General features: G+C 71.9%; 51 protein-coding genes, 1 tRNA gene, 1 other RNA gene and 1 pseudogene (2 of these 54 only partly in view). 40 read left to right on the top strand and 14 right to left on the bottom strand.

Annotated features, from left to right (window positions below; genetic code table 11):
• Nucleotides 1–2989, bottom strand: the 5' portion of a protein-coding gene (locus ACZ4MF_RS29365; RefSeq protein ID WP_467494862.1) for an FHA domain-containing protein. The gene continues 566 nt to the left of window position 1, outside the view; the window shows 2989 of its 3555 coding nt (coding positions 1–2989); the start codon lies at nt 2987–2989; its stop codon lies beyond the left edge, outside the window.
• Between the two features lie 316 nt (nt 2990–3305).
• Between ACZ4MF_RS29365 and ACZ4MF_RS29360 the strand changes: the two genes are divergently transcribed.
• From ACZ4MF_RS29360 to ACZ4MF_RS29345, 4 genes are all read left to right on the top strand, one after another.
• Nucleotides 3306–4967 carry a serine/threonine-protein kinase gene (locus tag ACZ4MF_RS29360; protein ID WP_467494861.1) on the top strand — a complete coding sequence of 554 codons (1662 nt, stop codon included), beginning with the start codon at nt 3306–3308 and terminating at the stop codon, nt 4965–4967.
• A gap of 143 nt (nt 4968–5110) precedes the next feature.
• Nucleotides 5111–6331: a serine/threonine-protein kinase gene (locus ACZ4MF_RS29355; protein WP_467494860.1), complete on the top strand. Its 1221-nt coding sequence runs from the start codon at nt 5111–5113 to the stop codon at nt 6329–6331.
• Between the two features lie 45 nt (nt 6332–6376).
• Complete coding sequence (gene prfB / locus ACZ4MF_RS29350) at nt 6377–7483, top strand: peptide chain release factor 2 (protein WP_467494859.1); 1107 nt, start codon at nt 6377–6379, stop codon at nt 7481–7483.
• Nucleotides 7484–7780: 297 nt separating this feature from the next.
• Nucleotides 7781–8695: a hypothetical protein gene (locus tag ACZ4MF_RS29345; protein WP_467494858.1), complete on the top strand. Its 915-nt coding sequence runs from the start codon at nt 7781–7783 to the stop codon at nt 8693–8695.
• Between the two features lie 120 nt (nt 8696–8815).
• On the opposite strand, the gene ACZ4MF_RS29340 is transcribed toward ACZ4MF_RS29345, so the two are convergent.
• A complete protein-coding gene (locus tag ACZ4MF_RS29340; protein WP_356031677.1) occupies nt 8816–9007 on the bottom strand; it encodes a hypothetical protein in 192 nt (63 codons plus the stop codon).
• Nucleotides 9008–9268: 261 nt separating this feature from the next.
• Here ACZ4MF_RS29340 and ftsE point away from each other — a divergent pair, with 261 nt between their 5' ends.
• The 5 genes from ftsE to ssrA all read left to right on the top strand — a co-directional run bounded on the left by ftsE (nt 9269) and on the right by ssrA (nt 13253).
• A complete protein-coding gene (gene ftsE / locus ACZ4MF_RS29335) occupies nt 9269–9958 on the top strand; it encodes a cell division ATP-binding protein FtsE (protein WP_071377746.1) in 690 nt (229 codons plus the stop codon).
• Between the two features lie 42 nt (nt 9959–10000).
• On the top strand, nt 10001–10918 hold the full coding sequence (gene ftsX / locus ACZ4MF_RS29330; protein ID WP_356031675.1) for a permease-like cell division protein FtsX: 918 nt from the start codon (nt 10001–10003) through the stop codon (nt 10916–10918).
• 67 nt (nt 10919–10985) lie between these two features.
• On the top strand, nt 10986–12194 hold the full coding sequence (locus tag ACZ4MF_RS29325; RefSeq protein ID WP_467494857.1) for a S41 family peptidase: 1209 nt from the start codon (nt 10986–10988) through the stop codon (nt 12192–12194).
• A 57-nt stretch (nt 12195–12251) separates the two neighbouring features.
• Entirely contained in the window at nt 12252–12794 is a 543-nt protein-coding gene (gene smpB / locus ACZ4MF_RS29320; protein WP_356031748.1) for an SsrA-binding protein SmpB, read from the top strand.
• A gap of 90 nt (nt 12795–12884) precedes the next feature.
• Nucleotides 12885–13253: a transfer-messenger RNA gene (gene ssrA, locus ACZ4MF_RS29315) on the top strand.
• A gap of 61 nt (nt 13254–13314) precedes the next feature.
• Here the strand turns inward: ssrA and ACZ4MF_RS29310 are convergent.
• Entirely contained in the window at nt 13315–14517 is a 1203-nt protein-coding gene (locus tag ACZ4MF_RS29310; protein ID WP_467494856.1) for an MFS transporter, read from the bottom strand.
• Between the two features lie 84 nt (nt 14518–14601).
• Here ACZ4MF_RS29310 and ACZ4MF_RS29305 point away from each other — a divergent pair, with 84 nt between their 5' ends.
• The gene (locus ACZ4MF_RS29305; protein ID WP_467494855.1) at nt 14602–15570 is read left to right on the top strand and encodes a LysR family transcriptional regulator; all 969 of its coding nucleotides are present in this window, start codon (nt 14602–14604) and stop codon (nt 15568–15570) included.
• Between the two features lie 50 nt (nt 15571–15620).
• On the opposite strand, the gene ACZ4MF_RS29300 is transcribed toward ACZ4MF_RS29305, so the two are convergent.
• The 3 genes from ACZ4MF_RS29300 to ACZ4MF_RS29290 form a co-directional block, all read right to left on the bottom strand.
• Complete coding sequence (locus ACZ4MF_RS29300; protein WP_467494854.1) at nt 15621–16700, bottom strand: ABC transporter substrate-binding protein; 1080 nt, start codon at nt 16698–16700, stop codon at nt 15621–15623.
• Nucleotides 16701–16779: 79 nt separating this feature from the next.
• Nucleotides 16780–17658, bottom strand: coding sequence for an ABC transporter permease (locus tag ACZ4MF_RS29295; protein WP_467494853.1), 879 nt, complete (start codon nt 17656–17658; stop codon nt 16780–16782).
• Complete coding sequence (locus ACZ4MF_RS29290) at nt 17655–18494, bottom strand: ABC transporter ATP-binding protein (RefSeq protein ID WP_467494852.1); 840 nt, start codon at nt 18492–18494, stop codon at nt 17655–17657. Before ACZ4MF_RS29290 ends, ACZ4MF_RS29295 begins: the two co-directional genes overlap by 4 nt.
• A 236-nt stretch (nt 18495–18730) precedes the next feature.
• Between ACZ4MF_RS29290 and ACZ4MF_RS29285 the strand changes: the two genes are divergently transcribed.
• The 4 genes from ACZ4MF_RS29285 (at nt 18731) to ACZ4MF_RS29270 (ending at nt 23838) form a co-directional block, all read left to right on the top strand.
• Nucleotides 18731–20386, top strand: coding sequence for a sensor histidine kinase (locus tag ACZ4MF_RS29285; protein ID WP_467494851.1), 1656 nt, complete (start codon nt 18731–18733; stop codon nt 20384–20386).
• The gene (locus ACZ4MF_RS29280) at nt 20383–21072 is read left to right on the top strand and encodes a response regulator (protein WP_467494850.1); all 690 of its coding nucleotides are present in this window, start codon (nt 20383–20385) and stop codon (nt 21070–21072) included. Before ACZ4MF_RS29285 ends, ACZ4MF_RS29280 begins: the two co-directional genes overlap by 4 nt.
• Before the next feature lie 140 nt (nt 21073–21212).
• Nucleotides 21213–22583 carry a NarK family nitrate/nitrite MFS transporter gene (locus ACZ4MF_RS29275; RefSeq protein ID WP_467494849.1) on the top strand — a complete coding sequence of 457 codons (1371 nt, stop codon included), beginning with the start codon at nt 21213–21215 and terminating at the stop codon, nt 22581–22583.
• A gap of 100 nt (nt 22584–22683) precedes the next feature.
• A complete protein-coding gene (locus ACZ4MF_RS29270; protein WP_467494848.1) occupies nt 22684–23838 on the top strand; it encodes a uroporphyrinogen-III synthase in 1155 nt (384 codons plus the stop codon).
• A gap of 16 nt (nt 23839–23854) precedes the next feature.
• Here ACZ4MF_RS29270 and ACZ4MF_RS29265 read toward each other — a convergent pair whose 3' ends face one another.
• Together ACZ4MF_RS29265 and ACZ4MF_RS29260 are read right to left on the bottom strand one after the other, a co-directional pair.
• Nucleotides 23855–24205: a hypothetical protein gene (locus ACZ4MF_RS29265; protein ID WP_467494847.1), complete on the bottom strand. Its 351-nt coding sequence runs from the start codon at nt 24203–24205 to the stop codon at nt 23855–23857.
• Complete coding sequence (locus ACZ4MF_RS29260) at nt 24202–24720, bottom strand: ATP-binding protein (protein WP_467494846.1); 519 nt, start codon at nt 24718–24720, stop codon at nt 24202–24204. Before ACZ4MF_RS29260 ends, ACZ4MF_RS29265 begins: the two co-directional genes overlap by 4 nt.
• A 215-nt stretch (nt 24721–24935) precedes the next feature.
• On the opposite strand from ACZ4MF_RS29260, the gene ACZ4MF_RS29255 reads away from it, so the two are divergent.
• From ACZ4MF_RS29255 to ACZ4MF_RS29225, 7 genes are all read left to right on the top strand, one after another.
• A complete protein-coding gene (locus tag ACZ4MF_RS29255) occupies nt 24936–25787 on the top strand; it encodes a helix-turn-helix domain-containing protein (protein WP_467494845.1) in 852 nt (283 codons plus the stop codon).
• A gap of 10 nt (nt 25788–25797) precedes the next feature.
• Nucleotides 25798–25992: a DUF397 domain-containing protein gene (locus ACZ4MF_RS29250; RefSeq protein ID WP_467494844.1), complete on the top strand. Its 195-nt coding sequence runs from the start codon at nt 25798–25800 to the stop codon at nt 25990–25992.
• A gap of 85 nt (nt 25993–26077) precedes the next feature.
• Nucleotides 26078–26305 carry a hypothetical protein gene (locus ACZ4MF_RS29245; RefSeq protein WP_467494843.1) on the top strand — a complete coding sequence of 76 codons (228 nt, stop codon included), beginning with the start codon at nt 26078–26080 and terminating at the stop codon, nt 26303–26305.
• Entirely contained in the window at nt 26286–26807 is a 522-nt protein-coding gene (locus ACZ4MF_RS29240) for a DUF6879 family protein (protein ID WP_467494842.1), read from the top strand. Before ACZ4MF_RS29245 ends, ACZ4MF_RS29240 begins: the two co-directional genes overlap by 20 nt.
• Nucleotides 26808–26822: 15 nt before the next feature.
• Nucleotides 26823–27665, top strand: a complete 843-nt coding sequence (locus ACZ4MF_RS29235; protein ID WP_467494841.1) for a helix-turn-helix domain-containing protein — start codon at nt 26823–26825, stop codon at nt 27663–27665.
• 119 nt (nt 27666–27784) lie between these two features.
• Nucleotides 27785–28009, top strand: a complete 225-nt coding sequence (locus ACZ4MF_RS29230; protein ID WP_467494840.1) for a DUF397 domain-containing protein — start codon at nt 27785–27787, stop codon at nt 28007–28009.
• Nucleotides 28010–28075: 66 nt separating this feature from the next.
• Nucleotides 28076–28549 (top strand): hypothetical protein, encoded by a 474-nt coding sequence (locus ACZ4MF_RS29225; protein ID WP_467494839.1) that lies wholly within the window; start codon nt 28076–28078, stop codon nt 28547–28549.
• On the opposite strand, the gene ACZ4MF_RS29220 is transcribed toward ACZ4MF_RS29225, so the two are convergent.
• On the bottom strand, nt 28546–29907 hold the full coding sequence (locus tag ACZ4MF_RS29220) for a S1 family peptidase (RefSeq protein ID WP_467494838.1): 1362 nt from the start codon (nt 29905–29907) through the stop codon (nt 28546–28548). The two genes, ACZ4MF_RS29225 and ACZ4MF_RS29220, sit on opposite strands and share 4 nt — an antisense overlap.
• Nucleotides 29908–30168: 261 nt before the next feature.
• Here ACZ4MF_RS29220 and ACZ4MF_RS29215 point away from each other — a divergent pair, with 261 nt between their 5' ends.
• The 6 genes from ACZ4MF_RS29215 (at nt 30169) to ACZ4MF_RS29190 (ending at nt 37298) form a co-directional block, all read left to right on the top strand.
• Nucleotides 30169–30762 (top strand): CGNR zinc finger domain-containing protein, encoded by a 594-nt coding sequence (locus ACZ4MF_RS29215; RefSeq protein WP_467494837.1) that lies wholly within the window; start codon nt 30169–30171, stop codon nt 30760–30762.
• 256 nt (nt 30763–31018) lie between these two features.
• Nucleotides 31019–31606, top strand: coding sequence for a sigma-70 family RNA polymerase sigma factor (locus ACZ4MF_RS29210; protein WP_079173430.1), 588 nt, complete (start codon nt 31019–31021; stop codon nt 31604–31606).
• An 86-nt stretch (nt 31607–31692) separates the two neighbouring features.
• Nucleotides 31693–32436, top strand: coding sequence for an anti-sigma factor family protein (locus ACZ4MF_RS29205; protein WP_467494836.1), 744 nt, complete (start codon nt 31693–31695; stop codon nt 32434–32436).
• An 83-nt stretch (nt 32437–32519) separates the two neighbouring features.
• Nucleotides 32520–34898: a HelD family protein gene (locus ACZ4MF_RS29200; RefSeq protein WP_467494835.1), complete on the top strand. Its 2379-nt coding sequence runs from the start codon at nt 32520–32522 to the stop codon at nt 34896–34898.
• A gap of 355 nt (nt 34899–35253) precedes the next feature.
• Nucleotides 35254–36669 carry an NAD-dependent malic enzyme gene (locus ACZ4MF_RS29195; protein WP_356031628.1) on the top strand — a complete coding sequence of 472 codons (1416 nt, stop codon included), beginning with the start codon at nt 35254–35256 and terminating at the stop codon, nt 36667–36669.
• Between the two features lie 347 nt (nt 36670–37016).
• The gene (locus ACZ4MF_RS29190; RefSeq protein ID WP_023550134.1) at nt 37017–37298 is read left to right on the top strand and encodes an HU family DNA-binding protein; all 282 of its coding nucleotides are present in this window, start codon (nt 37017–37019) and stop codon (nt 37296–37298) included.
• Nucleotides 37299–37511: 213 nt separating this feature from the next.
• Here ACZ4MF_RS29190 and murA read toward each other — a convergent pair whose 3' ends face one another.
• Nucleotides 37512–38858: a UDP-N-acetylglucosamine 1-carboxyvinyltransferase gene (gene murA, locus ACZ4MF_RS29185; protein ID WP_356031626.1), complete on the bottom strand. Its 1347-nt coding sequence runs from the start codon at nt 38856–38858 to the stop codon at nt 37512–37514.
• 278 nt (nt 38859–39136) lie between these two features.
• Here murA and ACZ4MF_RS29180 point away from each other — a divergent pair, with 278 nt between their 5' ends.
• From ACZ4MF_RS29180 to ACZ4MF_RS29140, 9 genes and pseudogenes are all read left to right on the top strand, one after another.
• The gene (locus ACZ4MF_RS29180; RefSeq protein WP_362693203.1) at nt 39137–39709 is read left to right on the top strand and encodes a YqgE/AlgH family protein; all 573 of its coding nucleotides are present in this window, start codon (nt 39137–39139) and stop codon (nt 39707–39709) included.
• Nucleotides 39710–39738: 29 nt separating this feature from the next.
• Entirely contained in the window at nt 39739–40026 is a 288-nt protein-coding gene (locus ACZ4MF_RS29175) for a DUF3039 domain-containing protein (protein WP_356031622.1), read from the top strand.
• A 316-nt stretch (nt 40027–40342) separates the two neighbouring features.
• A pseudogene (locus ACZ4MF_RS29170) lies at nt 40343–40546 on the top strand (carbohydrate ABC transporter permease); the annotation flags it as partial.
• A 1-nt stretch (nt 40547) separates the two neighbouring features.
• Nucleotides 40548–42182: a beta-N-acetylhexosaminidase gene (locus tag ACZ4MF_RS29165; RefSeq protein ID WP_467494834.1), complete on the top strand. Its 1635-nt coding sequence runs from the start codon at nt 40548–40550 to the stop codon at nt 42180–42182.
• 250 nt (nt 42183–42432) lie between these two features.
• On the top strand, nt 42433–43326 hold the full coding sequence (locus ACZ4MF_RS29160; protein WP_467494833.1) for an FAD binding domain-containing protein: 894 nt from the start codon (nt 42433–42435) through the stop codon (nt 43324–43326).
• Nucleotides 43323–45413, top strand: a complete 2091-nt coding sequence (locus tag ACZ4MF_RS29155; protein ID WP_467494832.1) for a (2Fe-2S)-binding protein — start codon at nt 43323–43325, stop codon at nt 45411–45413. Before ACZ4MF_RS29160 ends, ACZ4MF_RS29155 begins: the two co-directional genes overlap by 4 nt.
• Complete coding sequence (locus tag ACZ4MF_RS29150) at nt 45410–47716, top strand: xanthine dehydrogenase family protein molybdopterin-binding subunit (RefSeq protein ID WP_467494831.1); 2307 nt, start codon at nt 45410–45412, stop codon at nt 47714–47716. The genes ACZ4MF_RS29155 and ACZ4MF_RS29150 overlap by 4 nt, the downstream gene beginning before the upstream one ends.
• Nucleotides 47717–47844: 128 nt before the next feature.
• Complete coding sequence (locus ACZ4MF_RS29145) at nt 47845–48150, top strand: hypothetical protein (protein ID WP_467494830.1); 306 nt, start codon at nt 47845–47847, stop codon at nt 48148–48150.
• A gap of 138 nt (nt 48151–48288) precedes the next feature.
• A complete protein-coding gene (locus tag ACZ4MF_RS29140; protein WP_467494829.1) occupies nt 48289–49449 on the top strand; it encodes an SUKH-4 family immunity protein in 1161 nt (386 codons plus the stop codon).
• Nucleotides 49450–49468: 19 nt separating this feature from the next.
• Here ACZ4MF_RS29140 and ACZ4MF_RS29135 read toward each other — a convergent pair.
• Nucleotides 49469–49540 (bottom strand) — tRNA-Cys (locus ACZ4MF_RS29135).
• Nucleotides 49541–49714: 174 nt separating this feature from the next.
• Here ACZ4MF_RS29135 and ACZ4MF_RS29130 point away from each other — a divergent pair.
• The 4 genes from ACZ4MF_RS29130 (at nt 49715) to ACZ4MF_RS29115 (ending at nt 55015) form a co-directional block, all read left to right on the top strand.
• Nucleotides 49715–51163 carry an MFS transporter gene (locus ACZ4MF_RS29130; RefSeq protein WP_467494828.1) on the top strand — a complete coding sequence of 483 codons (1449 nt, stop codon included), beginning with the start codon at nt 49715–49717 and terminating at the stop codon, nt 51161–51163.
• A gap of 199 nt (nt 51164–51362) precedes the next feature.
• Nucleotides 51363–53171 (top strand): DEAD/DEAH box helicase, encoded by a 1809-nt coding sequence (locus tag ACZ4MF_RS29125; RefSeq protein ID WP_356036898.1) that lies wholly within the window; start codon nt 51363–51365, stop codon nt 53169–53171.
• A gap of 287 nt (nt 53172–53458) precedes the next feature.
• Nucleotides 53459–54100, top strand: coding sequence for an IclR family transcriptional regulator (locus ACZ4MF_RS29120; RefSeq protein WP_467494827.1), 642 nt, complete (start codon nt 53459–53461; stop codon nt 54098–54100).
• Between the two features lie 123 nt (nt 54101–54223).
• Nucleotides 54224–55015, top strand: coding sequence for a hypothetical protein (locus tag ACZ4MF_RS29115; RefSeq protein WP_467494826.1), 792 nt, complete (start codon nt 54224–54226; stop codon nt 55013–55015).
• A gap of 18 nt (nt 55016–55033) precedes the next feature.
• On the opposite strand, the gene ACZ4MF_RS29110 is transcribed toward ACZ4MF_RS29115, so the two are convergent.
• The 3 genes in view from ACZ4MF_RS29110 to ACZ4MF_RS29100 are tightly spaced (each overlapping or abutting the next) and all read right to left on the bottom strand, a layout consistent with a single transcriptional unit that may run on beyond the window.
• Nucleotides 55034–55990 carry a glycine betaine ABC transporter substrate-binding protein gene (locus ACZ4MF_RS29110; RefSeq protein ID WP_467494825.1) on the bottom strand — a complete coding sequence of 319 codons (957 nt, stop codon included), beginning with the start codon at nt 55988–55990 and terminating at the stop codon, nt 55034–55036.
• The gene (locus ACZ4MF_RS29105; RefSeq protein WP_467494824.1) at nt 55987–56841 is read right to left on the bottom strand and encodes an ABC transporter permease; all 855 of its coding nucleotides are present in this window, start codon (nt 56839–56841) and stop codon (nt 55987–55989) included. The genes ACZ4MF_RS29110 and ACZ4MF_RS29105 overlap by 4 nt, the downstream gene beginning before the upstream one ends.
• On the bottom strand, nt 56838–57671 hold the 3' portion of the coding sequence (locus ACZ4MF_RS29100; RefSeq protein WP_356036888.1) for a betaine/proline/choline family ABC transporter ATP-binding protein. The gene runs 420 nt beyond the window's last position; only the last 834 of its 1254 coding nucleotides appear in the window; the start codon falls outside the window, past its right edge — the gene reads right to left on this strand; it ends in the stop codon at nt 56838–56840. The genes ACZ4MF_RS29105 and ACZ4MF_RS29100 overlap by 4 nt, the downstream gene beginning before the upstream one ends.

Genomic DNA, 57671 nt, shown 5'->3' with positions numbered 1-57671 from the left:
TGGAGCTGGGCGGGGCCTCTATGTCCCCGGAGGAACCGGCCGAGGCCGTGCGCTGCGCGACGATACGGCCCGACAGCGTGCGCCCCGCGTGCCACTCGGCGAAGTCCGACCGGCCCAGCAGCTCCGCGCGCCGCTTCAGCTCGGCGGCCAGCGACTGGGCGAACTCCCGCATCCGCACGGGGTCGTTGGCGATGAGGTGAGTGGTGACATGCGGTATGTCGGTGCACGCGCGCAGCCCTTCACCGCGCCCGGCGCCGCCCCCGACCCCGTCCCGCCCGTCGATCAGCACGACGCCCAGCCGGTCCGGCCGCTCGGCGGCGGCCAGCGAGGCCACCAGGGAGCGCAGCAGCTCCGTACGACCGCTGCCGGCCGGCCCCTCGACCAGCAGATGCGGCCCGTCGGCCACCAGGTCGGCGGTGAGCGGCCCGCGCGGCCCGGCACCGAGCACCGCCCGCGCCCGGCCGCCGAGCGCCTGCGTGTCGTCGGCGGCGTCCGCCCAGCGCGCCATCAGCGACGCCGGGGTGGCCCGGGCCAGCCCCAACTCGTCCAGCAGGCGGGCCGACTGGGGCAACGGCGTGGCCACGCGCGCGTGCGGCTCGACGACCGGGCCGTCCGGCCGCAGCGGCGCCAGCGCCCGCGCGAACCGCTCCGCCCAGGCGCCGGAGACGGCGTCGACGGCGGCGAGCACTCCGGGACCCACCGGCCCGCCGGGCGCGACCCGCACCAGATGCAGCGCGGTCGCGACGTCCCCGCCGAGCAGTGCCACGGCACCGCAGTGCCGCAACGTCGGCGTCGCCGCGCAGGCCGCCTCGTACGTCGCCGCCATGGGGGACTCCGCCGACGCGGGGCCGGTCTCGGCGAGACACACCACGTGCACCCCGACCCGCGGCCCGGCCACGGCCAGCCGCGCGAGAGCTTCCCGCAGGGCGGTCCCGCCGGGGTCGCCGTCCACGACGACGACCGTGTAGGGGCCGGGGAAACCGCCGGTATCGGCGAGATCCGCGCCGTCCTTCGCCCAGGAGGGGCGGCGCTCGGCGGCGGGGAAGGCGGTGTGCCCCGTGACGCCGGGCAGGGGGTGGCCGGCCGCCTGCTCATGGGCGGGCAGGCCGTGCGCCACGGCGGCCGAGCCGTGGGCGGACCGGCGCGGCGCGGGTGAGGGCGAGCCGGACGGGGGGAGGCCCGGGGCGTCCGGCGCGGCGTCCCGGACCAGGGCGGCGGACGTACCGGAGGCGCCGGGTGCGGCCGGGCCGCCGGGGTGGGCCGCGGTACCGGGTGCGGCGGGGGCGCCCGGCGGGGTGCTCTGGGCGGGACCCGCCGGTGAGGTCGGGGCGAGGGGCTCCGGGAGCGTGGCGCGCACGGCTGCGGTGCCCGGCGCTGTGCCGCCGGTGCCGGGCGCCGGGGCACCGGCGGGGCGGGCCGCGCTTCTGCCCGTGGCCGTGTGGTCGTCCAGCCGGCGCAGCAGCTCCTCCGCGCGGGCCGCGGCCTGCTCGCGGTCGTAGGCCAGCAGGAGGCGGCAGTCCTGGCCGTGGCCCGGCCGCACGTGCGGGAGCCAGCCCAGCCAGGACCACTCGGCCGTGCGCTCCTCGACGGGCCGGGAGCGGTCGGCGCTGATCAGCACGATCTCCAGCAGATCGGGGGAGTGCATCGCGGCGAGCTGGGCCAGCACCGCGCGGGCCAGCCCGGACAGCCGGGGGCGCGGACCGGCCAGGCCCAGCGAGCCCGCCTCGCGCAGCGCCGCCGTCACCGGCACGGCGGGCAGCAGGCCCGAGCCGTCCGGCGTGCTCCGGTCGGCCGTGCCGACCCGCACGGTCAGCGCCTCCGTGTGGCCCGGCCCGCGCTCCCACAGCCGGGGCCCGGGACCGAGCGCCGTCAGCAGCAGGGCGGCGGGATCCGGCCAGGTCTCCGGCTGCCGCGGGGCGTCGGCCACGGGGGCGGTGCCGGGGGAGCGGTCCGCCTCGGTGTCGTACGACTCCGCGCCCTCCGGATGCTCCGCCCGGCCCCCGGCCAGGCGCCGGGCCCACTTGCCGAGCCCGCGGCGCCGGGCGCTGTGCGGGGCGTCGGTGCCCCGGACGGGGGTGTTCTTCCGGCCGCCGCCCGGCGGTTCGCCCGCCCCGGCGATGCCGAAGCGCCCCGCGTGCGTGTCCCCGCCGAAAGCCGTGTCGCGCGCGCTCTCGATCCGCGGTGCCCCGCCCTGCCCGGGCACCAGGGGCGACTCCGCACGCCCGTGCTCCGGTCCCGCGCCCCCGGAGACACCGCCGTCGGCGCGGGCGCCGCCCGCGCCCGGCGAGGTGTCCGGGGCGCTGTCGTGCGCCGCGTCGCCGGGGACCCGCAGGCACCCCTCCCCGTCCGGCACCGTGCCCACCCGCGCCCCCGGCCCGGCGGCCGGGGTGACCCGCAGGGCCGACTCGCCGATGCGCAGCAGCCCTCCGGCCGGGACCCGCACCGGCCGCTCGCCGATCCGCACGCCGTCGAGCACCGTGCCGTTCGTGGAGCCGAGGTCGGCGACCGAGACGCGGCCGTCGGCGCCGACCGTGACCGCGCAGTGCAGCCGGGAGACGTCGGGGTCGTCCAGGGGGACGTCGGCGTCGGCCGAGCGGCCCACGCTGATCCGGCCGCCGTGCAGCAGATGGACCCCGCCCGCGTCCGGACCCGCGACGACGTGCAGCTGGGTGGGCGCGTCGTCCAGCTCGGGGTGCGGCTCGGCCGCCGCGGGAGCGCCGAGGGACAGCACGGCGCCGTCGACCAGTGGGGGCTCGCCGAGGGTGCAGCGGCGCGGGTCCAGGCGCTCGGTGCCGGCGTACAGGACGAGGCCCGGGCCGGAGGCGGCCTGGCCCTGGCCGCCCTCCGCGCCGACCGCCCCGGCCAGCGCGGACGCGACCGCGGCCAGATCCGTGCCCGTGGGCGCCGTGACCAGCACGTCGCGGCTCGCGGCGCGGCCCCGCTGCGGGGCCGGGCCCAGCGGGTCTACGACGGTCAGCCGGATCTGCATCCCCACCCCAACACGAGCACGTCGGCCAGTACTGGAAGGCATCCTCGCACCTGCCACTGACACCGCGCCCCGCACCCGGTAACAAGTGATCTTGATTGGTCGGCTCTGCCCCCAAAAGTGCCTGACCAATGGTTCGCCGGTGATCACTTGAGATCGGTCACGTCCGCTCCCCGGCAACCGACACACCGGTGCGCGCGTCTTTCCGTCGAACACATCGAACATCCTCGGGAACGCTTACGTAGTGCCCAGGAAGGCGGCACTACAGTGGGTCGGAACACCGGCAGTGAAGGCAAGCAAGCAGCAGGGAGCGCGTGACGTGCGGCCAGTCGGCAGCAAGTACCTGCTTGAGGAGCCGCTCGGACGCGGCGCCACAGGCACCGTCTGGCGTGCCCGCCAGCGGGAGACCGCGGGCGCGGAGGCGGCCGTGCCCGGGCAGCCCGGCGAGACGCTCGCGATCAAGGTCCTCAAGGAGGAGCTGGCGAGCGACCCGGACATCGTGATGCGCTTCCTGCGCGAGCGCTCCGTGCTGCTCCGGCTCACCCACCCCAACATCGTCCGGGTCCGCGACCTGGTCGTCGAGGGTGATCTGCTGGCCCTGGTCATGGACCTCGTCGACGGCCCCGACCTGCACCGCTACCTGCGCGAGAACGGCCCGCTCACGCCGGTCGCCGCCGCGCTGCTGACGGCCCAGATCGCCGACGCGCTCGCCGCGAGCCACGCCGACGGGGTCGTACACCGCGACCTGAAGCCCGCCAACGTGCTGCTCGCGCAGAACGACGGCCGGATGCACCCGATGCTGACCGACTTCGGCATCGCCCGCCTCGCCGACTCCCCGGGACTGACCCGCACCAGCGAGTTCGTCGGCACGCCCGCGTACGTGGCGCCGGAGTCCGCCGAGGGCCGCCCGCAGACCTCCGCGGTCGACATCTACGGCGCCGGCATCCTGCTGTACGAGCTGGTCACCGGCCGCCCGCCGTTCTCCGGCAGCACCGCGCTCGAAGTCCTGCACCAGCACCTGAGCGCCGAGCCGCGCCGGCCCTCCACCGTCCCGGACCCGCTGTGGACGGTCATAGAGCGCTGCCTGCGCAAGAACCCCGACGACCGGCCGAGCGCCGAGAGCCTCGCGCGCGGGCTGCGCGTCGTCGCCGAGGGCATCGGCGTGCACGCGAACGCGGCGCAGATCGCGGCCGCGGAGGGCGTGGGCATGCTGCTCGCCCCGGACCCGGCGCCGACGGCCGTACCGGGCGTGCCCGGCGCCGCCGATCCCACCCAGGTGCTGCCGACGAACGCCCCGCAGGCGTACGACCCGAGTGCCGCGACGAGCGTCCTGCCGCACACCGGCGGCCCGGTCGGCGCCGCCGACCCCACCGCCGTACTGCCGAACACGGGGGCCGCCGACCCGACGGCGGTGCTGCCGGGCACCGGCCCGCAGGGACAGCAGCCCGACCAGCCGCACCCCTGGCAGAACCAGCTGCGCGCCGCCCGGGACCGCAACGAACAGACGCAGGTCCAGTACCTGGCCCCGGAGGACGACCCGCTGCGCCACCGGCCGCAGCGCCAGGTCGCCCGGCCCCAGCAGCAGCCGCGCCAGGCCCCCCAGGCCCGCCCCCAGCAGCCGCAGTCGCGCGGCCGGCAGCAGGGCTACCAGCAGGGCTACGGCTACGGACAGCAGCAGCCCCAGCAGTACGCCCCGCCGCAGCAGCCGCAGCGGTACGCCCCGGAGCCGCAGCGCCCCGCGCGCGAGCCGCGGGAACCGCGCCGGCGCAGCGCCAACCCGATGAAGATCCCGGGGCTCGGCTGCCTGAAGGGCTGCCTGTTCACGATCGTCATCCTGGTCGTGGCGAGCTGGCTGATCTACGAACTGACCCCGCTGCACACCTGGATCGGCCAGGGGCGCAGCTACTGGCACGAGGTGAGCCACTGGGTCGGTCAGGTCAGCAAGTGGGCGAAGGATCTCGGCGGCTCGTCGGGCAATTGATCCCGGAACGCCCGCAACCCGACCGCGAGTTTGCGGATTTGTCGACATCTGGCGGGTGATTTCCGTCTCCGCGGTGAAGGTTGGCTCCTCGGACGCGTAGTTTTGACGACACCACGCGACAACGCGCGCCTGTAGGAGCAGTCTTGGCACGGAAGATCGGCAGCCGGTACACCGCGAACCAGATCCTGGGGCGGGGCAGCGCCGGCACGGTGTGGCTGGGCGAGGGGCCGGACGGACCCGTCGCCATCAAGATGCTGCGCGAGGACCTCGCCTCCGACCAGGAGCTCGTCGGACGCTTCGTCCAGGAGCGCACCGCGCTGCTCGGCCTGGAGCACCCGCACATCGTCACCGTGCGCGACCTCGTGGTCGACGGCAACGACCTGGCCCTGGTCATGGACCTGGTACGCGGCACCGACCTGCGCACCCGGCTGGAGCGCGAGCGACGGCTCGCCCCCGAGTCGGCCGTGGCGATCGTCGCCGACGTCGCCGACGCGCTCGCGGCGGCCCACGCCGCCGGGGTCGTCCACCGGGACGTCAAGCCCGAGAACGTCCTCCTCGACATGCAGGGGCCCCTGGGGCCGGGCGGGTCGCACCCCGCCCTGCTGACGGACTTCGGCGTCGCCAAGCTGATCGACTCGCCGAAGCGGACCAAGGCCACGAAGATCATCGGCACGCCGGACTACCTGGCCCCGGAGATCGTCGAGGGCCTGCCCCCGCGCGCGTCCGTCGACATCTACGCCCTCGCCACCGTCCTGTACGAGCTGCTGGCCGGCTTCACCCCGTTCGGCGGCGGCCACCCGGGCGCGGTGCTGCGCCGCCATGTCACCGAGACCGTCGTCCCGCTCCCCGGCATCCCCGAGGAGCTGTGGCAGCTGATCGTGCAGTGCCTGGCCAAGGCGCCCGCCTCCCGGCTGCGGGCCTCGGAGCTCGCGGCACGGCTGCGCGAGCAGCTCCCGACGCTGGCAGGGATGCCGCCGCTGGAGGTCGATGAGCCGGACCAGGCCGAGGAGGCGGCGGAGCAGGAACCGGCGGCCGCGCCGGCCGAGCCGGCCCGGCGCCGGGGCGCGGTCTCGCTGGTGCCGGGCGCCAAGCCGGACTCCAACCGGGACACGCACACCTCGATGCGGGTGCCGGGCCCGGACGAGCTGGCCGGCGGCGCCCACGGGACCGCGCGCGTTCCCCGGGCCACCGGTGCGCCCCGGCCGGGTTCGGCACGCCACCGGGCGGTGGTGCGCCGGCGCCGGATCACGCTCGGCGTGGCCGGAGCGGTCGTGGCGGCGGTGGTGGGCGTCGGCGCCTACGCGGCCTCCTCCTCCGGCGACGACGGGCCGGCCCGGGACACCCACAGCACGCAGGCGCCCTGACCGCGCCCTGCCCGGGCTCCTTGCCACAGCCGTTACGCTGGAGGCGTGGCAGTCGTCGATGTATCCGAAGAGCTGAAGTCCCTCTCCTCGACCATGGAGTCGATCGAGGCCGTCCTGGACCTCGAAAAGATGAGGGCAGATATCGCCGTGCTCGAGGAGCAGGCGGCCGCGCCGTCCCTGTGGGACAACCCGGACGAGGCGCAGAAGATCACCAGCAAGCTCTCCCACCTCCAGGCCGAGGTCAGGAAGGCGGAGGCGCTGCGCGGCCGGATCGACGATCTCGCCGTCCTCTTCGAGATGGCCGAGGAGGAGGACGACCCGGACACCCGTGCCGAGGCCGAGTCCGAGCTGGCCTCCGTCAGGAAGTCGCTGGACGAGATGGAGGTCCGCACCCTCCTGTCCGGCGAGTACGACTCCCGTGAGGCGCTCGTCAACATCCGCGCCGAGGCCGGCGGTGTCGACGCCGCCGACTTCGCCGAGAAGCTCCAGCGCATGTACCTGCGCTGGGCCGAGCAGCGCGGCTACAAGACCGAGCTGATCGAGACGTCGTACGCGGAAGAGGCCGGCATCAAGTCGACGACCTTCGCCGTCCAGGCGCCGTACGCCTACGGCACCCTCTCCGTCGAGCAGGGCACGCACCGTCTGGTGCGCATCTCCCCCTACGACAACCAGGGCCGCCGTCAGACCTCCTTCGCGGGCGTCGAGGTGCTGCCCGTGGTCGAGCAGACCGATCACATCGAGATCGACGAGTCCGAGCTGCGGGTGGACGTCTACCGCTCCTCCGGCCCCGGCGGCCAGGGCGTGAACACCACCGACTCCGCGGTGCGGCTGACCCACCTCCCCACCGGCATCGTGGTCTCCTGCCAGAACGAGCGCTCCCAGATCCAGAACAAGGCCACGGCGATGAACGTCCTCCAGGCCAAGCTGCTGGAGCGCCGCCGCCAGGAGGAGCAGGCCAGGATGGACGCCCTCAAGGGCGACGGCGGCAACTCCTGGGGCAACCAGATGCGTTCGTACGTCCTGCACCCCTACCAGATGGTCAAGGACCTGCGCACCGAGTTCGAGGTCGGCAACCCGGAGGCCGTGTTCAACGGCGAGATCGACGGGTTCCTGGAGGCCGGCATTCGCTGGCGCAAGCAGCAGGAGAAGTGACTTTGTCGACATGACAACTGCCGCCCGCGAGGCGGCAGTTGTCGTTATGTCTGGGTTTTACGTCACAGTTACAGGTTCCAAGCCGTCGCATAAACGCCCCCAACGGACAATGGGCCCGCAATGCCCTTGACGTTGCTTTGAAGAATGGGAAGAGTTGCACGCGGCATGCGTACTTGAGGGGCGCATGTGAACCGGGGGAATGAGTTGACGCGCTTCGTCACCGGCTGCCTCCCGTCGATCACGGCAACGCCCCACGCGCCGCCTCATTGACGAACAGCTACTGGGGGTAGCAACCATATGACGAAGAAGACGCGGATCCGGGTCGCGCGGATAGCCGCGGGCGCCGTGATCGCGGCCGGTGCGTCACTGACCGCAGCCGGCGCGGCCTCCGCCGCGGGCATCGATGTCCAGGCCGGCCCGATCAGCCTGGGCGTGCACACGGACGCCGGGAACGACAGCGGCGGCACCGACGGCGGCTGCCCGGTCGCCGTCTGCACCACCGGCGGCACCACGACCGGCGGAGACTCCTCGACCGGCGGCACCAGCACCACCGGCGGTACCAGCACCACCGGCGGTGACTCCACCACCGGTGGCACCTCCACCACGGGCGGTGACTCCGGCACCGGCGGCACCAGCGCCACCGGCGGGGACTCCTCGACCAACGGCGGCGTCACCATCGGTGGTCTCGTCACCGGCGGCGACAGCTCCACCGGGGGTTCGAGCAGCACGGGTGGTGACAGCGGCACCGGCGGCACCAGCTCCACGGGCGGCTCCAGCTCCACCGGTGGCACCAGCAGCACGGGCGGCTCCAGCACAACGGGCGGCTCCAGCACCACCGGTGGCACCAGCTCCACCGGCGGCACCAGCACCTCGGGTGGCAGCTCCACCGGCGGTTCCGGCTCCACCGGTGGCACCGGCACCACGGGCGGCTCCGGCGGCACCGGCGGTTCGAGCAGCACCGGCGGCAACAACGACAAGCCCCAGGGCGGCAACAACAACGCCACCCAGGACCAGGGTTCCTCGAACCTGACCGACACGGGCTCCGACAACGGCAACAAGGCCCAGGCCCAGGGCGGTGACAAGCAGCTCGCCGAGACCGGTGCCGGTCCGACCGAGTTCCTGCTCATCGGCGCCGCGACGATGATCGCCGGCGGCATCGGCTTCCGTGTGCTGCCGCGTCTGATGAACGGCCGGGGCGGCGCCGCCGCCTGACCGTGACCCCAAGGTCACACCGCGTACGCACGCCGTGCGCGCGAGGGCCCGGAGCTTGGCGCTCCGGGCCCTCGGTCGTCTCTACGGCGTTCTCGCGCTGTTCGCGCCGACCGCGCCGATCTACGCGGTCTGGTGCGCCAGCAGCGCCACCGCGGTGATCAGCACCGCCAGCAGCGCGATCAGCGCCATCGGGTTCACCCCGCCGAGGAAGCCCTCCTGCTGAAGTCGCGCGCGGTTGGCACGGCACACCGGGCACCGGCCCTCGCTCACGGGCGCCGCGCAGTTCGCGCACACCAGCCGGTCGTACGTCATGCGCTCGCCCTCCTTGCACCGGTCATCACTTGTGGAACGTTCACAGGAACGAGAACGTTCCCACTCCACTGTGCCAGGTTCCCGCAAGCGGTGCGCAGGGCACCGGGAGAGCGGGCGGAAGCACGGGAGGGAACACGGGACGCAAACAGGTCGCGGTACAAAAACGTACAAGTCTTGCCCAAGCTCTCCCCGCGACTGCACTTGCACACCCGGGTCGCGTATGGTCACGCTCATCTACCCCCGGCGACCCGTGGTGCATCCGTGATCCGATTCGACAACGTCTCCAAGGTCTACCCCAAGCAGAACCACCCCGCACTCAGGGATGTCTCCCTGGAAGTGGAGAAGGGCGAGTTCGTCTTCCTCGTGGGGTCCTCCGGCTCCGGAAAGTCCACCTTCCTGCGGCTGATCCTCCGCGAGGAGCGGTGCAGCCACGGCCAGGTGCACGTGCTGGGCAAGGACCTCGCGCGCCTCTCGAACTGGAAGGTGCCGCAGATGCGCCGCCAGTTGGGGACCGTGTTCCAGGACTTCCGGCTCCTGCCGAACAAGACCGTCGCGGAGAACGTGGCCTTCGCCCAGGAGGTCATCGGCAAGTCCCGCGGCGAGATCCGCAAGTCCGTGCCGCAGGTGCTCGACCTCGTCGGGCTCGGCGGCAAGGAGGACCGCAGGCCCGGCGAGCTGTCCGGTGGTGAGCAGCAGCGCGTGGCCATCGCGCGGGCCTTCGTCAACCGGCCCAAGCTGCTCATCGCCGACGAGCCCACCGGCAACCTCGACCCGCAGACCTCCGTCGGCATCATGAAGCTGCTCGACCGCATCAACCGGACGGGCACGACCGTCATCATGGCGACGCACGACCAGAACATCGTGGACCAGATGCGCAAGCGCGTCATCGAGCTGGAGAAGGGCCGCCTCGTTCGCGACCAGGCCCGCGGCGTCTACGGCTACCAGCACTGACACTGACCGCACCCTGTTCCCGAAAGGCCTGAAGAACCCGCCATGCGCGCCCAGTTCGTCCTGTCCGAGATCGGTGTCGGTCTCCGCCGCAATCTGACGATGACGTTCGCCGTCATCGTCTCCGTCGCCCTGTCCCTGGCCCTCTTCGGCGGCTCGCTGCTGATGAGCGACCAGGTGTCCACCATGAAGGGCTACTGGTACGACAAGGTCAACGTCTCGATCTTCCTGTGCAACAAGCACGACGCGGAGTCGGACGCCAACTGCGCCAAGGGCGCGGTCACCGATGACCAGAAGAAGCAGATCCTCGACGACCTGCACAAGATGACCATCGTCGAGAAGGTGTCGTACGAGTCGCAGGACGAGGCCTACAAGCACTACAAGGAGCAGTTCGGCAACTCCCCGCTGGCCAGTTCGCTCACGCCGGACCAGATGCAGGAGTCGTACCGCATCAAGCTGAAGGACCCGCAGAAGTACCAGGTCATCGCGAGCGCCTTCAACGGGCGTGACGGCGTGCAGTCGGTGCAGGACCAGAAGGGCATCCTGGACAACCTGTTCCAGCTGCTGAACCTGATGAACCGCGGTGCGCTCGGCGTGATGGCGATGATGCTGATCGTCGCCCTGCTGCTGATCGTCAACACCGTGCGCGTCTCGGCGTTCAGCCGCCGGCGCGAGACCGGGATCATGCGCCTGGTCGGAGCCTCGGGCTTCTACATCCAGGCGCCGTTCATCATGGAGGCCGCGGTCGCCGGACTCATCGGCGGCGGCCTCGCCTGTGTCGCCCTGGTGGTCGGCCGGTACTTCACGATCGACCACGGCATGGACCTCGCCCACAAGCTCCAGCTCATCAACTTCGTCGGCTGGGACGCGGTGTTGACGAAGCTGCCGCTGATCCTCGCGACGAGCGTGCTGATGCCCGCGCTGGCGGCGTTCTTCGCGCTGCGCAAGTACCTGAAGGTGTGACGCATGCCAAGAGGGCCGTACGGGCATCTGCCCGTGCGGCCCTTTTCGTTGTCCTAGACTCACGGCCATGTCAGGCCGAGAACTGTGCCGAGACCTGTTCTGTCCGCCCCGCCGCATCCGCCGCGGGGCCGCCCTGACATTGGTCTTCGCCGGCGTCCTGGTCACCGGCGCCGCCACCGGCTCCTTCCCGGAGACCATCGACACCGTCCCCACCGCGCACGCGCGCAGGTCCGCCGCCGGCCCGTCGCACCCGACCACCCGGCACGAGGACGTCCAGAAGGCCGCCGCCGACGCGATGGCCGACGGCAAGTCCCCGATGGAGGCGGCCGAACGGGCGGTCAGCCGCAGCGGCGACCGCTGGGGCGCGGTCTACTCCGAGGGCGAGTACCAGGAGTTCCAGGAGGCCCTCGACGGCAGATACACCGGCGTCGGCCTGTCGGCGGGCCGCGAGCAGGACGGCCGGATCGAGGTGACCAAGGTCCAGCCCGACTCGCCCGCCGCCCGCGCCGGCATCCGCCAGGGCGACCGGCTCATCAGCGTCGACGGCGGCAGGGTCGACGGCCGCCCGGTCACCGACGTGGTGTCCTTACTGCGCGGCGACGCCGACGACGCGGCCGCCGGTACGACCGTCACACTGGGCCTGCAACGCGGCACACGCACGTGGACCGAGAAACTGCGCCGGGCCAGCCTGTCCACCGACTCGGTGACCGTCTCCCAGCTGCCCGGCGGGGTCACCGTCATCAGGATCGCCGCGTTCACCAGGGGCTCCGGCGACGCCGTGCGCGCCGCGGTCCGTGCCGCCCCCGCCGACGGCGGGATCATCCTCGACCTGCGCGGCAACTCCGGCGGACTGGTCAACGAGGCCGTGGAGACCTCCTCCGCCTTCCTCGACGGCGGCCTCGTCGCCACGTACGACGTCGACGGCGCCCAGCGCTCCCTGCACGCCGACCCCGGCGGTGACACCGGCCGGCCCCTGGTCGCCCTGGTCGACGGCGGCACGATGAGCGCGGCCGAGATGCTCACCGGCGCCCTCCAGGACCGGGGCCGCGCGGTGGTGATCGGCTCGCGCACCTTCGGCAAGGGCTCCATCCAGATGCCGACCACGCTGCCCGACGGGTCGGTGGCCGAGCTGACCGTCGGCCACTACCGCACCCCCTTGGGCCACAGCGTCGACGGCCGCGGGATCACCCCCGACCTGGATGCCGGGCAGGCCGACGGACAGGCCGCCGTGGAGCGGGCCGAGACCGTGCTCACCGGCCTGGGCGACCCCGATTAAAGGCTGGCCGCACGACCCCTCCGTAGTGCGAAAATGGACGGCACTATGAGCAAGGGAATGTACGTACCCAAGGAGTCCCAGCCCAAGCAGGGCGGCGGGGCCGCCAAGGCCAGGGACGGCGAGAAGGGCGGCAAGCGCAAGATCGTCGCCCAGAACAAGAAGGCCCGGCACGACTACGCGATCATCGACACCTACGAGGCCGGTCTCGTACTCACCGGCACCGAGGTCAAGTCGCTGCGCGAGGGACGGACGTCGCTGACCGACGGCTTCGTCCAGATCGACCGGGGCGAGGCGTGGCTGCACAACGCCCACATCCCGGAGTACCACCAGGGCAGCTGGACCAACCACTCCGCGCGCCGCAAGCGCAAGCTGCTGCTGCACCGCGAGGAGATCGACAAGCTGGAGTCCAAGGCCCAGGAGACGGGTCACACGATCGTGCCGCTCGCCCTGTACTTCAGGGACGGCCGCGCGAAGGCCGAGATCGCGCTCGCGCGAGGCAAGAAGGAGTACGACAAGCGGCAGACCCTGCGGGAGAAGCAGGACCGGCGCGAGTCGGACCGCGCCATCGCGGCGGCGAAGCGGAGGCAGCGCGGCGTGTAGGCCGGGAATACGGTGGCATCGGCGTGGGTTGGTCACGTACGATGGCACCAACACCGGTTGAACGCGGTGTGCGCATTGAAAACACAACATGGGGATGATCGGTTTCGACAGCGGCTGTCGAAGCAGGGGAAGCGTGTCGAGGAAGCGGCAATGATCTCGTAAACCATATGTCGCAAAAAATAATCGCCAACACCAAGCGCGATTCCTTCGCCCTCGCTGCCTAAGTAGCGACTTGCGAAGTGTCAGCCCGGGGCTGTTCCCGACCCGGATCCTGGCATCAGCTAGGGAACTAAACCTTGATCCCGGTCACGGGGTGAAGAGGGAAATCCAACAGTGACTGAGCCCGTCGGCGACTTGTTCGCGTGATCGCCGGGGCTGAGAAAATCACAGCGAACTGCACACGGAGAAGCCCTGATTCCGCACCGTTGGACGCGGGTTCGATTCCCGCCATCTCCACCAACCCCTTCGGGGGTACCCCATGTGGGCAAAGGCCCCGTCGCTTCGAGCGGCGGGGCCTTCGTCATGCCGGCGTACGGCGGGCCGACGCGGTGTGGACGAGCAGCGCGAGCGTGGCCGCGGCGGCCGGGACGGCGAGGGCGGCGCCCGGGGAGAGGTGCTCGGCCGCCCAGCCGCCGGTCGCCGAGCCGCAGGCGATGCCCGTGAGCAGCCCGGTCACCACCAGGCTCATGCCCTCGTTCAGCCGGTCGGCCGGGGTGCGCCGCTGCACCAGGGTCATCGCCGTCACCATCGTCGGCGCGGTCGCCATGCCCGCGACCAGCAGCGCGCCCGCGAGCGCCGGCAGCGAACCGGCCGCCCCGGCCGCCGCCCACGGCAGGGTCATCAGGACGGCCATGGCGGCCAGGCAGTGGCCGAGCCGGACCCCCGCGGGCCTGCGCGCCCCGAACACCAGGCCCGCCGCGCACGAGCCCGCCGCCTGGAGCGCGAGCACGGCACCGGCCACCGCGCGGTGCCCGTGCGCGTCGGCGAAGGCGATCGTGCCGACCTCCATCGAGCCGAACACCATGCCGGTCGCGACGAAGCAGGCCAACAGCGGCCGGACGCCGGGGCTGCGCAGCGGCGACGGCGCCTTCGAACGCGTGCCGGCCGGCGGCTCGGTGGCGCGCTGCGCGGTGAACAGCAGCATGCCGGCGAGCAGCAGCACCGCCCCGGTGAGCGTGCCCGCCTCCGGGAAGAGCGTGCCGGTCAGGAAGGACGCGAGCACCGGGCCGAGCATGAAGCACAGCTCGTCGGCGGCCTGCTCGAAGGCGTTCGCGGTGTGCAGCGCACCGGGGTCGTCGCGCAGCAGATGGGCCCAGCGGGCGCGGGACAGGCCGCCGATGTTGGGGGTGGCCGCGGTCGCGGCGTAGGCGGCGAACAGGGTCCAGTCGGGAGCGCCGAAGCGCACGCACAGCAGCAGCGCGAGGCTGCCGAGCACGGAGACCAGCGTGGCGGGCACGGCGATCCGGGCCTGCCCGTGCCGGTCGATCAGCCGGGCGATCCAGGGCCCGGCCAGCCCGGTCGCGGCGAGCCCGGTCGCGGTGACGGCACCGGCGAGGGCGTACGAACCCCGGGACCCGGCGATCATCACGACGGCGCTCACGCTGAACATGCCCATGGGCAGCCGGGCGAGCAGATTGCCGGTGGTGAACGCGCGGGTGCCGCGGCGGGAGAAGAGCCGGCGGTAGGCGCTTCGGCGCGCCAGCGTGGACATGACGGAGGACATGGCTGCACCCTCGCCCAGGGCGGATCAAGGGGTCCAACACCTGCTCGGCGCCCATTCACGCACCTGTGTTGTAAGTTCGCGGTCATGCCCGCCCACCTGGACCCGAGACTGCTGCGCGCCTTCGTCGTCGTCGCCGAGGAGCTGCACTTCACCCGGGCCGCCGCCCGGCTGTACGTCGCCCAGCAGGCGCTCAGCCGTGATGTGCGGCGGCTGGAGCGGGAGTTGGGCGCCGAGCTGTTCCTGCGGAGCACGCGGCAGGTGACGCTGACGGCCGACGGCGAGCGCCTGCTGCCGTACGCGCGCCGGGTGCTTGAGGCGCAGGACGAGCTGCTGGCGGCCTGCACGTCCTCGGGGCAGGCCCGCCCGCTGCTGGTGGACCTCAACTCGCCGGGCCTCGTCACCGGTCGCCGGGTGCTGCACCGGGCCCGTGAACTCGCCCCCGACTGCGAGCTGATGGCCCGCTACGAGAGCGGTCTGACCGGAGCCGCCGAACAGATCCTGTCGGGCCGCCTGGACGTCTCCTTCGGCCGGTTCGCCGGCCTGGACCCGGCGCTGCGGTCGGGGCTGGAGCGGCAGCCGGTGCGCTACGAGCCGATGGCCGTCGTCCTGCCCGAGGAACACCCCCTGGCCGCGCTGCCCGGGATACCGGTGGCCGGGCTGGCCGGGGAGACGGTGTACGCCGGTGCCGGCAATCCGCGCACCCCCGAGTGGACCGACCTGGCGTCCCGGCTGTTCGAGGGGTACGGCATCCGGCTCGCCCCGTCGCTGCCGCTGGCCGTCGGGGACGAGGAGTTCGAGCGGATCATGGGCAAGACCCGGTATCCGGTGCTGGCCGTGGTGGACTTCCCGGCCCTGCCCCGCACGGTCCGCCGCCCGCTCGTCGACCCCGTCCCGCTGTCGCCGGTCTCGCTGGTGTGGCGCAGGGGCCTGGTCCATCCCGGGCTGGACGCGCTGCGCGCGGCGGCGGCGCAGATCGCGGCGGCGCAGGGATGGCTGCGGCGGCCGGAGGGGAGCTGGCTCCCGGCGACGGACGAGATGACGACGACCGGCTGACGGGGCCACCGGTCGTCTTCGACCGGGTGGCCCCGTCAGCGGATCGAGGATCAGCCGTTCGCGCCCGCCGGGGTCGTGGTGGTCTTCAGGCCCTCCAGCTTGTTGGCCTGGATCACGAAGTCGTTGGTGAACGTCTTGCCCAGGTCGATCGAGGAGGTGGCGTTGCCGACCATCACCTCGGTGGCCAGGACCGTCTTCGGGCCGCCCGCCGGCATGAGGCCGTCCGGGAGGAACTGCCCCTTGTCCTGGTTCAGGGCCGTGATGTAGTCGGCCTTGGTCACCAGCTGGTTCTGCACGAACGACTGCGGCAGCTTGTCGGCGATGTCGGCCGCGCTGTGCGTGTTGATCCAGTGCATGGTGGCCACGAGGGCGTCGACGACCTTCTGCGTCGCGTCCTTGTGCGAGTTCACCCAGTCGGTACGGGCGATGACGCTGGCGGCCGGCCAGGCGCTGCCCAGCGCGGCGGTGGCGCCGTCGGTGGTGGCCAGGTCGATCGCGGAGGTGCCGACGCCCTTCTTCTCCATCGCGGCGACCGTCGGCTGCGTCGTCATGACACAGGCGGTCTTGCCGTTCTGGAGCGCGGCGACGGCGGTGGAGCCCGCGCCGACCCCGATCCGGCTGAAGTCGCCGGTCTTGAGGCCCTTCTTGGCGGCCAGGAACTTGGTGAGGGTGTCGGTGCCCGAACCCAGGTCGGTGACGCCGAGCGTCTTGCCCTTGAAGTCGGCGGCCGAGTGGACGCCGCTCTTCGGGGTGCACATCTCCCGCTCGCCCGGCGCACCGGACAGCTGGATGACGTCCTCGACGGCCTTGCCCTTCGCCTGGAAGTCGATCGTGTGGTTGTACCAGGCGCCGGCCATGTCCACCTGGCCGGAGGCCATGGCGTCCTCGGCGCCGGTGCCGCCGTCCTGCTCGGTGCTCAGCACGACGTTGACGCCGTACTTCTTGTAGAAGCCGAGCTGCTCGGCGAGCTGGTAGGGCAGGTAGATCTGCTTGTCGATGCCGCCGACCATGATCTTGACGGTCGGGGTGCCGCCGGAGCCGGACGAGCCACCGGAGCTGCTGGAACACGCGGTGGCCGCGCCGAGGGCGAGGGCGGTGACGATCGATGCGGTGAGGACTCTCTTCAGCATGGCGGCTCGTACCTTTCGGACATGCGAGGGGGACGCGGGAAGGAAGGAGAAGAAAGGGGGAGGAGGAAGTCAGGCGCGGTCAGAGGGAGTTCGCCTCGGAGGGGGCCGGCGGGCGCCAGGACAGCAGCCGGTGTTCGAGCTTGCCGATCAGCCACTCCGCGCCCAGCACGATGACCGCGATGACGAGCATCGTGGCGAACACGCCGTTCGGGTCGAAGTTGTTCTGCGCGGTCTTGATGACGAGACCGAGGCCGCTCTGCGCGCCGAGCACCTCGCCGACCAGCGCGCCGACGATGGCGAAGCCGAAGGCGCTGTGCAGGCTGGCGATGATCCAGGTGAGCGCGGAGGGCACGATGACGTGCCGGATGATCTGCATCTGGGAGGCGCCGAGGACCCGGGCGTTGGCCAGGATGTTGCGGTCGACCTCGCGGACGCCCTGGAAGGCGTTGAAGAAGACGATGAAGAACACCAGCACGGCGGCGAGCAGGATCTTCGGGGTGACGCCGATGCCGAAGGCGACGATGAAGATGGAGCCGAGGACGATGCGCGGGATGGCGTTGACCATCTTGATGTAGGGCCCGAGGACATCGGACAGATAGCGGCTCTGGCCGAGGGCCACGCCGACGACGACTCCGGCGACGGATCCGACGGCGAACCCGATGAGCGCTTCCTGGATGGTGGTCCAGATGTTCGCGTAGAAGGAGCCGAACTCGGTGCCGTGCTGGAAGAGGTCGACCAGTCGCTTCCAGATGCCGGAGGGCTGTCCGAAGAAGAACGGGTCGACGATGCCCCAGGTGGTGAAGGCCTGCCAGCCGCCGATGACGAAGACCGCGATGCCGATGCGGCCCGCCCAGACCGACGCGACCCGCCGCCGGGCGGCCTGCTTGGCGGCTGCCGCCGCGGAGGACTGCTTGCCGCCCGCGACCTGCGCGGCGGAAGCGGTGGACGTCGTGCTCATGCCTTGCCTCCTGCGGTGCGTGCGTAGGCGCGCTCGACCTCTTCGCGCAGCGTTTCCCAGATCTGTTGCTGGAGTTCGATGAAGCGGGGCTGGAAGCGGATCTCCTGGACGGAGCCTCGCGGGCGCGGCAGGTCGATGTCGAAGACCGCCTTGACCGAACCGGGGCTGGAGGTCATCACGACGACCCGGTCGGCGAGCGCCACGGCCTCGTCGAGGTCGTGGGTGATGAAGATGACGGACGGCCGGATCTGCTCCCACAGGCCCAGCAGCTCGGTCGACATGATCGCCTTGGTCTGCACGTCCAGGGCGCCGAACGGCTCGTCCATGATCAGGATCTTGGGTTCGTTGATCAGCGCCGCGGCCATGGCCACGCGCTTGCGCATACCGCCGGAGAGCTGGTGGGGGTAACGGTCCTCGAACCCGGACAGCCCGACCCGGCGCAGCCAGTCCCGGGCGGAGGTCTGCGCCTGCTGCTTGGGTACGCCCCGGAAGACCGGGCCCATCAGCACGTTGCCGAGGACGGTCTTCCAGGGCAGCAGCGCGTCCGCCTGGAACATGAAGCTGACGCCGTCGGTGATGCCGTCCACCTCGCGGCCGCCGACCTTGACCGAGCCCTCGCTGGGCCGGTCGAGGCCGGACACCATGCCCAGGGTGGTCGACTTGCCGCAGCCGGTGGGGCCGACCACCGCGCAGAACTGGCCGGGCTCCACGGTGAACGACACGCCCTGCAGCGCCGTGAACACCTCACCGGCAGGCGTCAGGAATCGCTTGGTGAGCCCGGATATCTCGATGTGCGCGTCCTCGCGCACCGCCGCACCGGCACTGCTGGAAGCCATGGGGAGCGGTCTCCTTTCCCCTCGGGGGTCGAGGTGAAGGCAGACGCTAGAGGCCACCCGGTGTTACGTCGCTGTTTCACAGGTATCCCGCGATAGCCGCGTAACCAGGAGTTCTGCTCGTTCTGCTCAGTGAAACGGGGCTGGGCAGAATTCCGGCCATCAGGCACAATCACGCCACCACGGGTCCGGCGCAGGGCCGACCCGGCACCAACCGGAACAGGGGCGATGAGGCACCTGTGACACCCATCCGCATACGGATCGGGCGCGGCGGGAGGGGGAGACTGTCCGCGCGGATCCTCGTCAGCCAGCTCGCCATCCTGGCGCTCACGGGCGTCATCGGCTTCGTCCTGTTCGCCTTCGCGCAGCGCTCCGCCCTCGACCGCACCTACGAGGAGCGGGCCGTGGCCATCGCCAAGACGACGGCCGCCGACCCGCAGATCCGGCGGGCCATGCAGGACGGCGGCGGCGCCGTCGTCCAGGCCGTCGCCGAACGCATCCGGCAGTCGTCGGGGGCGTCGTACGTCGTGGTCATCGACCTGCACGGCATCCGCCACTCGCACCCCATGGCGCAGCTGGTCGGCTCCCCGGTGGCCGAGCCGCTCGTGGCGCGGGACGGCCGGCCGCACGTCGGCACCGACCAGGGCGCGACCGGGCGGTCCGCCAACGGCAGGGTCCCGCTGTACGGGCCGACGGGCGAGCTGGTCGGCGAGGTGTCGGTGGGAATCCCGGAGAATGACGTCATCGGCGAGCTGTGGCACGAGCTGCCCACCTTCGCCGTGTACGCCGCGATCGCCACCGCGCTCGGGGCCGCGGCCGCGTTTCTGCTGGCCAGGCGGCTGAAGCGGACCACGTTCGGGCTGGAGCTGGAGGAGATCGCCGGGCTGCTGCAGGACCGCGAGGCGATGCTGCACGGCATCCGTGAGGGCGTGCTCGCCTTCGCCCCGGACGGCAGGATCAGCGTGGTCAACGACGAGGCCCGCCGGCTGCTCGGTCTCGGCACCGCGCTCGGCAGCACCCTGGACGAGGTGCTGCCCGACGGACGGCTGCGCAGCGCCCTGGACGGCACCCTGACCGGCACCGACATCAGCGTCCTGACCGACGAGCACTGTCTGGTCGTCAACCGGATGCCGGTGACCCTGCACGGCCGCGCACTGGGCGCGGTGGTGACAGTCCGGGACCGCACCGAACTGGTGGGACTCCTCAGGGAGTTGGACTCCGTACGCGGTCTGACGGACGCCCTGCGCGCCCAGCAGCACGAGTTCACCAACCGGATGCACACGCTCGCCGGGCTGCTGGACATCGGGGCGTACGACGACGCGTACGACCTGGCCGTCGAGTCGGCCGGCGCCGGGCAGGCGCTCACCGAGTTCGTGCGGGGGCGGATCGGCAACCCGCTGATGGTCGGCCTGGTCGTGGCCAAGACCACGGTGGCCGCCGAACGCGGCGTGTGGGTCGAGCTCGCCGACGACTCGGCGCTCGGCGCGGACCCGCCGCAGCTGCGCCTGCTGCTGACGATCGTCGGCAACCTGCTGGACAACGCGATCGACGCGGCGGGCGACGGACCGCCCCCGGCGGACGGCCGCACGGTCCGCCTCACCCTCACCGAGGGCGGGCGGGGCACGACGGTACGGGTGGCGGACACCGGCCCCGGCATCCCGCCCGGCGCCCGCGATTCGATCTTCGAGGACGGCTGGTCGACCCGCCCCGACCGGGGCACCGCCCGGCGCGGCCTGGGCCTCGCCCTGGTCCATCGCCTGGTGTCGCGGCACGGCGGCACGATCACCGTCAGCGAGGGCCCGGGCGCGGTCTTCACCGTACGACTGCCGGACCCCGCCGTGCGGCCGAAGGACAGATTCGCCGAGGCGCTGCCCGTGGGAGGTGACCGCCGATGATCCGCACCCTGGTCGTGGACGACGACTTCCGGGTCAGCCACATCCACTGCGACTACGTGTCCCGGGTGCGGGGCTTCGAGGTGGTGGGCGAGGCGGCCACGGTCGCCGAGGCGCTGGCGGCGGCCCAGGAGCTGCGGCCCGACCTCCTGCTGCTGGACATCTTCCTGCCCGACGGCAGCGGGCTGGACGTGCTGCGCCGCCTCACCGGGGACGCGGGGGGCGCCCGCCCCGACGCCTTCGTGATCACCGCGGACCGCGACATCGCCTCCGTCCGCACGGCCATGAAACTCGGTGCCGTCGGCTACCTGGTCAAGCCGTTCGGCGCCGCCGACCTGGCCGAGCGGCTCACCTCGTACCGCGAGCTCCAGCTCCGCGTCGACACGCTCGGGGAGACCACGGAGACCGAACAGGCCGATGTGGACGCCCTGTTCAGCGCGGTCCGGCCGCCCGCCGTTCCCCGGGTCCCGGCCAAGGGCCACTCGGCGCCGACGCTCGCCCTCGTCCAGCAGACGCTGCGCACCGCCCACCGCGATCTGTCGGCCGCCGAGGCCGCCGAACTGACCGGCGTCTCCCGGGCCACGGCCCAGCGCTACCTCTCCTACCTCGTCAAGGAGGGCATGGTCCGCCTCGTCCTCCGCTACGGCGCGACGGGCCGCCCGGAGCACAGGTACCGGATCGCGTCGTAGGGCGTCGCAGGGCCCTCACGCGGCCGTCCCCCGGCGAGTGAGAGCAACGTTCCCTTCCGGTCACCCACAGCCACAGCCCGGAAACTCCCGCTCCCTACCTTCGGGCTCAGTGTCGTGCAGCCGGAGCCCGTGGAGGAGCGATGACAGCCCCAGCCGTACCCCGTCGCAGTGGCCGTTGGATCGAGCAGTGGGATCCGGAGGACGAGGGATTCTGGAGGGCGACCGGGGACCGGATCGCTCGCCGGAACCTGTGGTTCTCGGTGCTCTCGGAACACATCGGCTTCTCGGTCTGGACCCTGTGGTCCGTGCTGGTTCTGTTCATGGGGCCGAAGTACGGCCTGACTCCGGCCGACAAGTTCCTGCTGACCTCGATGGTCACGCTGGTCGGTGCCGTCGTCCGGGTCCCGTACACCTTCGCCGTCGCCGTCTTCGGCGGCCGCAACTGGACGATCATCTCGGCGGGCCTGCTGCTGGTGCCGACGGTGGCGGCGTACACGGTGATGGAGCCGGGCACGTCCTTCACGACGTTCCTGCTGGTCGGCCTGCTGGCGGGCATCGGCGGCGGCAACTTCGCGTCCTCCATGACCAACATCAACGCCTTCTTCCCGCTGCGGAAGAAGGGCTGGGCCCTGGGCCTGAACGCGGGCGGCGGCAACATCGGCGTGCCGGTCATCCAGCTCGTCGCCCTGGCGATCACCGGCGCGAACGGCGGCCCGCGGCTGCTGCTGGGCATCTACATCCCGCTGATCGTCGTGGCGGCCGTCCTGGCGGCGGTCTTCATGGACAACCTGGCGACGGTGAAGAACGACACCGGCGCGGCCAAGGACGCGGCCCGGGACGCCCACACCTGGATCATGTCCTTCCTCTACGTCGGCACGTTCGGCTCGTTCATCGGCTACAGCTTCGCCTTCGGCCAGGTGCTGACGAACCAGTTCGGCCGCACCCCGCTCCAGGCGGCGTACCTCACCTTCATCGGCCCGCTGCTCGGCTCCCTGATCCGCCCGGTGGGCGGCCGGCTCGCCGACCGCTACGGCGGCGCCCGCATCACGCTCTGGACCTACGTGGGCATGGCGGTCGCGACCGCCGTCCTGGTGGTGGCGAGCATGCAGAAGTCCCTCCCCCTGTTCGTCTCGGTCTTCGTCGTCCTGTTCGTGCTGAGCGGCCTCGGCAACGGCTCGACGTACAAGATGATCCCGGGCATCTTCCAGGCGAAGGCGCTGGCCAAGGGGCTGACGGGCGAGGAGGCGGTGGCGTACGGCCGCCGTCTGTCCGGCGCCTCCATGGGCCTGATCGGCGCGGTGGGCGCGCTCGGCGGCGTCGGCATCAACATGGCCTTCCGGCAGTCGTTCCTCTCCTACGGCTCCGGTACGGGCGCGTTCGTCGCCTTCCTCGCCTTCTACGGTGTGTGCTTCGCGCTGACCTGGGCCGTATACCTTCGCCGCCCGGCGGGGCAGGCGGTGACGGAGGAGACTGTGGAGACAAAGCCGCAGCCCAGCTACGCGGAAGTGTGACGTAACACCAGTGCAATGAGGCCGAACCGGGCCTGTCACGCGCCGTTGACAGGCTCGTAGGGCGTACCGGCAGGGGCGTGCCGGCCCGGCGAGGAGAGCCATGTACGACGAAGAGCAGCAGCATCCCGAGCACGGCCCGCTCGCGGGATTCACCGTGGGCGTCACCGCCGCGCGCCGGGCCGAGGAGCTGAGCGCGCTGCTCCAGCGGCGCGGCGCCGCGGTCCTGCACGCGCCCGCCCTGCGGATCGTGCCGCTCGCCGACGACGGGGAACTCCTCGCCGCGACGAAGGAGATCATCGACCAGGCCCCGGACACCGTCGTGGCCACGACCGCCATCGGCTTCCGGGGCTGGGTCGAGGCGGCCGAGGGCTGGGGCCTGGGCGACCCTCTCCTCGCCCGTCTCCGGGAGGCGGAACTGCTGGCCCGCGGCCCGAAGGTCAAGGGCGCGATCCGCGCGGCCGGCCTGACGGAGGAGTGGTCCCCGTCCTCGGAATCCATGGCGGAGGTCCTGGACCGCCTCCTGGAGGAGGGCGTGGACGGCCGCCGTATCGCCGTACAACTCCACGGCGAACCGCTCCCCGGCTTCGTCGAATCGCTCCGGGCCGGGGGAGCGGACGTGCTCCCGGTCCCGGTGTACCGCTGGATGCCCCCGGAGGACACGGCCCCGCTGGACCGTCTGCTGGACGCGACGATCGCGCGCTCGCTGGACGCGCTGACCTTCACGAGCGCCCCGGCGGCGGCGTCGCTGCTGTCGCGCGCCGAGGACAGGGGCCTTCTCCCGGAGCTGCTCTCCGCCCTCTCCCACGACGTCCTCACGGCCTGCGTGGGCCCGGTGACGGCCCTCCCCCTCCAGGCGCACGGCGTGGACACGGTCCAGCCGGAGCGCTTCCGCCTGGGCCCGCTGGTGCAACTGCTGTGCCAGGAACTCCCGGCGCGGGCCCGTTCGTTGCCGGTCGCCGGTCACCGGGTGGAGATCCGGGGCCACGCGGTCCTGGTCGACGGAGACCTGAAACCCGTCCCGCCGGCCGGCATGTCCCTGCTCCGCGCCCTCGCCCGCCGCCCGGGCTGGGTGGTCTCCCGCTCGGACCTCCTGCGCACCCTCCCCGGCGCGGGCCGCGACGAACACGCCGTGGAGACGGCGATGGCCCGCCTCCGCACAGCCCTCGGCACCCCGAAACTGATCCAGACGGTGGTCAAGCGCGGCTACCGCCTCGCGCTGGACCCGGCGGCGGACGCGAAGTACGCGGACGCGTGAGGCGAAGCGGCGTCGCTCACAAGTACGTTGCCTGGTTCGTCTCGACGGCGCGGAGTTCCGCCATGGCTGCGCGGAACTCGGGGGCGTCCTTGCTGTCCGTGTTGTGTACGGAGACAAGGGCGGCCTGGTAGCGGGAGCGCAGGTCGGGCCGGCGTTCGATCTCCACCTGTGCCTGCCAGTAAGTGAGCCAGTACTGGAGATGCCCGATCTTGCCGTCCTGGAGAGCGGCTCCCAGAGCCTGCTCCTTGTGCTGCTCCATCTCGCCCAGCCGGTGGGGCGCGATCCGTGCCAGCGCGATGCGAACAGCCGCAGGAGTGCGCTCGGGGCGGGGAATCAGCTCATGACCGTGGTCCGGTTGTGTGCTCACGTGGCGGGCTCCTCGGTGCCCACGCGCTCGGCTTTCCGCATCCCACCGTACTGGGCGCCACGGACAACGGCTGGGTGTCCCACCTCGAACCACAGCAGCTTGCCCGCGCCGCGTTCCCTAGGTCCGTCGCCGACCAGGAGGCCGCCCCAGGAGTCGGCGTACTCCTGCACGAGCCGGAGCCCTCGCCCCTGCTCGGCATCCGCCGGGGTGAGCGGCACCCGGTCCCACGGCGGCTCCCCGAAGGGCGCGGGGATGCGGGGATGACTGTCCCAGACCGCCACCCGGATCCGCCCGCCCAAGAGCGCGGTGAGCCGCAGGGAGGCGGGTCCGTTGGTGTGCCGGTAGGCGTTGGTGACCAGCTCGGACGCCAACAGTTCGACCGGGTCGAGCACTTCGCCTCTCCCATGCCCGCTGAGAACGGCTCGTACGGTCATACGTGCGACACGTGCCGCGCGCGGATCATGGGGCAGACGAAGGGCGTACGTCCAGGTGTCGGGCAGGGATACGGTGCCCATGAAAACCTCCGACGAGAGAAGGGACTTCGGGCTCGCCCAACGACTCCGCCCGGCGGTGGCTTTGCCCTTGGGAGGTGCGCTTCCGGCTTGTGGGTAAGGGGAGTTGGACGAGGTGGGACTCACCATAGGGCGTCGCGATGTCATAATTAACATCGATCGAGAGGAAGGGTTGATAATTCCTTCCTGTGGGTGACGCCATGACGAGAGAGGGTTCAGTGCCGCCCAGCACCATCCCGACCCTGCGCCAGCAGCGCCTCGGTGCCGAGCTGCGCAAGCTCAGGGAGCAATCCGGGCTCACGTCCACCGCCGCTGCAGGGCTGCTCGGCCTCAAGCAGGCGCAGGTCAGCAATATCGAGTCGGGCCGTTACGCCGTGAGCGCCGACCGTGTGCGCACCTTCGCCCGCACGTACAGCTGCGCAGACGCGGAGCTGGTCGAAGCCCTCGCCGCGATGACCGGCGGGCGCAAGCGTGGCTGGTGGGACGAGTACCGGGATCACCTGCCCGTCGGGCTGATCGACCTGGCGGAACTGGAGCACTACGCCCACGAGCTGAGGGTGGCTCTGGTCATCCACATCCCTGCCCTGCTGCAGACCACGGACCACGCTCGCGCACTCTTCCGTACGGTCTTCCCACCGCTCCACCAGTACGAGATCGAGCACCGCCTCGCCCACCGCATGAAGCGGCAGGCCATCCTCTACAGGGCTGTGCCCACCCCCTACACGGCGACCGTTCACGAGGCGGCGCTCAGGATGGGGTTCGGCGGCCGGGACACAGCCCGGGCTCAGCTCAAGCACCTCTCGACCATGAGCGAACTCCCGCACGTCACGCTCCGCGTGATCCCCTTCGGCGAGGCGCACTTCCACGGCACCGGCCAGGGAATCGACTACGTGGCGGGAGCGGTGCCCCAACTCGACACGGTGCAGCTGGACGCGCATCACGGCTGTGAATTCCTAGACGGGGAAGCGCAGTTGAACAAGTACCGCGCGGTGGTCAACCGTATGGAGTCAAGCGCTCTCAGCCCCGAAGCATCCCGAGACCTCATCCACCGCATCGCCCAGGAACTCTGAGGAACCCGCCATGTCCGAACTCGTCTGGCAGAAGTCCACCTACAGCGGCGACGCCTCCAACTGCCTCGAAATATCCACCCCCGCCTCCGCTCCCACCCCCCTCCGCATCCGCGACTCCAAGACCCCCACCACCCCCCACCTCACCGTCACCCCCGCCGCTTGGACGGCATTCGTCCGCTACGCGGCGGAGAGCGCAACCGTGTAGAAGTTCGCGCAAGTTCGTGGTGGTGGAAGCCCTGCACCCTGCAAGCTCTGGTCCAGTGATCGCCCACGGTCGAAGGAGGCCAGGCATGGTGTTACGCAAGCTGGGAAAGGACCCCGAGAGCCCGGAGGGCAAGTCGCCGACCGTGTACCTGGACGACGAGAAGGACACCTACTTGGTCCAGGGCTGGAAGGTGACCGATGAGGACAGGCGCTCGCAGTTGGATCTTCCCGGTCACGAAGACGTCGTAGAGATCCCCCGACGCATGGTGCAGTTCTTTCTGGAGGTGAACGGCGATGGCGTTGCCGACGCTTGAGGAACGGCTACGGGGCTGCACCCGTTCCGCCGTTCACCTGGAGATGCGCGACGGATACATGCGTTCCGATCCCCGCTTTGCAGCCTGGCAGCAGGGTGCCAGGAACGACCTGGCCGACAGTGACCCGGAACGCCGTCCCTGGCTGCGGCTGATCGCCGACCTGGTGGGCCAGGGCGTCGAGATGCGCAGGGCGCGCATCGTGTCGGAGCCGGTGTCGGACTACATCAGGTTCGAGCACCATCTGACCGGCCCCACCCTGACAGCGGGCGAGCAGGTGCGCTGGCTGCCCCGCCGCCGTGCTTCCGGGCTGGCTCTGCCGGGCAACGACTTCTGGCTCTTCGATGACAGCTCAGTGATCTTCCTTCATTTTGATGGAGACGGCGAACTCGCCCCGGAAGACGAGGAGTTCACCGACGATCCGGCGGTCGTGAAACTCTGCGCGAACGCTTTCGACTCCGTCTGGCCCCTGGCAGTACCGCACGCTGACTACCGGCTGACCTGATCCACCATCCCCAGCGTGACCTCGTCCAGCGTCAAGCAAGCACGACAGGCCCTGGGCCGGCGTCTGCGGGAGATCCGCAAGGACGCCGGCCTCACGGCCCGGGAACTGGCACGGCGCGCCGGTTGGCACGAGTCCAAGTGCTCGCGCCTTGAGAACGGGCACACTCCACCGTCCGACGCCGACATCCGGTTGTACACGGCTCAGTGTGCGGCCCAGGAGCAGACCGCCGATCTCATCGCCACAGCACGCGGCATAGAGGGTGCGTACATCCAGTGGCGGCGTATGGAACGGGCGGGCCTGAAGCGGGTCCAGCAGTCAGTGGCGCCTCTCTTCGAGCGCACCCGCCGCTTCCGTGTCTACCAGTCCTGGGTGATCCCCGGCCTGCTCCAGTCGGCCGCGTACACGCGAGCCGTACTGAACACCGTGGCCCACCTGCGTGACGTCCCCGACGACATCGACGAGGCCGTGGCCGTCCGCATGGATCGGCAGCGCATCCTGCACTCCGGGAACCACAGGTTCGCGGTACTCGTCGAGGAGTGGGTACTGCGCACGGTCATCGGCGACAAGGACACCACGGCCGGAGCGCTCGGCCATCTCATCTCCGTCGCATCGCTGCCCTCGGTCAGCCTGGGCGTCATACCCCTCGGCACGGCCCGCGGCGGCGGGTGGCCCGTCGAGTCCTTCACCATGTACGACGATGCGCAGGTCAACGTGGAACTCGTCTCCGCACATCTGACGGTCACTCAACCAGGTGAGACAGCCGAATACGCCAGGGCGTTCGCGGAGCTGTCCGCCATCGCGCTGTACGGCGCCCGAGCCAGGTCTCTCATCACGGCAGCCATCGATGCCCTCGCCTGACCGTCACGCAAGTCCGTAGAAGCTCGTGGACCGGATGGCCGCCCGGGTTCCAGCCTGAAGACCGGCAAGAGGCCAGAGCGCCCGCTTCCCGGCCGTGTTCACCATCAGGAGGAACGCTGATGCAGAACGGAATCGACCTCTACGCACTCGACATCGACACCGTGGAATTCGCCCAGGCCTGCGGTGGCCCCTGCACCGAGGGGTGCGTCGTGCTCGCCCGGGTCGCAGACGACGCCTGGGCGCTGGGAGACAGCAAACGCCCCGAGCTGGAGCCGCTGCGGTTCACCTCGGCGGAACTGGCGGCGGCCGGGATCGACCCGGCGCGGTTCGGGCTGCACGCCTGAGCCTCTGTACCAGGCTGGGCCCGGACGCCCCGGGCCCAGCCCGCACTACTCGAAACGGGAACGACCGTGCACCATCACGGCTATCTCTGGACCGGCCCCAAGGAACGCTTCGACAACGAGGCCCTACGGCGTCCCCCGCACCCCGAGCCCCCGCCGCCTCCCGGCGACCCGGCGGCGGAGCGGCTGTTCCGGCGCCACCGGGACGTCGCGAGTGAGTTCCCCATCGTGGATCTCCCACCCCTCGAAACGGCGTACTGGCTCGTCAAACCTCGCTCATTGATCCGTGGGACCTGGGACGAATCCGAGGAAGCCGCGACCTGGCTCGTGGAGAGGCTCGCCGAGTACGCGGACCGATTCACCTCGGACTGGGAACGCGCCGCCGGCAGGCTTGTCACACTGGCCGACTCGGCCACCGAGCGGCTGCGCACCGGCCGGGATGTGTCCTTCGGGGCCTACCTGGAGCGCCCCGCCTACCTGTCGCTGGCGTTGGTCACCTGCTCGCCGAACCGCTCGATGCCGGACCTGCCCTGCCCTTGTTAGCCGGTCACCAACGTCCACTTCATGTCATGCAACGTCTGGAAGATCGGCACGAAGTACACGCCCTGGACGCACCACGGAGTGCGTACGCCGCTGTCGAGGACGTACTCCGAGGACGGGCACGTCACCGTGCGGTCGAGGGCCGTGATCATGCCGCGTGCCTCGTCGGCGGTGTAGTTGTTCACCCCGGCGAAGACAGGGCCTCCGCTGTCGCCGTTCACCGCCGCGATGCCGTCCTGCGTACGGGACGTGGCGTAGGCGAGGTCCGTGGCCGGCCGGTACACCCCGTTCGCTCCCGTGACCCCGATGTCCGTCTCGGCGATCTGCACGCCGCAGTGCACACCGGAGTTGGCGCCGTCGGTGCAGACGTAGTCGCCCACGTTGTTGTGGCCCCAGCCGCTGACCGGCTTGGAGTACCCGTCGGTCTCGCTCGCCGGGCCGTCGTACAGGCGCCCGGCCGACCGGCCGGAGGGCAACGTGATGCCCAGGGCGTCGTCCGAGGCGAGTCGCTGGGCGGCGTCGGTGGTGCCGATGAGCTTGCCGCCCCGGTAGGTGTGCCACACACCGCCGCGACCGTCGCAGTGGTAGGCCGTGCTCAGCTCGTACTGCCCGCCGGACGTCCTGACGGCGAACGAGCTGGAGCAGATGCCCCCGCCCGGATTGCGTACGGCCGCGCCTCCCTGCCACGGGCTGTCGTCCTCCTGGCGCGAGGAGAGGTCCACGCTCAACGGCTGGTAGGCCACGGTGGTGCGGACGCCGGTCAGGCGGCCGGTGACCGCCGCGACCTCGCTCGACCGGTCCTGGCGGGCAGCCGACGTCAGCGGGTCCAGCCGGTCGCTCCTGCCCGCGCCCCGGTCCTCGTCGTAGCCGATCTCCAGTCCGCTTCCGTCGACCGCGGGGCCGACGCTCGTGATGCGAAGGGGCGCCGCGATGCCGGGGAGGCGCAGATCGGCGGGGCGTCCGCCGTGCAGGAGCCTGTCGCGGGCCGCGTGCAGGTCGGCCTTGGAGTAGCGGGCCGGGAGGACGGAGGCGCGTACGCCCGCGGGCAGGTGGGCGAGGATGTGCCGGACCCGCTCGGGCGGGCTGCCCTTCCAGTGCAGGCGCAGGCCGTCGTGGAGGGGGTCGACCTCGATGTCGGTGAAACCGGGGATCCTGGCGCGGTCCGACTCGGACAGCCCCTCGGTGATCCGTCCGGCGATCTTGTCGAGCGTCTCCTGCCGCTTCTCGATCGCCGGCGCGGTGAGCGCCGGTCGCGGCGACGCGACGGCGGAGGGGGCCCCGGCGAAGGAGAGGGACAGGGCCAGCGCCGCGAGGGGGAGGGCTATGGCCGCCCGTCCGCGGCTTCTGCCGGATTGCTTCACGGGGACCTCGTTTCATCGGTGACGCACGGATGTGTTCGCCGTGAAAGAGAGCTGTGGGGGAACGGTGGTTGACTCGCCGCCCCGGTGAATCGCGAAGAGGCCACGGAGGAGAGCCGGGGGTGCGCGTCCCCGCGGGCGCGTTCGCGCATACGTGCGCGTCCAGCCGGTACGAGGGGTTCCGGCCCGGCGTCCGGGCGGGCACTGTGAAGAGGAGCCCTCACGGAGAGTCCCCACGGTTCCTGCCTAGGCGGTGACAGGCACATGGCACTGGGTACGGCCACGCCCCCGTACGAGCTGCGCTTCGACGCCGGACGCATCTGTCTCGATCTCCTCGCCACCTCGCATCCGGTCGAACGGCTGGACGGCGTCGGGGCGTTGCGCGCCTGGATCGGGGGTGTCGGACTGGTGCCGGGCGGTACGTCGCTGGGGCATGCCGAGGGGGACTGGGTGCAGGGCTTCAGGGAACTGCGGTCGTGCATCGGGCTGTTGGTGCGCGCTCCGCACCCCTTCGACACCGTCCCGTACGAGCGCGCGCTGCGGCAGGTCAACGACCTCGCCCGGGCCGCGACCCCCGCGCCCCGTGCCGTACGCACGCACGGCGGGGACCTCGTACGGGAGCTGGCGGCCCCGCCCTCCTGCGCGGAGCTGCTCGCGCTCGTCGCCCGGGACGCCGTCGAGCTGCTCACCGATCCCGTCGCCCGGGCGGCCGTCCGGGAGTGCGAGGGCGACAACTGCTCGCTCGTGTACCTCGACACGTCCCGGGGGCGGCGCCGGCGCTGGTGCTCCAGCGAGGTCTGCGGGAACCGGGAGCGGGTGGCCCGGCACCGTCGGCGGGCCGCCCTCGCCCGCGCCTGAGCGGGGTGACGCCCCTTTTCCCCGCGTGATTTGCGTAACACCGGGTTTCCCGGAGGTCCCGGCCGGGCAGCTCGGCCGTCCCGCGACCACCCCGGCGATGTGTCGGAAATGTAAAGATCATGCGGTGGGAATGTGCGTGCATGTCCCGCTCGTCGCACCACCCCCAAGAAATCTGCGGCTTCCGTTTGAACACGTCACCCCTCGCTTCCGTACGGGTGGGCGAGCGACCGACTGGGGGAACCCCCGGACACCGGAGGTGGGCGTGCGCAAGGATGCGGCCGTGGCCAATGAACGTGGATCGAGGGCCCGACATCGCATGTCCTCATCACAGCCCTCGGAACCGGATGAGGAGCTGATGCGTGCGCTGTATCGAGAGCACGCCGGACCTCTGCTCGCGTATGTCCTGCGGCTGGTCGCCGGTGACCGGCAGCGCGCCGAGGACGTCGTGCAGGAAACACTCATCCGTGCCTGGAAGAACGCCGGTCAGCTCAATCGGGCGACCGGTTCGGTACGCCCCTGGCTGGTGACGGTCGCACGCCGCATCGTCATCGACGGCCACCGCAGCCGGCAGGCCCGGCCGCAGGAGGTCGATCCGTCGCCGCTGGAGGTCATCCCCGCGGAGGACGAGATCGACAAGGCGCTGTGGCTGATGACGCTGTCGGACGCGCTCGACGACCTGACCCCGGCCCACCGGGAGGTCCTCGTCGAGACGTACTTCAAGGGGCGTACGGTCAATGAGGCGGCCGAGACGCTTGGCATACCCAGTGGCACGGTCCGCTCCCGGGTGTTCTACGCCCTGCGGTCGATGAAGCTGGCACTGGAGGAGCGGGGGGTGACGGCGTGATGAGCAACGGTTACGGGGGAGTTCAGGGATTTGGCCCTGGTGGTCCGGGTATGTCTGGGCCCATGAGTCCCGGTTCAGGATCTTCGGTGCCCAGTGAGCACGAGACGGTCGGCGCCTATGCCCTCGGGATTCTCGACGACGCCGAGGCAACCGCTTTCGAGGCCCATCTCGCGGGCTGCGAGTGGTGTGCCCAGCAGCTCGACGAGCTGGCCGGGATGGAGCCGATGCTCGCCGCGCTCGCGGATCTGCCGGGCTCCGGCAGTACGCCGTCGATCGGCGACTCGCTGTCCGCCAAGCCCACTCCGCGGCTGGTGGAGAGACTGGTCGACGAGGTGGCGGAGAAGCGTGCCCAGAAGCGGCGCCGCTCCTTCTACATGATCGCCGCGGCCGCCGCGCTGATCATCGCCGGGCCGCTGGCCGCCATCGCCGCGAACAGCGGCGGCTCCGGCGGCGGGCAGGTCACGGCCTCGTCCGCGCAGACGACCTTCTCCGCCATGGCCGACAAGCAGTCGGCGACCGACGCGTCGTCCGGCACCAGCGCGACCATCGGCACGGAGCAGAAGGAGTGGGGCACCCAGGCGGTCCTGGAGCTGAAGAACGTCAAGGGCCCGCTCAAGTGCTCCCTGGTGGCCGTCGCGAAGAACGGCCAGCGCGTGACCATGTCGTCGTGGTCCGTCCCGGACTGGGGCTACGGCATCGCGGACGCGAAGACCGAGGAGTCCAAGAAGCCCCTGTACATCGGCGGCGCCACGGCCTTCAAGCCGAACGAGATCGACCACTTCGAGGTCGTGACCTTCGACGGCAAGAAGCTCGTGCAGGTGGGCGTATGACGCCCGCCGCGGCCGTGCCGTAGCTTTGACGGGCCCCCTTCGCGTACGGTTGACGGCTGCTTGGCACGTCAGAAGGGGGCCCGGTGGCCGCTCAGGTTCAGCAGTCCGCGGTCGGCTCGGTACACGGCGCACACGATTCCGTCCGTGACCGGGAGATCAGCGTCGAACAGGAACACCTGGACCGGGTGTACCGGCGTCTTGAGGAGAAGATCCACGAGGCCGAGTTCCTGATGAACGACGCGGCCCAGCGCGGCCAGGTCGGCACCCCGGGCGCGCTGGCCGAGCGCGACGCCCAGGTCTTCCGCGCCGGCATCCACCTGAACCGGCTCAACAACGAGTTCGAGGACTTCCTCTTCGGGCGGATCGACCTCCTGCTCGGCAAGGACGGGAAGAAGGGGCCCGACGGGGCCTACACGGCGGTGGAGCCGGCCGAGGGCGCCGTGCGCGAGGACAGCACCGCCGACATCGCCGAGACCCTGCACATCGGGCGTATCGGCGTCCTGGACGCGGACTACGCGCCGCTGGTCATCGACTGGCGGGCGCCCGCCGCCGCGCCGTTCTACCGCTCCACCCCGGTCGACCCCGGCCGGGTCGTACGGCGCCGGGTCATCCGGTCCAAGGGGCGCCGTGTGCTCGGCGTCGAGGACGACCTCATGCGGCCCGAGCTGACCGCCCGCCTCGACGGCCGGGAGCTGGCCGTCATCGGCGACGGCGCCCTGATGGCCGCCCTCGGCCAGGCCCGCGGCCACACCATGCGGGACATCGTCTCCTCCATCCAGGCCGAGCAGGACCTCGTGATCCGGGCGCCCGCCGCCTCGGTCACCTACGTCGAGGGCGGGCCGGGGACGGGCAAGACCGCCGTCGCGCTGCACCGGGCCGCCTATCTCCTCTACCAGGACCGGCGGCGCTACTCCGGCGGCATCCTCATCGTCTCGCCGACCCCGCTGCTCGTCGCCTACACCGAGGGCGTGCTGCCCTCGCTCGGCGAGGAGGGGCAGGTCGCCATCCGCGCGATCGGCTCGCTGGTCGACGGCGCCGAGGCCACGCTGTACGACTCCCCGTCCGTGGCCCGCGCCAAGGGTTCGTACCGGATGCTGAAGGTGCTGCGGAAGGCCGCCCGGGGCGCCCTGGAGCTGGGCACCCCCGCACCCGTGGAACAGCTCGCCCTCGACGCCCCCGACGAGGACGAGGACACCGGGCAGTGGGCCGCGGCCGCGACCCCCACCCGGCTGCGCGTCGTCGCCTTCGGGCGGCGCCTGGAGCTGGAGGCGGCCGAGCTGGACCGTGTCCGCCGGACCGCCCTCGGCGGCACCGCGCCCGTCAACCTGCTGCGCCCGCGCGCCCGCAAGCTGCTGCTGGACGCCCTGTGGGCGCAGTCCGGCGGGGCCGCCCGGCACTCCGACCCGGAGCTGGCCGCCGAGCTGCGCTCCTCCTTCGACGAGGACGTCACCTCCGAGGACTCCTTCACCGGCTTCCTCGACGCCTGGTGGCCCGAGCTGACCCCCAAGCAGGTCCTCGCCGCCATGGCCGACGAGAGGCGGCTCGGCCGGTGGGCGCGCCGGATCCTCAACCCCGGGGAGGTCCGCAAGGTCGCCCGCTCCCTGAAGCGCGACGGCCACTCCGTGCACGACATCGCCCTGCTGGACGAGCTCCAGGCGATCCTCGGCGTCCCGGCCCGCCCCCGCAAGAAGCGCGAGCTGGACCCGCTGGACCAGCTCACCGGGCTGGAGGAGCTGATGCCGGTGCGCGAGGAGAGCCAGCGGGAGCGGGCCGAGCGCCTCGCCCAGGAGCGCACCGAGTACGCGCACGTCATCGTGGACGAGGCGCAGGACCTGACGCCGATGCAGTGGCGGATGGTCGGCCGCCGCGGCCGGCACGCCACCTGGACGGTCGTCGGGGATCCGGCCCAGTCCTCCTGGTCCGACCCGGACGAGGCGGCCGAGGCCCGCGACGAGGCCCTCGGCACCCGGCCCCGGCGCCGCTTCCAGCTCACCGTGAACTACCGCAACCCGGCAGAGATCGCCGAGCTGGCCGCCAAGGTCCTCGCCCTCGCCATGCCCGGCTCGAAGGCGCCGTCCGCCGTGCGGTCCACCGGTGTCGAGCCGCGCTTCGCCGTCGTACCGGACTCCCTGGAGCGGACCGTGCGCGCGGAGGCCGAGCGGCTGCTGGACCTGGTCGACGGCACGGTCGGCGTCGTCGTCGCCATGAACCGGCGCCAGGAGGCCCGGCGCTGGCTGGCCGGGCTCGGCGACCGGGTGGTGGCGCTCGGCAGCCTGGAGGCCAAGGGGCTGGAGTACGACGCGACGGTGGTCGTCTCGCCGGCGGAGATCGCCGACGAGTCCCCGGCCGGGCTGCGCGTGCTGTACGTGGCGCTGACCAGGGCGACCCAGCAGCTGACGGTGGTCTCGGGGGACCGGGACGAGCCCGACGCGGCCGGCGTGCCGGATCTGCTGAGGGACTGACTTTCCTGTGAACTCCCCGCAGGAGGAATGGCCCTGGGCATCCGTTTGTTAGCCTGGGTACGGCACCGGCCCGATCCAAGCCCCCGGGCCCAACCTTCGTCGCTACGAGCGACCACTTGCCGCGAGGCGAGCATGGCGGGTCGGTGCCGTACCCGTGAGAGAGACCCACGTCAGTTGTGACGTGGGTCTCTTTCTTTGCCCGATCAACTCTCGTATGGTGGAAGTGGTTTTCCGAAACCAGGCACCGCTCATGAACAAAACGTCCGCAATCCGAGGCGGCTATCACGTACTCACGGGTAGGTGCGACGATCGGACGGCACAACTCGCGACACGGTGAAAGCAGAGGAAGTCGGCCATGGCAACGGCGCCCAGCGTCTCCTACTCGATGACCATCCGGCTGGAGGTGCCCGCGAGCGGAACCGCCGTCTCGCAGCTCACCACCGCTGTGGAGTCCTCCGGAGGCTCGGTGACCGGCCTCGACGTCACCGCGTCCGGCCACGAGAAGCTCCGTATCGACGTCACCATCGCGGCCACCTCCACGGCCCACGCGGAGGAGATCGTCGAGAAGCTCAAGGGCATCGAGGGCGTCACCCTCGGCAAGGTCTCCGACCGTACGTTCCTGATGCACCTCGGCGGCAAGATCGAGATGCAGTCCAAGCACCCCATCCGCAACCGTGACGACCTGTCCATGGTCTACACGCCGGGTGTGGCCCGCGTCTGCATGGCGATCGCCCAGAACCCCGAGGACGCCCGCCGCCTCACCATCAAGCGCAACTCCGTTGCGGTCGTGACGGACGGCTCCGCCGTGCTCGGCCTCGGCAACATCGGCCCGAAGGCCGCGCTGCCCGTCATGGAGGGCAAGGCGGCCCTCTTCAAGCGCTTCGCCGGCATCGACGCCTGGCCGATCTGCCTGGACACCCAGGACACCGACGCGATCGTGGAGATCGTCAAGGCGATCGCCCCCGGCTTCGCCGGCATCAACCTGGAGGACATCTCCGCGCCGCGCTGCTTCGAGATCGAGGCCCGCCTGCGCGAGGCCCTCGACATCCCCGTCTTCCACGACGACCAGCACGGCACCGCGATCGTCGTCCTCGCCGCCCTGACCAACGCCCTGCGCGTCGCGGACAAGGCCATCGAGAACATCCGGGTCGTCATGTCCGGCGCCGGCGCGGCCGGTACGGCCATCCTCAAGCTGCTGCTCGCCGCGGGCGTCAAGAACGCCGTCGTCGCCGACATCCACGGCGTCGTGCACGCCGGCCGCGCGGACCTGGTGGACGCCCCGGCCGGCTCGGCGCTGCGCTGGATCGCCGACAACACCAACCCCGAGGGCCTGACCGGCACCCTGAAGGAGGCCGTGCGCGGCGCCGACGTCTTCATCGGCGTCTCCGCCCCGAACGTCCTCGACGGCGACGACGTGGCCGCCATGGCCGACGGCGCCATCGTGTTCGCGCTCGCGAACCCGGACCCCGAGGTCGACCCGGCGGTCGCCCGCCAGACGGCCGCCGTCGTGGCCACCGGCCGCTCCGACTTCCCGAACCAGATCAACAACGTGCTGGTCTTCCCGGGTGTCTTCCGCGGCCTGCTGGACGCCCAGTCCCGCACCGTCAACACCGAGATGATGCTCGCCGCCGCGAAGGCTCTCGCCGACGTGGTGACCGAGGACGAGCTGAACCCGAACTACATCATCCCGAGCGTCTTCAACGACAAGGTCGCGGGCGCGGTCGCGGGCGCGGTGCGCGACGCGGCGAAGGCCGCGGGCGCGACGGTCTGACCGACGCTCCAGGGGCCGCCCGGGTGACAGCCGAAAGGCGCCCGGGCGACGCCCCGGTGACGGCGTGTCGTACTGTGCAGGGGCTGTGAGGATCACCACGGCGGCCCCTGCATCGGCGCGTCGTGGAACCGACCGATGCCGGGCGCGCTCTAGGGTGACGCCGAGCGGGCGCTTTTCGTGTGACTCCCCAGGGTGTTCTCACGACTCCTACGGGTGCCGGATTGGCTTTCCCGCCGCAGGTAGGGGCAGGATGCCACTCTGGGCGCGAGCGCATCGGCATCGCAGTGCCTCGGGCGGCACCGCCGCATGGCACACCCCAACGGCAAGAAAAACACGGGAGTAACAACATGAACCGCAGTGAGCTGGTGGCCGCGCTGGCCGATCGCGCCGAGGTGACCCGCAAGGACGCCGACGCCGTGCTGGCCGCGTTCGCCGAGACCGTCGGCGAGATCGTCGCCAAGGGCGACGAGAAGGTCACCATCCCCGGCTTCCTGACCTTCGAGCGCACCCACCGTGCCGCTCGCACCGCGCGCAACCCGCAGACCGGCGAGCCGATCAACATCCCCGCCGGCTACAGCGTGAAGGTCACCGCGGGCAGCAAGCTCAAGGAAGCGGCCAAGGGCAAGTAAGCGCTCCGCTTCGAGCGCCGTCCACCGGAGCGCCGTTCGAGGTGAGCGCCGTGGGCAGTGTCGTCGTCTGTGGCTGGTCGCGCCCACGCGGCGGAGCCGCAGATTGACACAGCCCCGCGCCCCTTCGGGGCGCGTCCACAGCGGGCGTGGACAACGACAATGGGGCGGCCCCTTTCGCCAAGGGGCCGCCCCATTGTCGTGTCGTGACGGTGCTCAGCCGAGCGCCTTGCCCGGCAGCTCGACCTTCGCGCCCAGCTCGACGAGCTTCTCCATGAAGTTCTCGTAGCCGCGGTTGATGAGGTCGATGCCGTGCACGCGGGACGTGCCCTCGGCCGCCAGGGCCGCGATCAGATACGAGAAGCCGCCGCGCAGGTCGGGGATGACCAGGTCGGCGCCCTGCAGCTTGGTCGGGCCGGAGACGACCGCGGAGTGCAGGAAGTTGCGCTGGCCGAAACGGCAGTCGGAGCCGCCGAGGCACTCGCGGTAGAGCTGGATGTGGGCGCCCATCTGGTTCAGGGCCGAGGTGAAGCCGAGGCGGGACTCGTAGACCGTCTCGTGGATGATGGACAGGCCCGTGGCCTGGGTGAGCGCCACCACCAGCGGTTGCTGCCAGTCGGTCTGGAAGCCGGGGTGCACGTCCGTCTCCAGCGCGATGGACTTCAGCTGGCCGCCCGGGTGCCAGAAGCGGATGCCCTCGTCGTCGATCTCGAAGGCGCCGCCCACCTTCCGGTAGGTGTTCAGGAACGTCATCATCGAGCGCTGCTGGGCGCCGCGGACGTAGATGTTGCCGTTGGTCGCGAGCGCGGCCGAGGCCCAGGAGGCGGCCTCCAGGCGGTCCGACAGGGCGCGGTGGGTGTATCCGCCCAGCTTGTCCACACCGGTGATGCGGATCGTGCGGTCGGTGTCCATCGCGATGATCGCGCCCATCTTCTGCAGCACGCAGATGAGGTCCTCGATCTCCGGCTCGACGGCCGCGTTGGACAACTCGGTGACACCCTCGGCCAGTACGGCCGTCAGCAGCACCTGCTCGGTCGCGCCCACGGAGGGGTAGGGCAGGCGGATCTTCGTGCCGCGCAGCCGCTGCGGCGCCTCCAGGTACTGCCCGTCCGCCCGCTTCTCGATGGTCGCGCCGAACTGCCGCAGCACGTCGAAGTGGAAGTCGATGGGCCGGCCGCCGATGTCGCAGCCGCCGAGGCCCGGGATGAAGGCGTGGCCGAGACGGTGCAGCAGCGGGCCGCAGAAGAGGATCGGGATACGGCTGGAGCCGGCGTGGGCGTCGATGTCGGCCACGTTGGCGCTCTCGACGTGCGTCGGGTCGAGGACCAGCTCCCCGGGCTCGTCGCCCGGACGGACCGTCACCCCGTGCAGCTGGAGCAGGCCGCGCACGACGCGCACGTCACGGATGTCCGGAACATTGCGCAGTCGGCTCGGACCGCTGCCCAGCAGGGCGGCGACCATGGCCTTCGGTACGAGGTTCTTCGCACCGCGGACACGGATCTCGCCCTCCAGCGGGGTGCCGCCGTGGACAAGCAGTACGTCGTCAGAGCCGTTGACGGTCATGAATCTCGCGTTCCGATGAGATGGGCAGGGGGCGGCCGATCACTGTTGCGCGCGGGCCGGGAGAGACAGCGTAGTCGCCGATCACCCCCCGCTCGTAAGCCCAAGGACGGCCAAGACTCGTCATAGCTGTGTCACAACACGAACCGTTCCCTTTCGGGCACATGGGGTCACCGCGGCACACGTGCGCCGGGCCCGCTTCCCTGCGCCCTGACCTGCGTCCCCCTGAATGCCCCTCATCGGCTCCCCACACCGGTCGAAGATGCGGGATCATGTCTGGCATGACCGAGGTGTCCTCGCTCACAGGGCGGCTGCTCGTGGCAACACCCGCCCTGGCGGACCCGAACTTCGACCGCGCGGTGGTGCTCCTCCTCGACCACGACGAGGAGGGCTCCCTCGGTGTCGTCCTCAACCGCCCCACCCCCGTGGACGTGGGCGACATCCTGGAGGGCTGGGCGGACCTCGCCGGCGAGCCCGGAGTGGTCTTCCAGGGCGGACCCGTCTCGCTGGACTCGGCACTCGGCGTCGCGGTCATCCCGGGCGGCGCGGCCGGCGACCGCACCCCGCTCGGCTGGCGCCGGGTGCACGGCGCGATCGGCCTGGTCGACCTGGAGGCCCCGCCGGAGCTGCTCGCCTCGGCCCTCGGTTCGCTCAGAATCTTCGCCGGGTACGCGGGCTGGGGCCCGGGCCAGCTGGAGGACGAGCTGGTCGAGGGCGCCTGGTACGTGGTCGAGTCCGAGCCCGGGGACGTCTCCTCGCCGGCCCCGGAGCGGCTGTGGCGCGAGGTGCTGCGCCGCCAGCGCAACGAGCTGGCGATGGTGGCCACGTATCCGGACGACCCTTCGCTCAACTGATGGGTGTGAGCTTCAGTACCCTGGGCGGTATGAGCACTCTTGAGCCCGAGCCCGGGGCTGGTACGGGGACCCTCGTAGAGCCGACACCACAGGTGTCCCACGGCGACGGCGACCATGAGCGCTTCGCCCACTACGTCCAGAAGGACAAGATCATGGCGAGCGCCCTCGACGGCACCCCCGTCGTGGCGCTGTGCGGCAAGGTGTGGGTGCCCGGCCGCGACCCGAAGAAGTACCCCGTGTGTCCCATGTGCAAGGAGATCTACGAGTCCATGGGCAGCGGCGGCGACGACAAGGGCAAGGGCGGCGACAAGAAGTAGTCCCCACCGCCTGAGGTTTCCAGAGCCCTCGGGGCGCGTTCTCGGCGCGCCCCGAGGGCTTTCGCGTGTCACGAAGTGGTGGAGACCTCTTGTCGGCATGTCCCCGCTGTCCTTAGCCTTCAAGCTTGTTGTGCAGAGCGAAACGTTCATTGCGTATGTTGCAACGAAGCTCGGAGGACCACTCCATGGAGTTCGGCTCCGCCGGTGATGTTCGGGCAGCGGGAATTCGGCCGCTATTTCGTCAACGGATTCCGCTTCCGGACCACCTTGTTGAGCATGTTCCCGGTGGCTCGGCGCCCGTGGACGTTCCTCCGGGATCCTTTTCCCGCTTGTGCTGCCCGGCCCGGTGGCCACGAGCGTGTTTTCCTTCATCTCGGCATGGAACGGCTTCCTGTTCGCCAAGCCCTTCACCATCGGCGACCCCTCGCAGCCGACCCTGCCGATGGCCCTGCCGGTGTTCTCCCTCGTACTCGTACAGCGACGTCCGGTCTCCGGACCGGGCGGAGCGGTAAAGGACTGAGATGGTTGATGTGATTCCCGCGCCCGCGAGCATCGCCCGGAACGCCTCCGGCCACGCGCGCGTGGACGCCGGCACGGCACTGCAGACCCTGCCCGGCGCGGAGGGCACCGCGCGCTGGCTGCGGGCCGCCGTGGGCGCGGCGACCGGACTGCCGCTGCCGGAGGACTCCGTGCGCCCGAACCGGATCGTGCTGGGCATCGATCCCGGCCTGCCGCCCGAGGGCTACCGCCTCGTCACCGACACGCAACCCTTCCGCGTCGAGGGCGGCAGCCCCGCCGGAGTCTTCTGGGGCGCCCAGACCCTGCGCCAACTGCTCGGCGCCGACGCCTTCCGGCGGGCGCCGCTGCGGCGTGACCGGGTCTGGGACGTGCCCGCCGTCACCGTCGAGGACAGCCCGCGATTCCGCTGGCGCGGTCTTCTCCTCGACGTCGCACGGCACTTCATGCCCAAGGAAGGCGTGCTGCGCTACCTCGACCTGATGGCCGCGCACAAACTCAACGTCTTCCACTTCCATCTGACCGACGACCAGGGCTGGCGCATCGAGATCAAGCGCTACCCGAAGCTGACCGAGACCGGCTCCTGGCGGACGCGGTCGAAATTCGGTCACCGGGCCTCGCCGTTGTGGGAGGAGAAGCCGCACGGTGGTTACTACACCCAGGACGACATTCGGGAGATCGTCGCCTACGCCGCCGAACGGCATATCGCCGTCGTCCCGGAAATCGACGTACCGGGCCACTCGCAGGCCGCCATCGCCGCGTACCCGGAACTCGGCAACACCGACGTCATCGACACCACCGCCCTCACCGTCCTCGACAACTGGGGGATCTCGTCCAACGTACTCGCGCCCACTGACAACACGCTGCGCTTCTACGAGGGGGTGCTGGAGGAAGTCCTGGAGCTGTTCCCGGCCGACGCGGCGCACTTCTCGCCGTTCGTGCACATCGGCGGCGACGAATGCCGCAAGGAGCAGTGGACCGGGTCGGTCACCGCGAAGAACCGGATCGCGGATCTCGGACTCACCGACGAGGACGCGTTGCAGTCGTGGTTCATCGGGCACTTCGACGCCTGGCTCTCCGCGCGCGGGCGGCGGCTGATCGGCTGGGACGAGATCCTGGAGGGCGGGCTCGCCGAGGGCGCCGCGGTGTCCTCCTGGCGCGGCTACGGCGGCGGGATCGCGGCCGCGCGGGCCGGCCACGACGTCGTCATGTGCCCCGAGCAGTACGTGTATCTGGACCACCGTCAGGCTCCGGGCGAGGACGAGCCGGTGCCGATCGGCTTCGTGCGCACCCTGGAGGACGTCTACCGGTTCGAACCGGTTCCGGACGGGCTGACCGAGGCCGAGGCACGGCATGTGCTGGGCACCCAGGCCAACGTCTGGACCGAGGTGCTGGAGGACACCGCGCGCGTGGACTACCAGACCTTCCCACGGCTCGCGGCCTTCGCCGAGGTGGCCTGGAGCAGCCTTCCCGCCCCCGGGGAACGGGACTTCGGAGGCTTCGAACGCCGAATGGCCGCCCACTACGCGCGACTTGACGCCCTCGGGGTCGCTTACCGGCCACCCGCCGGGCCCCGGCCGTGGCAGAAGCGGCCCGGCGTCCTCGGCCGCCCGATCGAGGGGGCGCCGCCGAACAAGTGACCGTACCGAACACGCGGTGAAAAGCGCGCCAAGAGTCACCGAAGAGTGTCAATCGGTGCGCATTGGGGGAGCCGTGCCAAATCGTCCCATCCCTGTGTTGAGATGGGCGAATGCCTCCTAGTGCCTGCTAGCGGACCCCCGCGTTCGGCCCTTGCGAAGATGTGCCAGAGTTGCCACGTCCGCCCTGTGAGCACGTACCGTACGGCCACACAGGTGGGACCAGGTGGGGCAGCGGGAAGGGGCAGCCGGTTTGACCACGCACGCACCGCAGGCGGCGCAGGCCGTCACGCTGCCCACGACGCTGGACGAGGCGGTGGCGGCCCTCGGCGCCATGCCCACCGCCGTGCCCGTCGCGGGCGGCACCGACCTGATGGCCGCCGTCAACTCCGGCCAGCTCAGGCCCGCCGCCCTGGTGGGCCTCGGGCGGATCAGCGAGATCCGCGGCTGGCAGTACCAGGACGGCCACGCGCTGCTCGGCGCGGGCCTCACGCACGCGCGTATGGGCCGCCCCGACTTCGCGGCCCTGATCCCGGCGCTCGCCGCCGCCGCGCGCGCCGCGGGCCCGCCGCACATCCGCAACGCCGGCACCCTGGGCGGCAACATCGCCTCGGCCGCCCCCACCGGGGACGCGCTGCCGGTGCTGGCCGCCCTGGAGGCGACGCTGATCATCGCGGGCCAGGGCGGAGCCCGCCGGGAGATCCCGGTGTCGCACCTGCTGGCCGGCATGGAGATGCTGCGCGGCGGCGAACTCATCGGCTACGTGCGCGTACCGCTGCTGCACGCCCCGCAGGTCTTCCTGAAGGCGACCGGGCGCACCGGACCGGGCCGCTCGCTGGCCTCCGTGGCCCTCGTCCTCGACCCCGCCCGGCGCGGAGTGCGGTGCGCCGTCGGCGCCATAGCGCCGATGCCGCTGCGGCCGCTGGAGGCCGAGCAGTGGGTCGCGCAGCTCATCGACTGGGACAACGACCGCGCGCTCGTGCCCGAGGCCCTCAGCGCCTTCGGCGAGTACGTCGCTGCGGCCTGCATCCCGGACCCGGTACCGGAGTCCGACGGCTCGGTGCCCGCGCTTCCGCCCGCCGTACTGCACCTGCGGCGCACCGTCGCCGCACTGGCCCGACGAGCACTGGGGAGGGCGCTGTCGTGACCGCCGACGACCGGCACGGAGAGGGTACGCCCCAGGGCGGGGGCCGCTGGGACCCGCTGCCCCAGGGCGACTACGACGACGGCGCCACCGCCTTCGTCAAGCTCCCCGAGGGCGGCATCGACGCCCTGCTGTCCGGCGACAGCCCGCTGGCCGCGCCGGGACACGGCTACGTGCCGCCGCAGATCGCGGTCGCCCCCGGCACCGGCGACGCCGCGGCGCCCGGCGCCTGGACCGCGCCCGCGGGCGGCGCCGAGTGGCCCGACCCGAACGCCGTGCCCCGGACGCCGGGCGCGGACGACCGGTTCACCTACGAGCCCGCCGCCACCCAGCAGTGGACCTTCGAAGACCCCGCCGCCGCCCCGGCCGTCCCCGGACACGACGTCACCGGGCAGTGGTCGATCCCCGTCGCCGAAGGTGATCTTCCAGACGAATCGGGCGAGTTCACCACGTCGTCCCTGGTCGAGCAGTGGGGCGGCGGCACCCCGCCGGCCACCCTGCCCGGCGGCGCGCCCGCGCCCTGGGCGACCCAGGACACCGGCGGTCCCTGGGACCACCACGCCGAAGGCGGGCAGCCGCCGGCCGCCCACCCGCTGCCGGACCACACCGGCACGCACCCGGCGGGCGGTTCGCCGGCCCAGGCGTACGCCGGGGAGCGGTACGGGCACGAGCAGGCCGGTCACGCGCCGGCGGAGCACGCGGAACACCGGGACGCGGGGCACACCGAGCCCGAGCGGGCCGAGCGGGCGGACGCCGCTTACGCGGACGCCGGTTACCCGCAGGCCGGTCACACCGGCGAGTTCACCGGCTTCACCGAGGCCGCCCCTGCCGCGGAGCCCGCCGGCTTCGGCGAGGTCACGGCGCCTGCCGAGCCCGCCGAAGCGGCCCTGCCCACCGAACTCCCGGCTCCCGCCGGGCCCGTGGCGCCGCGGGCCGGGTCGGCGGCGGCGCCGGACCCGAACGGCCGGGACGGCCACGCCGGCCACGACGCTCCCGCCCCCGCGGAAGCCTCTGGGCGCCCCGCTGACGGCCCCGCGGGCCACGAGGAGCCCGAGAGGCCGACCGAGGCGCGGCGGACCGCGACAGCGCCCGCCGAGCCCGCCACGGAAGCCGCCGACGCCGTGGATGCCGTGGACGCCGCGCGGGCGACCGCCGCCCACGAGGACGAGCAGGCCGCCGACGCGCCCGGGACCGCCGTTCCGGCGACGGACGACACGCCCGACACGGGCACCGAGGGCACCGAGGAACCCGCCGGCGAGGACCATGCGCCCGCGCGCGAGGCGGCACTCACCGAGGAGCACGCCGCGCCGCTCCCGCCCGCCGACGACCACCCCCTCGCCTCCTACGTGCTGCGCGTCAACGGCACCGACCGTCCCGTCACCGACGCCTGGATCGGCGAGTCGCTGCTGTACGTGCTGCGCGAGCGGCTCGGCCTCGCGGGCGCCAAGGACGGCTGCTCGCAGGGCGAGTGCGGGGCCTGCAACGTCCAGGTCGACGGCCGGCTGGTCGCCTCCTGCCTGGTCCCGGCGGTCACCGCGGCCGGCAGCGAGGTGCGCACCGTCGAGGGCCTCGCCGCCGACGGACGGCCCTCCGACGTGCAGCGCGCGCTCGCCCGGTGCGGCGCCGTGCAGTGCGGTTTCTGCGTGCCCGGCATGGCGATGACCGTGCACGACCTGCTGGAGGGCAACCCCGCGCCGACCGAGCTGGAGACCCGGCAGGCGCTGTGCGGCAACCTGTGCCGCTGCTCCGGCTACCGGGGCGTCCTGCGGGCCGTCCAGGACGTCGTCGCCGAGCGCGAGGCGGCACACGCCCCGGCCGGCGACGGAACGGACGCGGGCGAGGCGCGCATCCCGCACCAGGCGGGCCCCGGCGCGGGCGGCGTCCACCCGTCGGCGTTCGAGGCGCCGGGCGCGTTCGACCCACCGCGGACCGGCCACGGCGCAGCGGACGGACAGCACGGCCACGACGGCTACGGCGACACGGCGGACGCGTACGGCACGCCTCCGTACGGCACACCGGGACCGCAGGGTTCGTACGACCCGCACGGCACGCACGACCAGCACTACGGCCAGGACGGAGGCCAGGTGTGAGCAACGAAGCGGCCATGGCGCCCACCGCCGCGGAACCCGACGCCGAGGACGAGCCGTCGCACGGCCTCGGCGCGTCCCTGACGCACGCCGACGCCCGCGCCAAGACCGAGGGCACCTTCCCGTACGCCGCCGACCTGTGGGCCGAGGGGCTGCTGTGGGCGGCCGTCCTGCGCTCGCCGCACGCGCACGCGCGCATCGTGAACATCGACACCACGCACGCGCGTGAGATGCCCGGCGTACGCGCCGTCATCACGCACGAGGACGTGCCCGGCACCCCGCGCCACGGCCGGGGCACCCCCGACCGCCCGGTGTTCGCCTCCGAGGTCGTACGCCACCACGGGGAGCCCATCGCCGCCGTCGCCGCCGACCACCCCGACACCGCGCGGATGGCCGCCGCCGCCGTCATCGTCGAGTACGAAGTACTCGATCCGGTCACCGACCCGGAGCAGGCCTTCGAGGCCGAACCGCTGCACCCCGACGGCAACTTGATCCGGCACATCCCGCTGCACCACGGCGACCCGGAGGCCGCCGGCGAGATCGTGGTCGAGGGCCTGTACCGCATAGGGCGCCAGGACCCGGCCCCGATCGGCGCCGAGGCCGGCCTCGCCGTGCCCCGTCCCGACGGCGGCGTGGAGCTGTACCTGGGCTCCACCGACCCGCACGCCGACCGCAACACCGCCGCGGCCTGCTACGGCCTGTCCCCCGATCGGGTGAAGATCGTCGTCACCGGGGTGCCGGGCGCCACCGCCGACCGCGAGGACCAGGGCTTCCAGCTCCCGCTCGGCCTGCTCGCGCTCAGGACCGGCTGCCCGGTGAAACTCACGGCCACGCGCGAGGAGTCCTTCCTCGGCCACACCCACCGCCACCCCACCCTGCTGCGCTACCGCCACCACGCCGACGCCGAGGGCAGGCTGGTGAAGGTCGAGGCGCAGATCCTGCTGGACGCGGGCGCGTACGCCGACACCTCCGCCGACGCGCTCGCCGCGGCGGTGTCCTTCGCGTGCGGCCCGTACGTCGTCCCGAACGCCTTCATCGAGGGCTGGGCCGTGCGCACCAACAACCCGCCCTCCGGCCATGTGCGCGGCGAGGGCGCGATGCAGGTGTGCGCCGCCTACGAGGCCCAGATGGACAAGCTGGCGAAGAAGCTGGGCGTGGACCCGGCCGAGCTGCGCCTGCGCAACGTCCTCGCGACGGGGGACGTCCTGCCGATCGGCCAGACGGTGACCTGTCCGGCGCCGGTCGCCGAACTCCTCCAGGCGGTACGGGACTTCCCGCTCCCGGCGCTGCCCAAGGACGAGCCCGAGGAGGAGTGGCTGCTGCCCGGCGGTCCCGAGGGCGCGGGCGAGCCGGACGCGGTGCGCCGGGGTGTCGGCTACGGCCTGGGCATGGTGCACATGCTCGGCGCGGAGGGCGCCGACGAGGTGTCCACGGCGACGGTGAAGGTCCACGACGGCGTGGCGACGGTGCTGTGCGCGGCGGTGGAGACCGGCCAGGGCTTCACGACCCTCGCCCGCCAGATCGTCCAGGAGACCCTCGGTGTCCAGGAAGTCCATGTGGCCCCGGTCGACACCGACCAGCCGCCGGCCGGCGCGGGCTGCCGGGGCCGGCACACGTGGGTCTCGGGCGGCGCGGTGGAGCGGGCGGCGAAGATGGTCCGCACGCAACTCCTGCAGCCGCTCGCCCACAAGTTCGGCATGTCCACCGAGCTGCTCCAGATCACCGACGGCAAGATCACGTCGTACGACGGCGTCCTGTCGACCACCGTCACGGAGGCGATGGAGGGCAAGGAGCTGTGGGCCACGGCGCAGTGCCGCCCGCATCCCACCGAGCCGCTGAACGCCGCCGGCCAGGGCGACGCCTTCGTCGGACTGGCCTTCTGCGCGATCCGCGCGGTGGTGGACGTCGACATCGAGCTGGGCTCGGTGCGGGTGGTGGAGCTGGCGCTCGCCCAGGACGTCGGCCGGATCCTGAACCCGGCGCAACTGGCGGCCCGGATCGAGGCGGGCGTCACCCAGGGCGTGGGCATCGCGCTCACGGAGAACCTCCGCACGCCGCGTGGCCTGGTCCGGCACCCGGACCTGACCGGATACGCCCTGCCGACCGCCCTGGACGTGCCGGACATCCAGATCGTGAAGCTGGTCGAGGAGCGGGACGTGGTCGCGCCCTTCGGCGCCAAGTCGGTCAGCGCGGTCCCGGTCGTGACGGCGCCGGCGGCGATCGCCTCCGCCGTCCGCGCGGCCACCGGCCGCCCCGTCAACCGCCTCCCGATCCGCCCGCAGGCGGCGGTGGCGACGGACCGCTGAGCGGCGGTCCCGGTTGACCGGCGGGCCCGGGTGACCGACGGGGTGGTCGTCGTCACGGGCGTGACGGCGGCCGGCAGGCCGACGGTGGCACAGCTGCTCGCTGGGGGTGCCCCCACGCCCTTCAGGCAGTGGGGGAGCCTGCCACGCGGGGCGCACGTCCCGGGCGACATGCCGCACAACTCCACCTGCGGCGGCGCCTGTCGGCGGCCACCGCCGACGCGTACGCCGTGGCCGGTTTCACGGCGGTGGTGCAGGACGTCCTGCTGGGCGAGGACCTGACGGCGTACGCCGGCCTGATCCCCACCCGCCACCTGGACGAGGAACTGCGCCGGCGCACCCAGCGCATCGGCCTGGGGCTGGACACGTCCCGGTGGACGCCGGAGCAGACGGTCGCGGCGATCCTCGCCGGCGCGCAACGTGCGCGGGTCGCCTGACGTCCTTGCCGGCGAGGGGCGTTGTCAGTGGGGCGGCGTAGTCTGCGGAGCAGTGGGGCGGCAGCGCTCCGGGACGTACGCCGGGTAGTCACGGACGTGCGTCGGGTCACTGACGGGACGGACGATCGCGGGGGAGCGATGAGCACGACCGACACCGGGTTCACGGCGATCACGCTGACGGAGGCGGAGCTGGACCGCTACGTCACGCACGCGCCGACGCGCGGCCTGCTCGGCGGCGCCGGGCTGCCCGTGGACACCGACCTGCTGACCTTCTCCCCGCTGCGCACCCACGGCCTGCGCACGCTCGCCGACGCCGCGGACGCCCCCTTCCGGCTGGCGGAGGAGCTACGCGGCCGGCTGGTCATCGGCGAACTGCTGAACCCGGCCGGCATGGAGCGCGAGTCGATCCTGCTCGACGGCGACACGGGCGAGATCACCACGGCCTACCTCTTCGACCCGTCCGAGCCCCGCCCCTTCGCGCCCTCCCTCGCCACGCTGCTGCGCTTCGCCGCGGTCACCGAGGAACTGGCGGGCCTGCGCGGCCGTTTCGCCTCTCTTGCGGGCCGGTACGGCCCCGAGACGGCCGCCGAGGCGACGCGCCGCCTGCTGTCCCTCTTCGAGGAGGGCGCGAACGGCGCGATCCCGCCGTACTGGAAGGCGGCGGCCCTGATCCGCCCGCTCGCCCTCGTCGCCGGCGCCGGCACGGCCCGCGGCCTCACCCTGGACGTCCCCGCGCGCGTCCTGGACCAGGAGTTCGGACCGGGCCGGGTGACCCGCTACGAGGAGGTCGACTTCCCCCCGACGCTCACGCACGAGCCGACCCGCCGCTTCCTGTGCGAGACCGGCCTGCCGGAGCGGGCGGTGCTCTTCTCCTCGGACACGGACGTCCCTCTGCCGACGCTGCGCGAGTACTACACGCAGGAGCGCCCCGGCGACTTCCCCCTGGGTGAACTCCCGGCCCACGCCGACCACTTGATCCGCCTCGGCCATCTGCTGGAGGACACCGGCCTGCTGGTCGACGGCAGAACGGGCGCGGTCCTGACCTTCAGCGAGCCGGACGCCACACTCCAGCCCCTGAACACGGACGTCTCCACCCTCGCCTTCACCCTCTGGCTGCTGCACCACGAGCGCGCCATCCACCGCCACCTGCACCACGAACTGACGGCCCTGGCCTACGAGGACCTGGCCGCCGCCATGCTCCACACCCTCACGGCCGTAGACCCCACGGGCACGACCCCCGGCTCGGACTGGCACTACTGGACGGAGGCCTTCCAGGACGAAGCGGGCGGAGTGCTCTGAAGCACCCCGCCCGGGAAAGAGGCCGTGGCGGGAATCGAACCCACGTAACTCGCTTTGCAGGCGAGCCCCTCAACCACTCGGGCACACGGCCGTGTTCGTGGGAATGAACTTACGGGGGGTGGCGGGCGGGCTCAAGGGAGGCGGTGGGGTTGCAATGCGACTGCCATACCGCGTTCATGAAGCGGGGGGTGTACGACCAAGGTCGCAGGTTGGACCAGTCTCCCGACAGGGGTGAAAGTCGCTTGTGGGCCTTACGCTGACGGGCATGACCGCCCTGGAGCCCCGCGACGCCGGTGTCGTGTCCGAAGCCGCCGAGACCGACCCCCGCAGCGGACCGGACGGCGTGCTGAGCCGGGCGTATCGGGCGCTCAGCGTCGGGATCGTCTCCGTCGTGCTGCTGATCGCGTTCGAGGCGACCGCCGTCGGGACCGCGATGCCGGTCGCCGCCCGGGAGCTGGACGGGGTGGCGCTGTACGCGTTCGCGTTCTCCGGCTACTTCACGACCAGCCTGTTCGGCATGGTGCTCTCGGGCCAGTGGTCCGACCGGCGCGGTCCCCTCGGGCCGCTGAGCGCCGGCATCGCTGGCTTCGCCACCGGGCTCGTCATCGCCGGCACCGCCCGGAGCATGTGGGTGTTCATCCTGGGGCGGGCCGTGCAGGGGCTCGGCGGCGGACTGGTGATCGTGGCGCTGTACGTCGTCGTCGGCCGCGCCTACCCCGAGCGGCTGCGGCCCGCGATCATGGCGGCCTTCGCGGCGGGCTGGGTCGTCCCCTCCATCGTCGGCCCCCTCGCCTCCGGCGCGGTCACCGAACACCTCGGCTGGCGCTGGGTCTTCCTCGGCATCCCCGTCCTCGTCGTCCTCCCGCTCGCCCTCGCCCTGCCGCAGATACGGCGCCGGGCGTCCGGCCCGGTGCGGAAGGACCAGGCCGCCGGGTCGTTCGACCGGCGGCGGATCCGGCTGGCCCTCGGCATCTCCCTCGGCGCCGGCCTCCTCCAGTACGCCGCCCAGGACCTGCGGCCCCTCGCCGCACTCCCCGCGCTGGCCGGTGCCGCCCTCCTCGTGCCCGCCGTCCTCGGGCTCCTCCCGCGCGGCACCTACCGGGCCGCCCGCGGCCTGCCCTCCGTCGTGCTGCTGCGCGGTCTGTCCGCCGGTTCCTTCATCGTCGCCGAGTCCTTCGTGCCGCTGATGCTCGTCACCCGGCGCGGGCTGTCGCCGACGCTCGCCGGGTTCTCGCTGGCGGCGGGCGGCGTGACCTGGGCCCTGGGCTCGTATCTGCAGTCCCGGCCGCGCATGGCGCCGTACCGGGAGCGGCTGATGACCGCCGGGATGGTGCTGGTCGCCGCCGCCGTCGCCACCGCGCCCAGCGTGCTCGTGCACGCCGTGCCCGTCTGGACCGTCGCCGTCGCCTGGGCCTTCGGCAGTCTCGGCATGGGCCTGGTGATCTCCTCCACCAGCGTGCTCCTGCTCCAGCTGTCCGCCCCGGAGGAGGCCGGCGCCAACTCCGCCGCGCTCCAGATCTCCGACGCCCTGGCCAACGTCGTCCTCCTCGCCGCCACCGGTGCCGCCTTCGCGGCCCTGGGCGGCGGAAGCGCCGCGGCCACCGCGGCCACCACCGCCGACGGCCCCCCTCCCCTCGCCTTCGCGGCCGTCTTCCTGCCGATGGCGGGGGTGGCGCTGGTGGGGGCGTGGGTGACCCGGCGACTGCGGGCCTGACGGCGATCGTGCCGGTGAGCGCGCGGCCGATCCGGCTGCCGATCACGCCGGTGATCACCACGGCTGTGATGTGGATCCCACCCACGGGCGACCCGGCCTCGTCCGGGCGTTGACGGCGCCGCGACGCCGGTAGGGTGGCCCGGTTGTCATACGTAGCCGAGCGCCGAGCCCCCAGAACGAGCCCCAAAAAACGGAGACCGTGACTACCACCGCCGCTTCCGCTTCCTCCGCGTCGTCGTCCCACCACCTCTCGCCCGCCTTCCCCGGCCGGGCCCCCTGGGGTACCGCCAGCAAGCTGCGTGCCTGGCAGCAGGGGGCGATGGAGAAGTACGTGCAGGAGCAGCCGCGCGACTTCCTCGCCGTCGCCACGCCCGGTGCCGGCAAGACGACCTTCGCGCTGACGCTCGCCTCGTGGCTGCTGCACCATCACGTCGTGCAGCAGGTGACCGTGGTCGCGCCGACCGAGCACCTGAAGAAGCAGTGGGCCGAGGCCGCGGCCCGCATAGGCATCAAGCTCGACCCCGAGTACAGCGCCGGACCGCTCGGCCGGGAGTACGACGGGGTCGCCGTCACGTACGCCGGCGTCGGCGTGCGGCCCATGCTGCACCGCAACCGCGTCGAGCAGCGCAAGACCCTCGTCATCCTCGACGAGATCCACCACGCCGGTGACTCCAAGTCCTGGGGCGAGGCGTGCCTGGAGGCGTTCGAGCCCGCCACCCGCCGGCTCGCGCTGACCGGCACGCCGTTCCGGTCCGACACCAACCCCATCCCCTTCGTCACGTACGAGGAGGACAACGCCGGCATCCGGCGCTCCGCCGCCGACTACACGTACGGCTATGGCAACGCCCTCGCCGACCATGTCGTCCGGCCGGTCATCTTCCTGTCCTACAGCGGCCAGATGCGCTGGCGTACGAAGGCCGGTGACGAGATCGCCGCCCGGCTCGGCGAGCCGATGACCAAGGACGCGGTCAGCCAGGCCTGGCGGACCGCGCTCGACCCGCGCGGCGAGTGGATGCCCAGCGTGCTGCGCGCCGCCGACCAGCGGCTGACCGAGGTCCGCAAGGCCATCCCGGACGCCGGTGCGCTCGTCATCGCCTCCGACCAGGACTCCGCCCGCGCCTACGCCAAGCTGATCCGCGAGATCACCGGGACGAAGGCCACGCTCGTGCTCTCCGACGACGCCGGGGCGTCGAAGCGGATCGACGACTTCAGCGCGAGCGACGACCGGTGGATGGTCGCCGTCCGGATGGTGTCCGAGGGCGTGGACGTGCCCCGGCTCGCGGTGGGCGTGTACGCGACGACCATCTCGACTCCTCTCTTCTTCGCCCAGGCCGTCGGGCGCTTCGTGCGGTCCCGGCGGCGGGGCGAGACCGCGTCCGTGTTCCTGCCGACCGTGCCCGACCTGCTGACCTTCGCCAATGAGATGGAGAAGGAGCGGGACCACGCCCTCGACAAGCCGAAGAAGGAGGGCGAGGAGGACCCGTACGCCGAATCCGAGAAGGAGATGGAGGAGGCGAACAAGCAGCAGGACGAGGACACCGGCGAGCAGGAGCAGTTCTCCTTCGAGGCGCTGGAGTCCGAGGCCGTCTTCGACCGGGTCCTGTACGACGGTGCCGAGTTCGGCATGCAGGCGCACCCGGGGAGCGAGGAGGAGCAGGACTACCTCGGCATCCCGGGGCTGCTCGAACCCGACCAGGTGCAGCTGCTGCTCCAGAAGCGGCAGGCCCGGCAGATCGCGCACAGCAAGAAGAAGCCGGACGCCGAGGCCGATCTGCTCGAACTGCCCGCCGAGCGGCGGCCCGTGGTCTCCCACAAGGAGATGATGGAGCTGCGCAAGCGGCTCAACACCCTGGTCAGCGCGTACGTCCACCAGAGCGGCAAGCCGCACGGAGTGATCCACACCGAGCTGCGGCGGGTCTGCGGGGGCCCGCCGAGCGCGGAGGCGACGGCGGGACAGCTGAAGCAGCGGATCGACAAGGTGCAGGAGTGGGCGACGCGCATGCGGTGACGCTGCGCCCCCGCACCCCGTATCCGGACGAATCACGGCAGGCCGGATCCGCTCTTGCCCGGATTCTGGACGGAGACTTCCGCTCAGCGAACCAGCTTCGCTACTGTCCCGCTACGCACACGCCCCGTGGCAGCGTCGCCGCGGAGCGCAGCCGTGAAGCGACCTTGGCCCGGAGCCGCCGGAGCCGTTCTGCCGATCGGCGGCCTCTGAACGCGTCGCCGACGGGACTCGGCCACGCATCCGCCGCTCAGGGGCCCGCCGGCCTCACCACCAAAGGAGTGGGCGTCGTGACCGCGGAGACCTCTCAGACGCTCGACCGGGGACTGCGTGTCCTGAAGCTGCTGGCCGACACCGACCACGGGCTGACCGTCACCGAGTTGTCCACCAAACTGGGCGTGAACCGTACCGTCGTGTACCGGTTGCTCGCCACCCTGGAACAGCATGCGCTCGTACGGCGCGACCTGGGCGGACGAGCCCGGGTCGGTCTCGGGGTGCTGCGGCTCGGCCGCCAGGTGCACCCGCTGGTCCGGGAGGCCGCGTTGCCCGCGTTGCGCTCGCTCGCCGAGGACATAGGCGCGACGGCGCATCTGACCCTGGTCGACGGTGCGGAGGCACTGGCCGTCGCCGTGGTCGAGCCGACGTGGACCGACTACCACGTGGCGTACCGGGCCGGTTTCCGGCACCCGCTGGACCGGGGGGCGGCGGGCAAGGCCATCCTGGCCGCCCGGCAGCCGTCCGCCGCCGATCCCGGGTACACGCTGACGCACGGGGAGCTGGAGGCCGGGGCCAGCGGGGCCGCCGCGCCGCTCGTCGGGGTCACCGGGGTCGAGGGCAGCGTGGGCGTGGTGATGCTGGTGGACTCCGTGCCGGAGCGGGTGGGGCCGAGGGTGATGGAGGCCGCCCGGGAAGTGGCCGAGGCCCTGCGCTGAGCGCGTGGCGGTAGGGACGTACCGCGCGCCGGGACCTGTGCACGGCGTGCGGCGGACCCGGTGCGTACGCCGTACGGGACACGTGGCGCGGGCCACCCGGGGCGGTCACGTTAGATTGAACCCGTGCTCTCACGTCTCACTCGTCCCCAGGCCGTAGCCGTCTGCGCGCTGCCCGTCGTGGCCCTGCTCGCCACGGCGGCGTTCGCGCCCCTGCCGTTCTCGGTGGCCCAGCCCGGGATGACCGCGAACGTGCTGGGCGCGAACCAGGGCACCCAGGTGATCACCGTCTCCGGCGCGCCGGTGCGCAGGACCAGCGGGCAACTGCGGATGGTCACCATCCAGGCGACCGGTCCGGACGCCCGGGTGTCCTTCCTCGACGTGGCCGACAACTGGTTCCGCACCGACCGGGCCGTGATGCCGCGCGACGCCGTCTACCCGAGTGGCGGCAGCGTCAAGGAGATCGAGCAGCACAACCAGGCGCAGATGCAGCAGTCCCAGGACGCGGCGACCCGGGCGGCGCTGACGTACCTCGGGCTGAGCGCCGGCAAGGTCAAGGTCACGCTGAAGCTCGCCGACGTGGGCGGACCGAGCGCGGGCCTGCTGTTCACCCTGGGGATCATCGACAAGCTGCACGGCGACGGCAACGGCGGCGACCTCACCGGCGGCCGGAACATCGCCGGCACGGGCACGATCGACGCGGACGGCACCGTCGGCGCGGTCGGCGGGGTGGCCCTGAAGACCCAGGCCGCCCGGCACGACCGCGCGACCGTCTTCCTGGTCCCGAAGGACGAGTGCACCGACGCCAAGGCCGGTCTGCCGGGGGGCCTGCGCCTGGTCCCGGTCACCACGCTGAAGGGCGCGGTGAACGCCCTGAACGCCCTGGAGAGCGGCAAGGGTCCGGTCCCGAGCTGCTGAACGGCCGCCGCCGGGCCGCTACTTGACGAAGCCCTGCTGCCGCATCCAGTCCAGCGCCACCTGGTGCGGGTCCTGCCCGTCCACGTCCACCCTGGCGTTCAGGGTGCGCGCGACCGAGTTGTCCAGCTTCCTGGTGACCGGGTCGATGACGCTCGCGATGGCCGGCCACTTCTTCAGGACCTTGCTGTTGACCACCGGGGCGGCGTTGTAGTCCGGGAAGAACTTCCTGTCGTCCGCCATCACCGCCAGGTTCATCGACTTGATGCGCCCGTCGGTGGTGAACACCTCCCCGTAGGTGCACTTCCCCTTGGCCACCTGGGTGTAGATGATCCCGGTGTCCATCTGCGTGACGTTGCCCGCCGGGATTTTCATCCCGTACGCCTTCTCCAGCCCGGGCAGCCCGTCGGCGCGGTTGGCGAACTCGCTCTCCACGCACAGCGTGACGGCGCCGGGGTCCCTCGCGGCGAGCGCGGCCACCTGCGAGAGGGTCGTCGTGCCGTACTTCTTGAAGTTGGCCTGGTTCATGGCCAGCGCGTAGGTGTTGTTCAGGCGTGCGGGCGGCAGCCAGGTCAGCCCGTTGCGCAGGTCCGCGTCGCGCACCGCCTGCCACTGTCTTTGCGGGTCGGGGATGGGCTCGCTGTGGCCGAGGTACGTGATCCAGGCCGTGCCCGTGTACTCGTACTGCGCGTCCGCCGTCCCGCCCTTGACCGCCTCCCGCGCGCCGATCGACCCCTGGATGCCGGTGCGGTCCAGCACGTCCGCGCCGGCCGCCTGGAAGGCGATTCCCATGATCGCGCCGAGGATCAGCTGCTCGGTGAACTCCTTGGAGGTGACGGTGATGTGGGCCCCCTTGAGCGGGCCGCCCGCGCCGATCGTGCCCGGCCCCACGTCGTCGGCCATGGGGGAGCCGCTGGTCAGTCCGCAGCCGGAGGCCAGCAGCAGCCCCGCCAGCGTCAGGCACGCACCGCGTCTCATGCGCCCACCTCCAGGCCGTGCGGCCGTAGCAGCGCCTCGGCCAGCGAGGCCAGCCAGTCCACCAGCAGGGCGAGGGCGACGGTGAGGACCGAGCCGAGCACCAGCACCGGCATGCGCTGGGTGGTGATGCCGGTGGTGATCAGCACGCCCAGGCCGCCGCCCCCGCCGAAGGTCGCCAGGGCCGCCGTGCCGACGTTGAGGACCAGCGCCGTGCGGACGCCCGCGAGGATCAGCGGGACGGCGAGCGGGAGTTCGACCCGGGTGAGCACGCCGAGCGGGGACATGCCGATGCCGCGGGCCGCCTCCAGCAGTGTCGGGTCGTTGGCCTGCAGACCGGCGATGGTGTTGGAGAGGACGGGCAGGATCGCGTAGACGATGATGCCGATCAGGGCGGGCTTCGTGCCCGTGCCGAGCCAGATGACCAGGAGGGCCAGCAGGCCGATCGCGGGGGTCGCCTGGCCCATGTTGGCGAAGGTCAGCGCCACCGGGGTGGCCCTGCGGAAGGACCGCCGGGTGAGCAGGATGCCCAGCGGGATCGCGATGATCAGCACGAAGAAGGTGGAGATCACCGTCAGTTCCACGTGCTGCCACAGCGCCTTGGAGACCTGGCCGTTCGACAGCGCGTTCTTCGAGATCGTGTCCAGGTGCGCCTGCCGGAACCACAGCCAGGTCGCGAGCAGGACGGCGACGAGGAACGCCGGCAGGAACGTCAGCCGCTGCCAGGTCACCCGGCGCGCGGGCGGGCGCCGCGCCGGGGGCGGGGCCTCCTGCTCGGCTTCGCCGTCGTCGCGGAAGGGGAGCCCCTTGACCTCGTGCTCGCCGGCGGGGCGCTGCTGCCGCTCGGTGCTCACGCCTTCGTCACTCCTCCGGGGCCTTCCTGCTCGAAGTGCGTCTGCTGGGCGCGCGCCTCCTCCAGCTCGTGCTGCGCCTCCATCGCCTCCAGCCGGTCGGCCTCCAGCAGTTCGTGCACGGAGTTCATCAGCGTCTCCATGTCGACCACGCCGATGTACTCACCGCGTCTGCCGGTGACCGCGACCCGGCCCGCGTTGTCCGTGAGCACGGCCTCCAGCGCGTCGCGCAGGGTGCCGTCCCGGGTGACCGTGTCGTGCACGAGCGTGCCCGCGCGGGCCAGCGAGCCCTTGGCCCGCATCAGGTCGCCGCGGCGCAGCCACTTGTAGGGGCGCCGGCGCCGGTCGAGGAGCAGGATCTCGGTCTCGCCGGTGGAGCGCAGATGCCCGAAGATCTGCTGGAGCGGGGTGTCCACGGTCACCGTCGGGTAGTCCCGCATCTCCACGTCCCGCACCCGGGTCAGGTTCAGCCGCTTCAGGGCAGCGCCCGCGCCGACGAAACCGGAGACGAAGTCGTCGGCCGGGTTGGTGAGGATCGCCTCCGGGGTGTCGAACTGGGCGATGTGCGAGCGTTCGCGCAGGACGGCGATCCGGTCGCCCAGTTTGATCGCCTCGTCGAAGTCGTGGGTGACGAACACGATCGTCTTGTGCAGCTCGTGCTGGAGCCGGATCAGCTCGTCCTGGAGGTGGTCGCGGGTGATCGGGTCGACCGCGCCGAACGGCTCGTCCATCAGCAGCACCGGCGGGTCCGCCGCCAACGCCCGTGCCACGCCCACCCGTTGCTGCTGCCCGCCGGAGAGCTGGCGCGGATAGCGGCCGTGGAACTCGCCCGG

It is taken from the genome of Streptomyces sp. NPDC025793 (assembly GCF_055558375.1).
The sequence above is the reverse complement of the archived record's forward strand: the minus strand, read 5'-3'. Positions and strand labels throughout refer to the sequence as shown.

Bases quoted from the DNA above. Each gene is read 5' to 3' on its own strand.
- ACZ4MF_RS29295 (WP_467494853.1), bottom strand. From the start codon at position 17,658: ATGAGCACGACGTCCACCGCTTCCGCCGCGCAGGTCGCGGGCGGCAAG.
- ACZ4MF_RS29290 (WP_467494852.1), bottom strand. From the start codon at position 18,494: ATGGCTTCCAGCAGTGCCGGTGCGGCGGTGCGCGAGGACGCGCACATC.
- ACZ4MF_RS29240 (WP_467494842.1), top strand. From the start codon at position 26,286: ATGGCGTTGCCGACGCTTGAGGAACGGCTACGGGGCTGCACCCGTTCC.
- ACZ4MF_RS29195 (WP_356031628.1), top strand. From the start codon at position 35,254: ATGGCAACGGCGCCCAGCGTCTCCTACTCGATGACCATCCGGCTGGAG.
- ACZ4MF_RS29250 (WP_467494844.1), top strand. From the start codon at position 25,798: ATGTCCGAACTCGTCTGGCAGAAGTCCACCTACAGCGGCGACGCCTCC.
- ACZ4MF_RS29260 (WP_467494846.1), bottom strand. From the start codon at position 24,720: ATGGGCACCGTATCCCTGCCCGACACCTGGACGTACGCCCTTCGTCTG.
- ACZ4MF_RS29300 (WP_467494854.1), bottom strand. From the start codon at position 16,700: ATGCTGAAGAGAGTCCTCACCGCATCGATCGTCACCGCCCTCGCCCTC.
- ACZ4MF_RS29275 (WP_467494849.1), top strand. From the start codon at position 21,213: ATGACAGCCCCAGCCGTACCCCGTCGCAGTGGCCGTTGGATCGAGCAG.
- ftsX (WP_356031675.1), top strand. From the start codon at position 10,001: ATGCGCGCCCAGTTCGTCCTGTCCGAGATCGGTGTCGGTCTCCGCCGC.
- murA (WP_356031626.1), bottom strand. From the start codon at position 38,858: ATGACCGTCAACGGCTCTGACGACGTACTGCTTGTCCACGGCGGCACC.
- ACZ4MF_RS29140 (WP_467494829.1), top strand. From the start codon at position 48,289: ATGAGCACGACCGACACCGGGTTCACGGCGATCACGCTGACGGAGGCG.
- ACZ4MF_RS29340 (WP_356031677.1), bottom strand. From the start codon at position 9,007: ATGACGTACGACCGGCTGGTGTGCGCGAACTGCGCGGCGCCCGTGAGC.
- ACZ4MF_RS29230 (WP_467494840.1), top strand. From the start codon at position 27,785: ATGCAGAACGGAATCGACCTCTACGCACTCGACATCGACACCGTGGAA.
- ACZ4MF_RS29305 (WP_467494855.1), top strand. From the start codon at position 14,602: ATGCCCGCCCACCTGGACCCGAGACTGCTGCGCGCCTTCGTCGTCGTC.
- ACZ4MF_RS29165 (WP_467494834.1), top strand. From the start codon at position 40,548: ATGGTTGATGTGATTCCCGCGCCCGCGAGCATCGCCCGGAACGCCTCC.
- ACZ4MF_RS29180 (WP_362693203.1), top strand. From the start codon at position 39,137: ATGACCGAGGTGTCCTCGCTCACAGGGCGGCTGCTCGTGGCAACACCC.
- ACZ4MF_RS29280 (WP_467494850.1), top strand. From the start codon at position 20,383: ATGATCCGCACCCTGGTCGTGGACGACGACTTCCGGGTCAGCCACATC.
- ACZ4MF_RS29325 (WP_467494857.1), top strand. From the start codon at position 10,986: ATGTCAGGCCGAGAACTGTGCCGAGACCTGTTCTGTCCGCCCCGCCGC.
- ACZ4MF_RS29130 (WP_467494828.1), top strand. From the start codon at position 49,715: ATGACCGCCCTGGAGCCCCGCGACGCCGGTGTCGTGTCCGAAGCCGCC.
- smpB (WP_356031748.1), top strand. From the start codon at position 12,252: ATGTACGTACCCAAGGAGTCCCAGCCCAAGCAGGGCGGCGGGGCCGCC.
- ACZ4MF_RS29190 (WP_023550134.1), top strand. From the start codon at position 37,017: ATGAACCGCAGTGAGCTGGTGGCCGCGCTGGCCGATCGCGCCGAGGTG.
- ACZ4MF_RS29110 (WP_467494825.1), bottom strand. From the start codon at position 55,990: ATGAGACGCGGTGCGTGCCTGACGCTGGCGGGGCTGCTGCTGGCCTCC.
- ACZ4MF_RS29215 (WP_467494837.1), top strand. From the start codon at position 30,169: ATGGCACTGGGTACGGCCACGCCCCCGTACGAGCTGCGCTTCGACGCC.
- ACZ4MF_RS29310 (WP_467494856.1), bottom strand. From the start codon at position 14,517: ATGTCCTCCGTCATGTCCACGCTGGCGCGCCGAAGCGCCTACCGCCGG.
- ACZ4MF_RS29270 (WP_467494848.1), top strand. From the start codon at position 22,684: ATGTACGACGAAGAGCAGCAGCATCCCGAGCACGGCCCGCTCGCGGGA.
- ACZ4MF_RS29175 (WP_356031622.1), top strand. From the start codon at position 39,739: ATGAGCACTCTTGAGCCCGAGCCCGGGGCTGGTACGGGGACCCTCGTA.
- ACZ4MF_RS29245 (WP_467494843.1), top strand. From the start codon at position 26,078: ATGGTGTTACGCAAGCTGGGAAAGGACCCCGAGAGCCCGGAGGGCAAG.
- ACZ4MF_RS29345 (WP_467494858.1), top strand. From the start codon at position 7,781: ATGACGAAGAAGACGCGGATCCGGGTCGCGCGGATAGCCGCGGGCGCC.